This is a genomic window from Arthrobacter sp. MAHUQ-56, assembly GCF_019710585.1.
Classification (GTDB): domain Bacteria; phylum Actinomycetota; class Actinomycetes; order Actinomycetales; family Micrococcaceae; genus Arthrobacter.
This window is the reverse complement of sequence record NZ_JAIFZQ010000008.1, coordinates 396,426-451,437: the sequence shown is the minus strand read 5'-3', so window position 1 is coordinate 451,437 and position 55,012 is coordinate 396,426. Positions and strand designations below refer to the sequence as shown.

The following is a 55,012-nucleotide window of genomic DNA, read 5'->3' as shown; positions in this document are numbered from 1 at the left end:
GAACGCGGCCGAACCGGCCGCGGAGCTGGACGCCACTTTCGATGAACAGTTTTTCGCAGCCCGCCCGAAGGCCCTGAGGCCCATCGCGCGCCGGCGCCAGTTTGTGGGCGACCGGCCGTCCTTTGAATTCGACGGACGGAACGCCGCGTACGTGGAGTGGCTGCGCAACCAGGCGATGCTCGGGGATGCGAACACCCTGGCCCGGCAGCTGTCCGGCCAGGCCAGCATGTGGCAGAACTCCTACGCCCACCCGAATCCGCGGGCCGCCGTCGAACGCGCCTCCGTGTGGTTCACGGCCTACCCGCTGTCCTTCATCACCCCTACCGGCCAGTCGTTCCTCTCCGCCCTGGGCGATCCGGAAATGTGGAAAGCCTTCCGTGAAATTGGGATCCGGGGGATCCACACCGGACCGGTGAAACTGGCCGGCGGCATCAGCGGCTGGTCCCACACGCCGAGCGTGGACGGTCACTTCGACCGCATCAGCATGGCCATCGATCCCGTCTTTGGCACGGAGGACGAGTTCCGCCGGATGTGCGAGGTGGCCGCCGAGCACGAGGGAACGGTCATTGACGACATCGTCCCCGGGCACACCGGCAAGGGCGCGGACTTCCGGCTGGCCGAAATGAACTTCCGGGACTATCCCGGGATCTACCACATGGTGGACATCCCGGAAGAGGACTGGAACCTGCTTCCGGACGTCCCGGAGGGCGCGGATTCGGTCAACCTCAGCCCCGATTCCGAGCAGGCGCTGCAGAAGGCCGGCTACATCATCGGCAGGCTGCAGCGGGTCATCTTCTACGAGCCCGGCGTGAAGGAGACCAACTGGAGTGCCACCCGGCCCATCGTGGACACCACCGGAAAGACCCGCCGCTGGGTCTACCTGCACTACTTCAAGGCCGGCCAGCCCTCCATCAACTGGCTGGACCCCACCTTCGCCGGCATGCGGCTGGTGGTGGGCGACGCGCTGCACTCCCTGGTGGACCTGGGCACGGGCGCACTCCGGCTGGACGCCAACGGGTTCCTGGGCGTGGAAAAGAGCGCCGAGGAACAGCCCGGCTGGTCTGAAGGCCACCCGCTGTCCGAGGCAGCCAACCAGCTGATCGGCTCCATGATCCGCAAGGTGGGCGGGTTCTCCTTCCAGGAACTGAACCTCACCATCGACGACATCAAGGCGACCTCCGAATCAGGCCCGGACCTCTCCTATGACTTCATCACCCGGCCCGCGTACCACTACTCCCTGGTCACCGCGGATACCGAATTCCTGCGGCTCACGCTGCGCCTGTCGATGGAGATCGGGGTAGACCAGGCCTCGCTGGTCCACGCCCTCCAGAACCATGACGAACTCACCTATGAGCTCCTGCACTTCGCCGCCGGACACCGGGACGAGATGTTCGAACTCAACGGGGAGGAACTCACAGGCGGGGAACTCGCGGAACAGGTCCAGCAGACCCTGCGCGAGCGGCTGACGGGCGAGAACGGGCCCTACAACGCCGTGTTCACCACCAACGGCATCGCCTGCACCACGGTCAGCTTCATCATGGCGGCCCTGGGCATCAAGGACCCGGCCACCGTCACGCCGGAGCAGGAAGCCCAGATCCGGGATGTCCACCTGCTCCTGGCGATGTACAACGCCCTGCAGCCGGGCGTCTTCGCACTGTCCGGCTGGGACCTCACAGGCATCATGGCCCTGGACCGCAGCAGCGTTCGGGAATTGACCGCCCAGGGTGATACCCGGTGGATCAACCGCGGCGCCCACGACCTCATGGGGACCAGCCCGGACGCCACCACGTCCTCGGCAGGAATGCCACGCGCGCGGAGCCTCTACGGGCCGCTGCCCGAGCAGCTGAAGGACCCGGACTCGTTCGCCCGGCGGCTGCAGCGGATCCTTGCCGTGCGGGAGGACAACGGCATCGCCACGGGCACGCTGCTGGATGTTCCCGAGGTCTCCAACCGCGGGGCACTGGTGCTGGTCAACCGGCTCAAGGACGGTTCCCTGCAGGTCACGGCGCTGAACTTCTCCGGGCAGGACATCGCCGGGAGCATCCAGTCCAACGAGCTGCCGTCCGGGGCCAACGTCAAGGACCTGTTCTCGGGCGGGACGGTGGGGCAGGTGGACGACCTGCACAGCTTCTTCCTCGAACTGCCGGCCTATGGCGGCACCGCGCTGCTGCTGACCGAGGCGCCTGAGCCGGAGGCCGAAGCTTAGGGCCAGCGCCGGCGCCCGGGTCAGCAGGCCCGGGCGTCAGCCCGCCATGGCACCGGCCAGCGTGGCTTCGATGACGGCAGGCGAGAGGACGTGCCGGGTCACCAGCTGGCTCGCCCCGAGGACCGCCGCCTGGGCGCCCGCACGGGAGACGCTGATGCGCAGGTGGGAGGTGGCCAGCGGCGGTGAGCGGCGGTACACCACCTCTCGGATGCCGGCCACGAGGTGCTCACCGGTTTCCCCCATGCTGCCGCCCACCACGATGACGGACGGGTTGAGCAGGTTAACCACGGTGGCCAGTACCTCGCCGATGTCCCGGCCTGCCTGGCGCAGCGCCTGGATGGCCTGCAGGTTTCCGTCGGCGGCGAGCCGGAGCACGTCCGCGCCCTTGGCAACATCCAGCCCCTGCCCCTGCAGGAAACGGGCGACGGCGGGCCCGGACGCCAGCGCTTCCAGGCACCCGTAGTTGCCGCAGGCACACAGGACATCCCCGCCCCGGGCCACCTGCACGTGCCCCAGGTCGCCGGCCGTGCCGTTGGCGCCGCGCTGCAGTTCGCCGCTGCTGATGATGCCGGAGCCCACGCCCGTGGCCACCTTCACGAAGAAGAGGTTGCCGTGCCCGGGCCAATGCGCCGTCTGCTCCCCCAGCGCCATGATGTTGACGTCGTTGTCCACCAGCACGTGGACCGGCAGCGACCGCTGGACGTAGCTGACGACGTCGAAGCCGTCCCAGCCCGGCATGATGGGCGGTTTCACCGGCTTGCCGGTGTCGTGCTCCACGGGCCCGGGCAGTCCGATGCCGATCCCTGCAAGTTCGCCGACGCTGCGTCCCACGGACGCCAGCAGCTCCTTGCCCTGCGCCACCACACGGTCGAGGACCGCTTCCGGCCCCTCAGCCACCTGCTGGGCCAGCCGGTGCTCGGCCAGGATCTTCCCGCCGAGGTCCGTGACCGCGACGATTACGTGCGTGGCCCCCACGTCCACGGCCAGCACCAGGCGGGCGGAGGGGTTGAAGGCAAAGCGCGACGGCGGCCTGCCGCCGCTGGAGAGTGCCTCGCCGGCCGGACCGACCAGGCCGGAGGCCATGAGCGCGTCGATCCGGGAGGCGACGGTCGAGCGGGCGAGGCCGGTGGTTAGTGCCAGCTCGGCACGCGTCCGGGCCTTGCCGTCACGCAGGAGCTGGAAGAGATCCCCCGCCCGCGACAGGCTGCCGACGTCGGCGTCTTTCGCGGCCTGCTTACCCGTGGCTTGAGTCATGTCTAAGTCATAACACTCCTACTTCCTGCTGTCATTCCGGCAGAACTGTGACACGCGACAAACAACTTTTGCTTGACGCGCGGTAAAAGTCGCCCTAGGTTGTGATGGACTGCACACACATCCGCGGGAGGAATGCCGGGCATCAGCCGCAGTGATCCTGTACGGGAGACCACCCGCCAGCGCCTGACCCCGCTGCTCGAAGCAAACTAGTCCGCAAAGGAAACCGATGTCCTACTCACTGCAGCTGTACACGCTCCGCAACGCCATCTCCGAGGACCTTCCCGGCACCATCAGGAAAGTGGCCGAAATCGGATACACCCAGGTGGAGCCCTACAACTTCGTGGCCACGGCGAAGGAACTGGGTGCCGCCCTCAAGGAGAACGGCCTCACGGCTCCGTCCGGCCACGCTCCGCTGATGGCCCAGGACCAGGACGAGATCTTCACTGCGGCGAAGGAACTGGGCATCACCACCGTGATCGACCCGTACCTGCCGGCGGAACACTGGCAGAAGGCCGAAGACATCCAGGCCACGGCCGCAAAGCTCAACGCCGCGGCGAAGAAAGGCGCCGACTATGGCATCCGCGTGGGCTACCACAACCACGCCTGGGAGCTGGAGTCCATCGTTGAGGGCCGCACCGCGCTGGAGTACTTTGAAAGCCTGCTGGATCCGGAACTGGTCCTGGAGGTGGATACCTACTGGGTGGCCGTCGGCGGCCAGGACCCGGTGGACATCCTCACCAAGCTCGGCGACCGGGTGAAGTTCATCCACATCAAGGATGGCCCATTGACCGGGGACAACAAGGCACAGCAGCCGGCGGGCCAGGGCAAGGTACCGGTCCTGGATGTCATTGCCGCGGCAAAGTCGCTGGAGGTGGGCGTGGTGGAGTTCGACGACTACTCCGGTGACATCTTCGAGGGCATCGCCGAGAGCCTGGCCTTCCTCAACAACGCAGCCAACAGCACCGCCGAAGGAGCCACCGCGTGAGCACCCCCGCAGCACCCCCTACACGCAAAGGACCGGTGGGCGTCGGCGTCATCGGCGCCGGAGTCATCAGCAAGCAGTACCTGGACAACCTCACCGCCTTCCCGGACCTGAAAGTCCACGTCATCGCCGACCTCTTCGAGGAGGCCGCCGAGGCCCGCGCCAAGGAATACGGCATCGCCGAATGGGGCGGGGTGGACAAGGCCCTGAACCACCCCGACGTCGAAATCATCGTCAACCTCACCATCCCCGCCGCGCACGTGGAGGTGGCCACCGCCGCGGTCAACGCCGGCAAGCATGTCTGGACCGAGAAGCCCTTCAGCCTGGACAGGGAGTCCGGCCTGGGCCTGCTCAAGACCGCCGACTCCGCCGGCATCCGCCTGGGCTGCGCCCCGGACACCTTCCTCGGCGCCGGCATCCAGACGGCTCTGCGGCTGATCCAGCGCGGGGACATCGGCACGCCGCTGACGGCGATGACCACGTTCCAGACCCCCGGGCCGGAATCCTGGCACCCGAACCCGGCGTTCCTCTTCCAGCACGGCGCCGGTCCGCTGTTCGACATGGGCCCGTACTACCTCACCACACTCGTCCAGGCGTTCGGCTCCATCCGCAAGGTGGCCGCCGTCGGATCCAAGGCCAAGGACGTGCGCATCATCGGCTCCGGTCCCAGGGCCGGTGAGGAATTCACCGTCGAGGTGCCCACCCACGTCTCCGCGATGGCCCAGTTCGAGTCCGGCGCCTCCTCGCACAGCGTCTTCTCCTTTGAATCCCCCCGGACCCGGATGGGCTTCGTGGAAATCACCGGGACCGAGGCCACCCTCTCGCTGCCGGACCCCAACTACTTCACCGGCGACATCAGGCTCTGGCGCGCCGGCGACGAGGACTGGACCACCATCCCCGCCACCGGCCCCGCCAACGGCCGCGGCATGGGCGTGCTGGACATGGCGCGCTCCCTCCGGGCCGGTGTCCCGCACCGCGCCACCGGAGACCTCGCCTACCACGTCCTGGACACCATGGTCTCCATCAGCGAATCCATCGACTCCGGCAGGTTCGTCGACGTCGAAAGCTCGGCACCGGCAGCCGCCGCCCTCCCCGAGGACTGGGCACCGGAAACCGCCACCATCTGATCCAGCAAAACCAGCCCAGCAAGCAGGAAGCACGCAGGAAGACACTATGACCACCCCCGCACACCCGACCGAACCCCAGGCCTCCCGCCCGGCTTCCCGCCCGCTGGGGGTGGCCGCCATCGGTTATGCCTTCATGGGCAAGGCCCACTCCAACGCGTGGCGGAACGTGGCCAGCTTCTTCGACGTCCCGGCCTTCGAGCAGAAAGTCCTCGTGGGCCGGGACGCCACCGCCGTGGCCGACGCCGCGGGAAAGTACGGCTGGGCCGAATCCGCCACGGACTGGCGCACCGTGATCACCAGGGACGACGTCGACATCGTGGACATTTGCGCCCCGGGCTGGATGCACGCCGAGATCGCCGTTGCCGCGCTGGAGGCAGGCAAGCACGTCCTGGTGGAAAAGCCGCTGGCCAACACGCTGGCAGAAGCCGAGCTCATGACCGCGGCGGCGGCCAAGGCCCGCGCCAGGGGGATCCAGTCGATGATCGGCTTCAACTACCGCCGCGTCCCCGCACTGGCCCTCGCGAAGGAACTGATCGCCGAAGGCCGCCTGGGCACCGTCCGGCACGTCCGCGCTGCCTACCTGCAGGACTGGCTCGCGGACGCCCAGGCCCCCATGACCTGGCGGCTGCGCAAGGAAACCGCCGGCTCCGGCGCGCTCGGCGACATCGCCAGCCACGCCATCGACCAGGTCCTGTTCCTCCTGGGCGACCAGGTCACCGAGGTCTCCGGCCGGCTGAACACCTTCGTGGACCGCCGCCCCGGCAAGGGCGGTATGGAAGAGGTAACGGTCGACGACGCCGCCTGGGCCACGCTGTCCCTCGCCTCCGGGGCGGTCGCCTCAGTGGAGGTTTCCCGGGTGGCCACCGGCAGGAAGAACTCCCTGCAGATCGAGGTCTACGGCGACAAGGGCACCATCCTCTTCGACCTGGAGAACCTGAACGAGCTCGGCTTCCTGGACGCCACAGCACCCGCCAGGGAGCAGGGTTTCCGGCGGATCCTCGTCAACGAACCCGAGCACCCCTACCTTGCGGCCTGGTGGCCCCAGGGGCACATCATCGGCTGGGAACACACCTTCACCCACCAGGTCCGCGACTTCCTGACCGCCATCAAGGGCGGAACCCAGCCCTCGCCGTCGTTCGAAGAAGGCCTGAAGGTCCAGTACATCCTCAACGCGGTGGAGGAATCAGCAGCGGCGAAAAGCGCCCTCGTCCAGGTGCCCTCCCCCACACCATCCACCGGAACCACCCCGCAAGGAGCCTGACATGCCCCGCCCGTTCACCCTGTTCACCGGCCAGTGGGCCGACCTGCCCTTCGAGGAAGTCGCCAAACTGGCCTCCGGCTGGGGCTACGACGGCCTGGAAATCGCCGTCTCCGGCGACCACCTGGACGCCTGGCGCTGGGACGAACCCGGCTACGTCGACTCCAAACTCGCCATCCTGGACAAGTACAACCTCAAGGTCTGGGCCATCTCCAACCACCTCAAGGGCCAGGCCGTCTGCGATGACCCCATCGACTTCCGCCACCAGGCCATTGTCGGGTCGAAAGTCTGGGGCGACGGCGACCCCGAAGGCGTCCGCACCCGCGCCGCCGAGGAAATGAAGCACACCGCCAGGCTCGCCAAAGCCCTCGGCGTGGACACCGTCGTCGGGTTCACCGGCTCCTCCATCTGGCAGTACGTCGCCATGTTCCCGCCCGTCCCCGAAAAAGTCATCGAGGCCGGCTACCAGGACTTCGCCGACCGCTGGAACCCCATCCTTGACGTCTTCGACGAAAACGGCGTCCGCTTCGCCCATGAAGTCCACCCCTCCGAAATCGCCTACGACTACTGGACCACCGTCCGCACCCTCGAAGCGATCGGCCACCGCGAAGCCTTCGGCCTGAACTGGGACCCCTCCCACATGATGTGGCAGGGCATCGACCCCGTCTCCTTCATCTGGGACTTCAAAGACCGGATCTACCACGTCGACTGCAAGGACACCAAGGTCCGCCAAACCGGACGCAACACCGTCCTCGGCTCCCACCTGCCCTGGGGCGACCCCCGCCGCGGCTGGGACTTCGTCTCCGCAGGCCGCGGCGACGTCCCCTGGGAAGCCTCCTTCCGCGCCCTGGCCGCCATCGGCTACACCGGCCCCATCAGCATCGAATGGGAAGACGCCGGCATGGACCGGCTCCACGGTGCCCCCGAAGCCCTCGCCAACCTCAAAAAATACGACTTCCCCGCCTCCCAAACCAGCTTCGACGCCGCCTTCAGCAGCAAGGACTGAACCTCCGGCAGGGGGCCCTACGGGGGCGCGGTCAGATCGAGGCCGGGTCAGACCGACTCCTGCTTGAGGACGACGTCGTACGCCTCCACCCGCCGGTCCGTCACGGTGGTGGGGGATTCGAGGTGGACGGCGCCCGAGGGGAGGATGCCCGCCCCGCCGAACCGTTCCATGACCTGCCACTGGGCCACGACATCCTCGCCCGCGTGGTCGGCGGGCAGGCTGGTCCAGAAACTGAACCCGCCGGCGTCGAGCAGCGCCTCGCGGCGGTACAGCACGCAGCCGCCCAGCCACGCCACGTGGTAGGGCACCCACTGGCCCGGCTGCAGGTCGAGTTCGGCGCTGAGGTGGCTGAGGTTGGCGGCATTGTGCAGCGGCCAATGCTCGAATTCGGCACTGCCCGGGCGGACCCGCTCCGGGGTCACGGGCCCCTCCCAGGCCGTGAAGGTTGCCGCCTGTTCCGGCCTGTGGTCGGCCAGGAAGGACAGGCCCTGCGGCGCCATTCCCACGAAACCGCACTCGAGCTTGGCCAGGGCCTGGCTTAGCCGTTCCAGGGCACCGGGCTCCAACCAGACGTCGTCGTCCAGGAAGAGGCATTGGTCCGCCGTGGACTGCTCCAGCAGGAACTGGCGCTGTTCTGCGAGCCCGCGCCGCGGCAGGTGGCGGTGCCGGGTGACGGGACGGCCTTGGGCTTCGAGCACCCTGACCATGGCGGCCGCGGCGGGGTGTTCCCAGGCCGGCTGGCCGGCTGACTGGTCACTGATGATGACGGCGAACGCGGGCGCGGCTTGCCCGGCCAGGCCGGCAAGGGTGACGGCGAGCTCTGCCGGACGGTTGCACGTGGGCACCAGGACGTCCACGGCCACGTTGCCGGGCCGGTCCTGTCGCCGTGCCCACTGTTCCGAAGTTCTCCTGCTCACAGCCCACCTTCCTTGCATCGGGTCCGGCCCCGGGAAGGCGCACTGCACGGAAGGGGCGCCGGGGCCAGCGAATCGGTTTCGTCCTGTCCTGTACCCAACGGGGCCGGATGTATGCCGGCAGCCCGGCAGCATGGCGGGTATCCGCGTGCGGCAAAAGGCCCCCGATCCTGCTGCCGGCGTGGCTGCGGGTGCGGGGGCCTTGGCGCGCTACCAGTGTTTATCCGGCGTCGAAGCTTTCGTCTTCGTCGTTCGGCGATTCCTCCTTCGGAAGATCGTTCCCGCTACCGTCGGGGATACCGGCAGCCTCCTGGCCAGATTCGGAGGAGACCGGCGCCGACCCCTTGGAGTCATCGTTCGATTCGTCGATCTCCGCCGCGCTTGAGGGGACGTCCATGTCGTGGGGCACCTGCTCCTGGCCCGCCCCGGCCTGGGGTTCGTTCGTCTCGGCGCCGCCTGAAGTTCCCCCGGACGGCGTGCCGCCGGACTGGCCCTGGCCGCCCTGCGTTCCTGCTGCCTCCTGCTCGGCGGTGGGGGTGCCGTAGCCGCCCGGAGCCGTCTCGGGTTCAGCCTGCTGGTTTTCCTGCGTCATGCTTCCTCCTGTTGTGGATTGCCGGTGTTGCTGGTCTGGGGTTTCCTGCCTAGAGTCCCTTGCCGCCCGTGACGGGAAGGACTGCGCCGGAGATGTAGGAGCCGTCCTCGGAGGCGAGCAGCACGTAGGCCGCCGCGAGCTCCGCAGGCTGGCCGGCACGCTCCAGCGGCGTGTCCTGGCCGAACTTGGGCAGTTTGTCCGGCCACTCGGTGGCCGGGATCAACGGCGTCCAGATGGGGCCCGGGGCCACGGCGTTGACGCGGATCCCCTTGGGGCCGAGCTCCTGGGCCAGGGCCTTGGTGAAGGCCACCTGCGCCGCCTTGGTCATGGCGTAGTCGATGAGCCCGGGCGAGGGGTTGAAAGCCTGGATCGATGCCGTGGTGATGATGGACGCCCCGGCCTTGAGGTGCGGTACCGCGGCGCGTGCGGTCCAGAGCAGGGAGTAGAGGTTGGTCCGGAAGACCCGGTCGAATTCCTCCGTGGGAAGGGTCTCCAGGCTTTCGCGGTTCTTCTGGTAGGCCGCATTCAGGACCAGCACGTCGAGGCGGCCGAACTCGGAGACGGCCTGCTCCACGATGCTGGTGCTGAATTCCTCCTCGCGTCCGTCCCCCGGCAGCAGCAGCGCGCGCTGGCCAGCCTTCCTGATCCATTCGGCGGTGTCCTGGGCGTCGTCTTCCTCCTCCGGCAGGTAGGAGATGGCAACGTCGGCCCCTTCCCTCGCGAAGGCGATGGCCGCGGCCTTGCCGATGCCGGAGTCGCCGCCGGTGATCAGCGCTGCTTTGCCGTTGAGTTTGCCGTGGCCCTCATAGCTGAGTTCCCCGTGGTCCGGCTTGGGGTCCATCGGCGCGGTCAGGCCTGGCTGCTTCTGTTCCTGTTCCGGGAAAGGCCCCGAGTGGTAGCCGCCGCGCGGGTCCTTCGGCTGGTCTGTCTGCTTGTCCGTGTCGCTCATAGTCCGCCTGCCTGTGTCGGTTGACCTGTGTCATGTGAACTGTGTCGGTTGAGAAGCGCCCGTGCTCCGGCCCTTCGAAGCTATCCCGGCCGAAAGACTAAGTCCACCGGCACGGGCAATAATCAGTAAACTTACCAAATGTTGCCGGGCGCGCAACGGACGGCCTTGTTTCTGGGTACGGGGGGAGTAGAAAGAAGGGACACGGGCTGGCCGCACGAGGAAGGAGGGCCGATGTCCGAAGTGGAGGACTACACCGGCAAGTCGGGACGCAATGAAACCCGCGAAGAGCAACTGGACCGCAACTGGGCGGAGCTGCTGCAGGAACTGCGGGTCCTGCAGACCGGGGTGCAGATCCTGGCAGGGTTCCTGCTGACGCTGCCCTTCCAGCAGCGGTTCGAGGAGTTGGACGACTTCCAGGTCAACCTGTACCTCATCAACGTGGTGGTCGCCGCCTTGACCACGGCCTTCATTCTTTTGCCGGTCAGCGTGCACCGCAGGCTGTTCCGGAAGCGGCTCAAGGAAACCCTGGTTTCCAGCGCCGATGCCATCACCAAGATCGCCCTTGCCGGGATCGCGCTGCTCAGCACCGGAACGGCCGCGCTCGTGTTTGACGTGACCGCGGGCCGGTCGGCGGGGATGACCGCGGGTGGGGCACTTCTGGGCGTCCTCGTGGTCCTGCTGGTGCTTGTTCCCCTGCACCTGAACAAGCGGGCCAACAACAGAAACCACTCTTCACTGCCGGGCAAGGAGTAAATCATGCGCAAATGGGCCAAAGAGCACGGACTGCTGTTGGCGAACGTGGGCCTGTTCCTGGCGTTCTTCGTAGGGATGATCCTCTCCGGAGCCGCGTCCTACAGCGAAGACCAGCAGGCCCATGGGGAGCCGGCAGTCGGGGTTCTACAGTTCCTCAGCACCGGCGCCTTCGTGGAGGCCACATTCGAAAACTGGGAATCGGAGTTCCTGCAGATGGCCATGTACGTGGTCCTGACGGTGTTCCTGTTCCAAAAGGGCTCCTCCGAGTCCAAGCCCATGGGCAGGAAGGCACCGCAGGACGAGGATCCGCGCGAGGCCAAGCTCAGCAGCGCGTCACCGTGGCCGGCAAGGCGCGGCGGCGCGATCCTCAAGCTTTACGAGCACTCCCTGTCGATCCTGTTCTTCGTGCTGTTCCTGGCCTCCTTCCTCCTGCACGCCGCCGGCGGCGTGGACGAGTACAACCAGGACCAGCAGAGCCACGGCGAGGCCACCGTCAGCTTCCTGCAATACTTCGGCACCAGCCGTTTCTGGTTCGAGTCCTTCCAGAACTGGCAAAGCGAATTCCTGGCCGTCGCCGTCCTGGTGGGCGCCTCGGTCTACCTCCGGGAAAAGGGGTCCCCGGAATCGAAACCCGTTGCAGAACCCCACTACGAGACCGGCGCCTGAGGCCCGGCCGACCAAGAGGAGAAACTGTATGCGAGCCCTTGTCCGAACCGTACTTTTGGCGCTGCTGCTCCTGGCCGCCCCGGCCCTGCCCGCAGTCGCCGCGGGGGCAGCGCCGGCAGGAACCGCCGTTGCCCAGGCCACCCCTGCCCACGCCGCCCTGGGAACCTCCCCCACGCCGTCCACGGGCGACACCGCGTCCACCGGCCCCGCCAACCCGGGCACCGGCGAATCAGCGCAGAACGAATCGACGCGCGTGAACTACGCCCCTTGGGTCATCGGCGGAATCGCTGTGCTGGTGGTGATTGCGGTCCTGGTCTTCCGGCGGCGCCGCAACACCACAATCGTCGGCTAGTTGTACGGCTAGGCCCCTTCAAGTACCTGGCTGGTTGCCCAGGCCAGGTACTTGCCGGCGTTGGCGATGGCGTCTTCGGGGCTTGCGGCGACATCCAGCAGCTGCGCGGCGGCCACCACCCCATGCCCGGCCAGGTCCTCGAGGGTCACGAGGATCCGGCCGGCCACCACGATGACCGGGATGCCCAGCTCCCGGGCGGCGTCGGCGAGCGCGATGGGAGCCTTGCCGGTGAGCGACTGGGAATCCATGGAGCCTTCGCCGGTGATCACCAGGTCCGCGCCGGACAGCTGCCCGGCCAGGCCGGTCAGGCCCGCCACGAGTGTGAAGCCCCCTTCCAATGTGGCGCTGGTGAAGGCAAGGAACGACGCCGGGAAGCCACCGGCGGCGCCCGCGCCCGGGACGTTCACGTCCCGGCCCGTCACTTCCCGCAGGATGGACGCCCAGTTGCGCAGCCCGGCGTCGAGCAGCTCCGCCCCCTCCTGGTCCGCGCCCTTTTGCGGGGAAAAGACGTGGGCGGCACCGGAGGGCCCGTACAGCGGGTTGCGGACGTCGACGGCAATACGGAAGGTGGTTGCCGCCAGGCGTGGATCAAGTCCGCTGGTGTCCAGCGAAACGATCTCCGCAAGCGACCCCCCTCCGAGCGGCACCACGTTCCCGGCGGCGTCCAGGGGCTTCAGGCCGAGGGCGCGCAGCGCTCCGCTGCCGCCGTCCGTCATGGCCGAGCCGCCCAGTCCCAGCACGATCTCCGTGGCCCCGGCGTCCAGGGCGGCGGCAATCAGCTGCCCGCAGCCGTAGGAATGCGCGCGCAGGGCATTGGCCGGCGTCGGTTCCATGTCCGCCAGCCCCGAGGCCTGCGCGGTCTCGATCACCGCGGTGACCTTGCCGTCCCCGGCCTTGCGGATGGCCCACGCCGCGCCCGTGGGGGCGAGGATCGGTCCCACTACGGCGTTGAGCCGTTCCTCATAGCCTGCGGCGACCGCTGCCTCCAGGGTGCCCTCGCCGCCGTCGGCAATGGGGAACTGGGTGGTGACGGCGTCCGGGTACACGCGCAGTGCGCCTTCCGCCATCGCGGCGGCGGCCTCGGCGGCCGTGAGGGAGCCCTTGAATTTGTCCGGAGCGATAAGAATGCGCATGCGTTCCATCATGCCAGCCCGGTACAGGAAAGCGCTTGCCGGATCCGTCATGCGGACGAGGGCCGATGGCCCTGGGGTCTGAGACTGTGGGCGCTTTTAAACCTCGCGCCAGTCGTTGCTGGTGATATGGGACCCCGCCTGCGGTCCCATCTGCAGCATTCCACCGTCCACAACCCAGGCGGCACCCGTGACATAGCTGGATGCCGGGGAAGCGAGGAAGGCGATGACGTCGGCAATTTCCCAGGCGTTGCCAGGCCGGCCCAGCGGCACACCCGGCCGCTCCGTCATCGTCGGGTCCTGGTCCTCCTGCCCGGTCATCGGGGTGGCAATTTCGCCGGGGGCGACAGTGTTGGCCGTGATGCCGTGGGCACCGAGCTCCAGGGCGAGGGTCTTCATCAGGCCGCCCAGGCCGTGCTTCGAGGCGTCGTAGGCGGATGAGCCAACCCGGGGCTGGAACTCGTGCACGCTGGACACCGCTATCAGCCTGCCGCCGTTGCCCGCCTTCACCATGCGCCGGGCTGCGGCCTGCAGGCAGACGAAGGCGCCGTTGAGGTTGGTGTCCAGGGTACGCATCCAGCTGTCGATATCCAGGTCCAGGAACCTGGTGCCTTCACCTGTGCCCGCGTTATTGACGAAGACGTCCACGCCGCCCAGTTCGTCCGCCAGCCCATCGATCACGCCTGCCGCCGCCCTGAGTTCGGTGGTGTCCAGCTGCCGGACCACGGCCTTGCGGCCCACGCCCCGGATTTCTTCGGCCGTGGCTTCCGCCCCCGCTTTGTCGGAGTGCCAGGTGACGCCCACGTCCATTCCGGCCCGGGCGAGTGCGACGGCGGTGGCTTTTCCGATTCCCGAGTCCGAACCGGTGACAATGGCGGTGGTGGGCGCGAAGTTGCTGGTTTCTGGCATGGTGCAGCCTTTCGGTTGGGTCAAGCTGGGCGGCGGAGTTCCGGCTGGTAGGGCGCCTCATCGGGCAGGCCCGCTGCTTCCCGTGCGGCGGGCGCCTCCGGTACGGCGGCAACGGAAGGTGCGTCCGGAACTGCCATCATCGGCACGGCGAAAGTCACCACGGGCCGCCCGGGGTCGTCCGCGGCCCGGATGGTGAGGCTCCTGGTGCCCGGAGGCACCGACGGAGTGAAGACCTGCAGGTTCCGGGAATCGACGACGGCGGATTCCTGCAGCGAATATTTGGTGCCGAAGTGGTCCTCCAGAATCAGCCGGGGCGCGGGTGCGCCTTCTGACGCCAGATGGACGTTAACCACCAGTCCTGAGGCCCAGACCTCCACTGAGAGGATGGTGAATTCGCTGGCGGGGGTGACGTGCCGGCCGTAGGTGGGCGGCAGCAGCATCCGGCGAAGTGCGCCGGACGGGATGAGATTGCTCATGGGGTTTCCTGTAGGTCTTGCGCCAACGGTCGGCTGAAGGGCGCCGGGGGTGGCCGGTGCCCGTGTCGAGTGCTGGGGCGGTGCGGCTCAGGCGTCTTCGCGGTTGGGATTCTCCAACCGGAAGAAGTTCGATTGCGTGCCGTCGCTGCGTTGTTCCTGGTAGATGAAATTCAGTTTCCGGGAGTCGAAGGTGTCAAACCGCTCCTCCCAGCTGACGTGGCGGAGCTTGTCGTCGTCGCCGCCAAAGTCGATGCGCAGCACTCCGAGGTGGTCGCCCTGCGTCATCCCCGTCTTTGCCCGTTTCGCCGGCGTTGTTTCCTTATGTCCTGCGCCACGGCACCGTCCTTTCCCTGCCACTTAGTAAGTCTACTTACCATGTAGCCTCCCGGTCAGGCCGCGTGTCAAGGGGCACAGCGGTACTGTGCGGGGAGCGTGCGGGGAAGTGTGTGGTTCTGCGGGGGGTACTAGGGCAGCGGACGGACCACTGCGTAGTAGCCGGGTACGCGGTCCTGGCCCGCAACGCCGGTCACCGGGTTGGTCCGGATGGCAACATCGCCGTCTTCAAGCAGTTCCCACGACGACGCCGGGAACACCCGCTGGCGTTCGTCGGGACCAAACCGGCCGGGCATGGGCAGCCCGCGGATGGCCAGTTCCAGGGGCGCCGGAATACCGTGCGTGGTTGCACCGAGGTGGGAGACGTATTCCAGCGGATTTCCCTGGAAGTTGGTTTCTGCCATGAACACCGTGCCCCCGGACCCGGCGACGGTCTTGAGGTTTTCCACCAGTGCCGCCTGGTCGTCGTCGTCCAGCACGTGCAGCACGCCCCGGATGAAAACGTTGGCCCCGCCGTCGTCCACAAACCCTGCCGCCGCCAGCGCGGCACCCGCCCCGGGGGCCGTCAGGTCGCGGACGTCGAAGCTGACGTTGCCGATGCCCCGGGACTCGGACCGGGCCCGGGCCACGGCGTGTTCCGAAACGTCGACGCCGATGGCCCGGGGAAAGATCCCGGCGAGCGCCCGGGTGAAGCTGCCGTGGCCGCAGCCGGCATCAACGATGGAACGCCGGGGATCCAGGTAGTGCAGGAGGGTGTCCTTGTAGCCCAGGAACTCGGAGTCGCTGCCGGAGTCCCACAGCACCTCGCTGTCTTCGCCCGTCGCGGTTATGCCCGCCCAGTAGCGGTCCCAGGCCGTGTGCCGGTCCTTCGGGGCGTGCCGGGCGAGCCTGATGATCTTGGGGAGTATCAGGAACTTCTGCCAGGTGGGCACCGGGGGTTTTGCTGGGGTGGGCACCGCTCAAATATATGTTCCAGGGCCGGGCAGCCGTTGGATCAGCGCCATATTACGCCGCGTGCCCTTCCCGGACCCGATTGCCGCTGGATCTATGGAACCGCAGGGGCCGCATCCCCCTAGAATGTAGACAACTGGGAGGGAAGGGGGCACTGTGACGGCTGTGCCGAATGAGGTACGCGCTCCGCGCACAGCGCTCGTGGCTGATCCGGACCCCCGGCGCCTGGCAGTCAACGCCGAGGCACTGCGCGACGCCGGCTATACCGTCCTCGAAGCCCGGGACATGGATAGCCTAGCCGCCTTGCTCCTGGACGCCGAGCCGTCTGTCATCGTGGCCGACGCCTTCCTGGCGGCAGTCAAGTCGACGGCCCCCGTCCTGGTGATGGTGGACCTGGACAGCCCGGCGGAGATCGAGGCTGCCAACCCTCCGGGCATCCACGACTGCATTACCAAGCCGCCGGCACCCAGGGAGCTGGTGCACCGCGCCACTGTGCTGATCGATCAGGCGGCCCGGCGACGGGCGTCCCGGCAGGAGGCCGAGGGCCTTCGGGAGCAGCTGCGCGAAGTGTCCGCAGCGGTCCGCGCCACCAACGATCCCCAGGAAATCGCCGATCATGTCGTCGCCGGTTTCGGCCGCACGTTCCGGGCCGACCACGTGGTCCTGGCCACCTTCGAAGACCCCAGGGTGCCCCCGATCCTGGCCACCTGGCGAAGGCCCGGACTGCCGGAACTGGACCAGGACGCCCTTCCCGGCGAAGAGGAAGCCCGGCAGATGGCGGACGCCCTTTGGGCCGGGACGGAAACGCTGTCCGCGGACGGCCACGAAGCACAGGGCCGCCCCCACGACAAGCCCGCGGCAGCGGTTGCGGGCGCGGTCTCGACGCTGGCCGTCCCGATCGGGGAAGGCAACTCGTCCCTCGGCATCATCTGGATCGCAATGATGGACCGGCCCCGGAGCTGGTCCGACGCCGAGCTTGGCCTCATCCAGCACGTCGCGGGCAACGCCGCTTACGGGCTGATCCAGAGCCACCTGATCAGCAGCCAGCAACAGGTGGTGAAGCGGCTGCGGGAGCTCGACAAAGCCAAGACCGACTTCCTGGCCACCGTGAACCACGAACTGCGCACCCCGCTGACCTCGATCATGGCGTACCTGGACATGATCCAGGAAAGCACCCAGCACCCGGTGTCCAAGGAGGTCCACCAGATGCTGGACATCGTGGTCCGCAATACGGAACGGCTCCGGACGCTCGTGGAGGACATGCTCAGCGTGTCGCGCCACGGACCGGACGACGGTCCCATGCACCTGGCCCCCGTGCACCTGGGACAGACCCTGGACCTGGTGGCTGCGGCACTGCGCCCCCTTGCCACGCTGCAGAACGTCACCATCGATGTGGATCCCCTGCCGGAGGATCCGCAGATCCTCGGGGATGAAGTGCAGCTGCAGCAGGTATTCACCAACCTGGTGTCCAACGCCATCAAGTTCACGCCCAGCGGGGGACGGATCGAGGTGGGCAGCGAATCGCATGCCGCGCCGGACGGTTCCCGGTGGGCCACTGTCCGGGTGGCCGATACCGGCATCGGCATCTCGAGCGACGAGATCGACCACGTGTTCACCCGGTTCTACCGGGCCTCCAACGCCATGTCCGGCGCCATCCCGGGAACCGGGCTGGGCCTAGCCATCTCCAAGGATATTGTGGACCGCCACGGCGGCCAGATAAACGTGGCCTCCACGCTGGGCGGGGGCACCACAGTCACGGTCAGCCTTCCACTGGGTACTGACCGCATCCAGTCCAACTAGGCGGGCAGGAGGACAGCCGATGTTTGCCGACGACGACCCCCGGCTTTCCCAGCTGCTGGAAGGCATAGTCCGGCTTGCCTCCGGAGACCTGACCTCCCGGATCGAGGTCTCTCCCGCCCGGGACGAACTCGATGCCATCATCATGGGCACCAATCTGCTGGCGGAAGACCTGCAGATCATCTACCAGGAGCTGGAGCAGCGCGTCCAGGTCCGCACCCAGCTCCTGCACGAGGCACACCTGGAAATGCAGAAGATGGCCATGCAGGACCCGCTTACCGGCCTGGCCAACCGTTCGGCGCTGATCGAGGCGCTGAGGACCGCCCTGGCAGGCCAGTCCGCGCCGGATGAGGCTGCCCCGGATGAGGGGCCCGCCATCCTGCTGATTGACCTGGATGGCTTCAAGTCCATCAACGACAGCATGGGGCACACCGGCGGGGACCAGGTCCTGGTGACGGTGGGCGAAAGGCTCCGCAGCGCGGTGCGGGAGTCGGACGTCGTGGCCCGGCTGGGCGGTGACGAATTCGCGATCGTCATGCCGTCGGCGTCGGTGGACCAGGCGGCCATCGTGGCATCGCGCATCTCGGCCGCCCTGAGCGACCCCATTGAGCTGCCGGGCAGGAGCGTGCGCTGCGGAGCCAGCATCGGGCTCAGCATTGCCGATGACGGCCAGAGCCCCGAGGACATGCTCATGCAGGCCGACGTCGCCATGTACGCGTCCAAGGCAGAAGGCCAGAACCGGCTGCACCGTTTCGAGCCGGGCCTGCTGCTGATGCGGCGCCTCCGGAGCCAGTTGGTGGAGGACCTGCGGGCAGCCATCAAGAACGACGGCCTGACGCTGTACTACCAGCCTGTCGTGGAGCTTGGCAGCGGAAGGATCGAGGGGGTGGAGGCGCTGGTCCGCTGGGACCACCCCAACCGCGGCTTCATCATGCCGGACGAATTCATCCCGCTTGCCGAGGAAGCGGGCCTGATTTCCGATCTTGGCCATTGGGTCCTCCGGACGGCGGTGAAGCAGCTGCGGGCCTGGATCGATGCCTCCTTGGTGGACCAGCGCTTCTCGGTGCGCATCAACATCTCCGCCACGGACCTGCAGAGCCTTCAGTTCATCGAGGACGTGCGCAACGTGCTGCAGGAAACCGGAGTGAAGCCCCACCAGGTAGTCCTGGAGCTGACGGAAGTGGCCATCGTCAGGGGCAACGAGCTGGACCGCTACTCACTGGGCGGCCTCCGGGGGCTGGGGGTCGGGATAGAGATCGACGATTTCGGCACGGGATACTCGTCCATCAGCTACCTCCGCCGGCTTCCCGTGGACAGGGTCAAGGTTGACCGGTCGCTGATCGCCGGGCTGGATACGGATCCCAGCCAGCCGGCACTCGTAGCCGCGGTCCTGCAGTTGGTGCGCGCCTGCGGCCTGGAGGCGGTGTGGGAAGGCGTGGAGACGGCGGAGCAGGCAGAGATCCTTCGCGGCCTGGGGTGCCTCAGTGCCCAGGGTTACTACTTCAGCCGGCCGGTGCCCCCCGGGCAGATTCCCGCCCTGCTGGCGGGCCAGCCGGAGAGCGCTAACCAGTAGCGCACAAACTACTGCGCTTTTAGTTCGGCCGATATACGATCAACATGCGGTGTCTGGTTTTCGTCGCCGCGGAAATCAGGGCGAGCAGTAACACCGGACTTATAGGGCGTTTGGAAATTTGAACATTAATTGGGCCATAGGGTCATTACTTCGTCAACTGGGGGCGTAGCTAATGTCGGTTCGAGTACAGGCGTGGGGAATTATTGCCGCCGTGTTGGCGGATACGGATCCCGCGGGAGCCGCTGTCCGGCAGCGCCTGAGCAACAGCCTCGATGAGAATCCCGGCGTGCCTGAACGGGCACTGCTGGAGTACCTCCTGGAGTCCCGCCGCAGCGACGCCGATGCCGCGGGGACACCGGAGACCGCCCGGGACATGCGCCTGTCGACCCCCGCCCTGCCGCCGCAGGTCGCGGAGCAGCTTGATGCCATCCGCAGCATGTCCCGCATCAGCGCCCTGCTGGAGAACCAGATGCTGATGACCGCCTTCCAGCCCATTTACGGCCTGGAAGGAAAAGGTGTGGTGGGGGCAGAAGCCCTTTCGCGTTTCGTCAGTGACGACGGCGCTGCCGCCGAGTTGTGGTTTGCCGAGGCAAATGCGGTGGGCCTGGGCGCCAACCTGGAATTCTCGGCTTTGGGGTCGGCCGCCGCCGCCGCGCGCAACCTGCCCGGGGACCTGTACGTGTCCCTCAACATTTCCCCGACGTCCTGCCTGGACCCACGGCTTCCCGAGTTATTCGACCATATCGAACTCCCCATTAGCCGGGTGGTCCTCGAATTGACCGAGGACATTCCCGAAGAGGAGTACCTGCAGTTCATCTCCGCCATTAATCCGCTGCGCGAGCGGGGGCTGCGGATCGCCGTGGACGACACCCACACCGGAGCGGGCGCGCTCAGCCGGATGCTCCACCTGCGGCCCGACTTCCTCAAGGTGGGCCGCAACGTCATCAGCGACGTCGACACCGATGGACTGCAGCACGCACTGGCTGCCTGCCTGGTCGACTTCACGGACCAGATCGGCATCACGCTCGTCGCCGAAGGCATCGAAACCGTGGGCGAACTCCGGGTCCTCACGGAACTGGGTGTCAGCGCCGGGCAGGGCTACCTCCTGGGCCGCCCCTCGGTGCGGCCCGAGGACTGGGCAAACTGGAACAGCAAGCTGGACCTGGACGGGCTCAAGCGGCACCTTCCCGGCCCCGATGAGTCGAGGACCGTCCGGCAGGGCAACGAATCCTGACGTAACGCAGGCGGGAGCGGCAAGCCCCCGCCCGCGGTGGCGACCTATTCGGAGTGGCCCTGGTCCCGGCTCATCTGGTCCTCCGCCGGCGGCGTCTCCCCTGGGGGCACTCCCCCGCCCGGTTCCAGGCCCGTGATGTTGCCTTCGGCCGGATCGGGGTTGGGCGAGCCGCCCGCTTCCGTGCTGCGCTGCCGCTCGAGGTCGGGCTGGGCGGCGCCGACGTCGTCCCTGCCTGGCCGGTCAGGGTTCGCCGGATCATTTTCCGGATGGTAAGTGCTCACAGTGCTTCCGTCCTTCCTCTCCGGCTGCGGTCCAGTGCCCCAGCTCTGGACTAATTGTAAGCATGCTGATAATTCTGGAGGAGTAGGCCGTGCGCCGCTGGGGCGACGGCCGGTGATCTCGGAAGGAGCAGTCACATGGGAATCGGCGACAGCATCGGCAAGGCAGCAGAGAACGCCATGGAGGATCTGGCCGGGACATCCAAGCCCGCGGAGAAACTGGACGTTCCCGATCCGGCGGACCCCAATGACGACGTCGAAGTCCACTCGTCCCTGAGCGAGGGCTCGAACGCCATGGAGGCGGAGAAGCAGAAGGCGCCCGGCCTGAAGGCGGGCGCGGCACCCGGTCCGGTGTCGAGCAGCCCCCTGGGCGGTGACGCTGATGAAACAGGCACAGACGCAGGGAACGACGACGGCGCCCTGGCCGGAGAGGCCACCGCACCTGTCGGCGGGGCCGGGTCGGCCGGAGGCAGCGTCGCGGGGTCGGGCGGACTTCCGGAGAGCAACCCGGATGAGCTGCGGGCCGATCCCTCCGAGGGCGACCAGGACCCGTCAACCAGCACGGGACGCGGGTAGGCCTGCCGCGGCGCAGAACCGGCCAGGTTGGGGATTAGCAAGGAGCGGATTCAGGCGGATGGCCGGCCGGGCCACTCGCCCCGCTGCATGAGCACTTCACGGAGCAGGTCCGCCCGGTCCGTGACGATGCCGTCCACGCCCAGGTGCAGCAGGCGGTGCATCTCTTGGGCGTCGTTGATCGTCCAGACGTGCACCACCAGCTCCAGGGCATGCGCCCGCCGGATGAACCCCGGGGTTACCACGGGGATGCGCCCGTAGCGCACGGGCACCTGCAGGGCGTGGACGTCCCGGAGGACCCGTCGCATCAGCGGCCGGAACAGCGGGCCGGGAAGCAGCGGCCCCAGAACCGTGAACAGGGCGTTGGAGGCCACCCCCGCGGATGATGCCACCGGCTGGCTGAGGAGTTTCAGCACCGCCCGCCGCCGCCGGTCCGAAAAGCTGGCGACGAGCACCCGGTGGTGCACCTGGTGCCGCTCGATGGCGGCGGCGGTGCTGCGGACCGAGCCCCAGTCCTTGACGTCGAGGTTCAACCGGGCGTCGGGGAGTTCCGTGACCAGCTCGTCGAACGTCGGAATGGGCTCGCGGCCGTTGATCCTGGCCCGCGCCACGTCCGCGGCCGCCAGCTCCGCGACCCTGCCGCGGCCGTCCGTGACGCGGTCCAGCGTCTCGTCGTGGAAAAGCAGCAGCACGCCGTCGGCCGTTGTGTGCACGTCGGTTTCCAGGTACCGGAAGCCCAGGCCGGCACCGGCGCGGAACGCCGCCATGGAATTTTCCAGCCCATCCGTGGAAAACCCGCGGTGGGCCATGGCGATCGGAAGCCGCCGGCCGTCGTCGTCCGGATGCTGGAAGAAGGGCAGGGTCACACTGCGAGCGTACCCCGCACCTGTGACGCCGGCAGCAGCAATCAGTCCCGGCAGCCGGTCTCTCCGCAGGGAACGATGTCCACACCGTCGGCGCAGTGCAGCAGGGTGCGGCCGCGGCCGCCGTCGAGGTGGACCCAGACCGCCGTGTGGTCCGCGGTGATGGTGTCCACGGTGCCGCCTGCCTCAAAGCCCGGAGAGAGCAGGACGCGGACCCGGTCGCCCTGGCGCAGCTGCTTCCAGTGCGGGGCGGGCGTTTCTTTGCGCAGCGGGGCGTCCGCCGCCTGGTGCCTTGCATTCCTTGCCATCGGTAACCCCCTATGAGCCGCAGGAGAGGTGCCTGCTCCGCTGCACGCTACGGGGCGAAGGTAAACGCCAGGTGAGCGCCAGCTGGAAGAATCAGGAAAACTGGACCCCGAGGGCGGCGAGCCGGGCCTCGAGAACCTGGGCTACGCCGTCGTCGTCAAAGTGCGGCGCCTGCCGGTCCGCCGCCCGGATGGCGTCCGGATGGCCGCTGGCCATTGCGTAGCCGTGACCGGCCCAGCGGAGCATTTCAATGTCGTTGGGCATGTCGCCGAAAGCCACCACGTCCGCGGCGTCGATGCCCAGGCCGGCTGCATACTGCGCCAGCGTCACGGCCTTGTTGACCCCGGGCAGGGACAGTTCCAGCATGGCGACGCCGGGCGAGGAGTGGGTGGCGGCGGCCAGGTGCTCGACGGCGGGACCCACCTCGGCGAGGAATTCGTCCGGCGTGCCGTCGCGGACGATCGCGAGGAATTTCACCACGGAATCGTCGTTGGCCAGGGTTTCCGCCAGCGGGGCCGGGGTGAATTCGGCCAGCAACTCGCTGGACTCGTTCTCGATGAAGCCGGGTTCGAGATGGAAGCCGGTGAGCGTCTCGGCGGCGAACAGCGCGGCGGGGCGGAGCTTCTTGATGATGCGGCGGGTCTCCAGGACGGCGTCGAGGGCGAGGGTGCGGGCGGAGACCAGGCGGTCCGCTTCCAGGTCCCAGACCACTGCACCGTTGGAACAGATCACGCGGCCCGTGTGGCCCAGCTGCTCCTCGAGCGGGTGCAGCCACCGCGGCGGCCGGCCGGTGACGAAGACGAGTTCGACGCCGGCGTCCCGGCAGGCGTGGAAGGCGCGGACGGTGCGGGGGCTGATTTTTCCGTCATGCCCGAGGATCGTTCCGTCGATATCGCTTGCAACCAGCCGCATCCTGCAAGTCTACGTGGGGTTCAGCCGCCGTCGCGCTTTCCAACGAAGCACCGTGGACGAGGGCCGGACGGGGCGGTCCGGGGTCAGGGAAGCATGGCGGCTGTTTCCACGGAGAGGAGCCGGCTGTAGTTCAGGCACATGCTCAGGCTCTCGTTCGAGGCCACGCGGGAGCCCCCGACCGATACGCGGCTTCCCGCGGAGAGCGGCGGGCCGGCGGGCATGACCAGTGTTTCGCCGTCGAACCGGGTTCCTTCGGGGAAGATCAGCGTGTAGTCGTCACCGCCCTCCGCCTGAAGGACAACGCAGCCGGCGCCGTCGTTGCCCAAGGTTCCACTGAGCCGGGCTGGCACACGCGGGGCTGACCACTGTCCCGAATGGACGATGGCCTTCTGGCCGCCGCTTTGGAGCAGCGTGGCGGGCACCTGCTGCCGTGCCGGAACCAGCCTGAACGCGTACCTGCCCTCCGCGCCCTCGCCGGGACTCATGATGAACTCCACCCCCTGGGCGGCGAGCGCCACCTGGGTCTTGAAGACGTGCCCATCGCAGGGAACCTGCACCGGGGCGAGGACCTCGGCCCCGGCGTCGCTGGCGAGCGACAGTTGGGTGTCCGCGGGCCCGTCGCAGGTGAAGTGCACGTCATAGCTGCCCGGCTGTGCGGCAAAACCGAAGCTGACGGTGGTGTTGGAGCTGGTGGAACCGGCGAACTGGCCGGGCACAGCGGGTTGTAGCTGTTGTGCGGACCAGCTCCGCATCTCTTCCAACTCCAATTCCCGCGGATCCGCGCCGGGCGCCTTGGAGTTTCCCGTGACGGGCGGCGGGGCCGTGCCGCCCTCCGTCCGGGGCGTGCCCACGCCCTCAGGCGGGCCGCTGTACCCGCACCCGGTCAAGGCACTGAGCAGCACTGCCGGAACCAACCAGGACTTAACGAACCGCATCCGCTTTCCCCCAAAGCTGAAGTGGTCCCAGCCTAGCCCTTGGATGCCCCATCCGCCTCGGCGTGCCCGTATCCAATTCGTGGCTGGCCCGGGGGTCCCCGTTGTCAGCGCACGGAGCTACACTGAACTTATCGAACATATTTTCGAATAAAGGTGTGTTGTGGGCGTTATTATCGGTCCCCGCGTGATAGATGCGGGCGCCTCGTTGTTCTCGGTGCTGATCTCCCCGGTGGCTGTCGCGGCAGGGTTTCCCTCCCCCGCACAGGACTACTTCGACGGCCGGATCGACCTGAACGCGCACCTCATCAAGGACATCACCAGCACCTACGTGGTGAGGGTGACCGGAAGTTCCATGGAAGGCGCCGGAATCAGCGACGGTGATGAGCTGATCGTGAACCGGGCACTGGAACCCAAGGACGGCTCGGTGGTGGTGGCGGTCCTCGACGGCGAGCTGACGGTCAAGCGCCTGCGGATCACGCCCACCGGCGTCATCCTGCAGGCGGAGAACCCGAAGTATCCGGACATCCGGGTCGCCGCACTGTCCGAGCTGACCATCTGGGGCGTCGCCACCAGGTGCCTGCACCATGTGTGAGTGCCGGTAATGGCCAGGCCTGCCATCATGCGGCAGATGCCGCAGATCGCCCATGTGGACGTCAACTGCTTCTACGCCTCCGCGGAGCGTGCGTTCGATCCGTCCCTGGAGGGCCGGCCACTGGTGGTGCTGTCCAACAACGATGGCTGCGCCGTGACCCGGTCCCCGGAGGCCAAAGCGCTTGGCATTGCCACGGGCGAGCCCTGGTTCAAGCTCGCGCCGCGGGCCAAGGAGTGGGGGCTGGTGGCCAGGTCCAGCAATTACGAGCTGTACGGCGACATCAGTGCGCGGGTGATGGAGCTGCTGGGCAGGTACTCTGCGTGGCTGGAGGTTTACAGCATCGATGAGGCGTTCCTGGGCGTCAAAGGTGAACCGGACCAGCTGCTGGCCCTGGGGCACAGGATGAAGGATGCCGTCCGCCGCAGCGTGGGGGTGCCGGTCTGCGTGGGGATCGCCCCCACCAAGACCCTCGCCAAGCTCTGCAATAAATGGGCCAAGAACAATGCCGCGTTCGGCGGCGTCTGCCTCTGGGACTGCGTCCCGCCTGAGGCGCGGGACGGGCTGATGGCCCGGCTGCCCGTGGCCGAGATCTGGGGCATCGCCGGCCGGCTGTCCAACCGCCTGAACGGCATAGGCATCTTCACCGTGCTGGACCTTGTCCGCGCCGACCCGGTAGCGATCAGGGACAAGTTCTCGGTGGTGCTGATGCGCACAGTCCTGGAACTGCGCGGCACTGCCTGCATTCCCATGGAGGAGGAACGCATCGGCCGTGACCAGCTGATCTTCTCCCGCTCCTTCGCCACACCGGTGACCACCGCCGCAGGCCTGCGCGAGGTGCTCAGCATCTATGGGCAGCAGGCCAGCGCCAGGCTCTCGAAGCACGGACTCCAGGCAAAAGTCCTGACCGCGTACGCTGCCACGTCGCCGTTCAGGAACCACGAACAGGCTTATCCGTCCGTGTGCGTTTCCCTGCCAATGCCCACCGCAGACCCGCTTCTGCTGACCAAGGCCGCCCATGCGCTGTTGCCGAGCATCCGGGACGGGCTCAAGTACGCCAAGGCGGGCCTGATGCTCACCGACCTGCGGCCCACCGGCAACCAGCCGCCGCTGGAGCCGTTCGAGAACCCGCATGAAGAGCGCCGCATCGGACCGCTGCTCGAGGACGTGAGCCGCCGCTTTGGGCGCGGCTCAATCGGGCTGGGCCATGCAGGCATCAGGTGCGGCCTGGACTGGACCATGAAACGGGACATGTGCTCGCCGCGGTACACCACGCGCTGGGACGAACTGCCCTTGGTGAAGGCCGCCTGAAGCGTGAAGGCGGCCTGAAACGATGGCATCCCCGCCGCCGGCGCACGGGCCAGCGGCGGGGACGCTGTCCACGCCTAGACGCGGGACCTTCCCCGAAGGAAGTGGAAGATCAGGACGACCACCGCGACGACCAGAAGGATGTGGATCAGGCCGCCGCCGATGTTCGCGAGCAGTCCGAGAAGCCAGAGAACGGCGATGATAATAGCGATCCAAAGCAGCATGAGCGTCTCCTTGATTAGTTTTCGAAAGCCCCCATGCCGCGTACGTACCCATCGACACGCCGAACAAATCACGGCCGGGCCCCGCTGGCGGCTTCCATCTGGGATGAGAGGCAGCTTGCCGCTCCCGGACGGAGACGCCGCGGGACGTTTTTTGACACTCTGCGACGCCGCGTTGAGCGTTCGCGTCGTCCGGTGAACGCCTGCTACACGGGTGATTGTGGGCCCACTGGGTGCTCCGTAATCTCGTCTCAGCATCCGCCCCAGCAAAGGAATTCCGTGAGCAATCCGCAGGACAACAGTCCCCAAAACCAGCAAGGTTCAACCCGCATCGTGGCCGGGCAGTCCAACAAACCCAAGCGTCCCCTGGGCCAGAAGATCGGCATTGCCGCCGTCCTCCTTGCCCTCGTAGGGGGCGGGGCAGCCATCGCTGCCAGCGTGAACAGTGGCGGCACTCCCGCTGCCGCCACCGTCGAGGACACCGCACCCTCCGGCAACCCGGCAGCCGAACTGAAGCTTGGCTACTTCGGCAACGTCACCCATGCCCCGGCCCTCGTAGGAGTCAGCAAGGGCTTCATTGCGGACGAGCTTGGTGACACCAAGCTGACTACCCAGGTATTCAACGCCGGTCCCGCCGCCATCGAGGCCCTGAACGCCGGCGCCATCGACGCCACCTACATCGGCCCCAACCCGGCCATCAACTCGTTCGTCAAGAGCCGCGGCGAGTCGGTCAACATCATTGCAGGCGCTGCTGCCGGCGGCGCCCAGCTGGTGGTCAAGCCGGACATCAATTCCGCGGCCGACCTCAAGGGCAGGACCCTGGCCTCCCCGCAGCTTGGCGGCACGCAGGACGTAGCGCTCCGCGCCTGGCTCACCGCGCAGGGATACAAGACCAACGTGGACGGCAGCGGCGACGTGGCCATCAACCCCACCGAGAACGCCCAGACCCTCAAGCTGTTCCAAGACGGAAAGCTCGACGGCGCGTGGTTGCCTGAACCATGGGCCTCCCGCCTGGTGCTGACCGCCGGCGCCAAGGTGCTGGTGGACGAGAAGGATCTGTGGGACGGTTCGCTGTCCGGAAAGCCCGGCGAGTTCCCCACCACCATCCTGATCGTGAACCAGAAGTTCGCTGCCGACCACCCGGACACCGTCAAGGCACTGCTGAAGGGCCACGTGAAATCGGTTGAGTGGCTGAACAATGCCGCCGACGGCGAGAAGGCCACCGTTATCAACGCAGCACTGAAGGAAGCTGCCGGTGCCGAACTGAAGGCTGACGTGATCGCCCGGTCGCTGAAGAACATCGTGTTCACCGTGGACCCGCTGGCCGGGACCTACCAAAAGCTCCTGGCCGACGGCGTAACTGCCGGCACCACCAAGCAGGCCGACATCAGCGGCATTTTCGACCTCCGCGCCCTCAACAGCGTCTCGAGTGGGAAGACTTCTGCCGCTGGGCTCGGCAAGGAGTAAACCACCATCCGCTGCTCCGCAGAGGCCCTTTGAACGGTCAGAACGGCATCTGCGGAGCAGTCGTTTGTCCCCTAGCCCTCTTCGGCCACCACCCCGTGCAGCTCGGCGCGCGTGGGCGGGTTGGCGCCCGGCCTGGACACCGTGACCGCCGCCGCGCGGGCAGCATGCTCCAGGAGCTCGGCCAGGGCCTCGACGGGGAGTTCCCGGAGGTCCTGCCGGTTCTGCGCCCCGTCCAGTTCGCGGTCCACCAGGCCGGACAGCAGCGCCGCCATGAACGAGTCGCCCGCGCCTACCGTGTCGGCCACCTCCACTGTGGGCGCGGGTACGGAGGCTTCACCGGCCCGGCAGGCGCCCCACGGGCCGTCCGCGCCGCGGGTGACCACCACCAGCGCCGGCCCTTCCTCACCGCCCATGGTCAGCCATTTGCGTGCCGAATCCAGCACGTCCTGTCCGGGGTAGAGCCAGGCGAGGTCCTCGTCGGAGGCCTTGACCACGTCGGAGAGCGCCACGAACTTCTCGGCTTGCCGCCGCGCATAATCCACGTCCGTGATGATGCTGGGCCGGCAGTTGGGGTCGAAGCTGATGGTGGCGGACGGGTGGGCGTATTCGACGGCGGCCAGCACCTCGGTGGCGCCGGGCGCCAGCATCGTGGCGATGGAGCCGGTGTGCAGCAGGGTGGTGCCCTGCAGCATGAAGCCGATCCGGTCCGTGAGGCCGGGAAGTTCCCAGGCGAGGTCGAAGGTGTAGGTGGCGGCGCCGTCGTCGTCAATCAGTGCGGTGGCCACGCTCGTGGGCAGTTCGTCCGGCGGAACCGGCAGCATCACGGAACTGGACCGCAGGTGCGCGGCAACGGCGTCCCCATAGGCGTCGCGACCGTAGCGGCCGATGAACTGCACGGGGTGGTCAAGCCGGGCCAGGCCCACCGCGACGTTGAGCGGGCTGCCGCCCACATGGGCCTCGATCCCGGAGGCGCGCTGGACAACGTCGACAAGGCCTTCGCCAATTACTGTGAGCATGGTCATACTCTGCCAGAAACAGGCCCGCGCCAGCAGTTCGTGTCAGCGCAGCAGCCGTCCCACCAGCTCCCGGCACGTCACATACGCCTCGGCGGTGATGTCGATCAGGGAGAAATGGTCGCCCGGAACCAGGACCAGCTCCGCCGGCATGCCACCTGCGCGGCTGGCGTCCACGTACGTGGTGGACATGCTGGGCGGCACGTCCTCGTCGTCCTCGGCATGGACGGCGTAGACCGGAACGTCCAGCGGCAGCGCGGCCATGGGGTCGGCGCAGCGGTACCGTTCGGGGAATTCCGACGACGGGCCGCCCAGCAAGTTGGCCACCGCGCCATTGCTGAGGTTCAGGCGTTCGGCCTCGGCCAGGTTAAGGACGCCGGACTGGCTCACCACCCCGGTGGGGCGGACGCCGTGGTCAAGGTCCTGGAGCTCCCCGGCCAGCTCACCCCACCGGCCCCGCCCTGCCGCCCAGACCGCCAGGTGCCCGCCGGCAGAGTGCCCCAGCGCCACCACCTTGCCCAGGTCCAGCGCGTGCGGTTCCGCGAGCGCGGCGAGCTTATCGATGCCCGCGAGGATATCCCGGAACGTGGCCGGCCAGCCCCCGCCGTTGCCCGCCCGGCGGTACTCCAGGTTCCAGGCAGCCATGCCGTGTTCCGCCAGGTCTCCCGCCAGCGGCTCGCCCAGCTCTGCACCGTACGTGGAGCGCCAATAGCCGCCGTGGATCACCACCACGACGCCGTGGTGCGTGGCTCCTGCTGGAACGTCCGGCAGGAACAGTTCGCCCCACTGGCTGGAATCGGGGCCGTAGTCATAGCGGTGGCGTTGCGTCACACTGGCCCACTTTATCGGCCGGACCGGCGAAGATGCCCCGGACTTTCGGGGTCAGGGCGCCGAAAACTGGGCCAGTTTGCGCGGGACGTAGCCTTCTTGTCCGTCCGGCGTTTAGCTGGGGGCATGTGTGGGCACGCTTCCTCTTATGGATAAGCCTGAAGTGACCACCCAGGATTCGACGGTTGAGGAATGGACGCGCGCGCTGGCGGAGTCCACGGGTTCGCCCGGCGGCGGGGCAGGCACGGGCCTGATGCTGGCGGTGGCGGCGTCACTGACCTCGATGGTCGCCGGCTACAGCGAAGACAGCGGCAGGGACGACGGCGGGGAGGCTGGCCGCATTAGGGACCGCGCCCGGGCGCTGCGCGGGGAAGCCCTGCGACTGGCTGATGACGATGCGTCCGCCTCCAAAGCGTTCGGGGCGGCGTTCCGCCTTGAGCCGGGGCCGGAGCGGGATGAAGCCATCCGCAACGCCTCCCTGGAAGCCGCCGCCTCCTCCGCGGTCCTGGGCGAACGCGCCATCGAGGCCATTGACGACCTCGCCTGGCTCGCAACCAACGGCAACCGTGCGCTGGTTGCAGACGTCGTCGTCGCCTTCGGCGCCCTCCGTGCCGCGGTGGCAGGTGCACGCACCAATGTCAGCTTCGACCTCGGGTCGCTCCGCTCGGCCGGAACCAGCCTGGAGCAGGTCCGGGAGCAGCAGCCGGAGCTGTGGGCCGCCGTCGAAAAACTCAACGCAGCCACGGACCGCATCGACACCCTGGCCGCAGACATCGACCACCGCGCTGCCCCGACGGGCGCCGCCTGACCTGTGCCGGGCACTGGGGGGCCACGTTCCCTGTTAGTCCAGCCGCTTGGACTCTGCCTCTGACCTGCGCCTATGGTGGATAGCACTGATTGCACCTAAGCCTGGGGGAGGCGTACTAAGTGAAGTCAAAACTCAGCGCTTGGGCCTTCCTTCGCCCCCTGCTGATCGCCGTGGCTGCCGCTGCGTCGTGGGTGGCCCTGTCCGCCACGGGCGCGTGGGCCGACTCATCCACCTCCGGCGACCCACTCCTGGAAGCTGCCGGATCCACGTGGAGCTCAGTCAGCAGCACCGCCACCCATCAGGCCAGGGACGTCCTGGAACCGGCGGCAGCAGGACCGGGCACCGGCGTGGCCGACCAGCTGGTGCAGACTGTTCCGGTGGCCAACACCGCCGTGCCGGCAGGAACGGTGGCGGCAGTGGTGGACCCCTCCGTGGACACCGTTGACACCGTTGACGGCATGGTCGGCGGGACACTGGGGACCGTTGTTCCCCTTGCCGGCGCCATCCTCCAACCCCTTCAGCCAGTCCTTGACCCGGTCATCAGCGCAGCGCCCCTGCCCGCGGTCACCCCGGCAGCTCCCCCGGCGGCGGCGCCTGCCCTTCCTGCCGCCATCCCGCTGCCTGGTGATGGCGCGCCTTCCCGCGCTGCGGAACCGCAGCAGGCGAATGTCGGCCCTGAAATCGTCGCCCCTTCCCCCAGCCACCGCATGCCCAACACCGGCTTTGCCTGTGACCCGCGGCTGAGGCCTGTAGCTGCAACGGCCCTGGCCCCAGGGGCGGGCCCGGGCGACGCCCCGTCCCGCACGCCGTCGGACCCGTCGCCTGCCGTGCCCGGTGCCGCTGGCGGAAGCAACTCATCCGGTGGCAATGACCCGGCGGCGCCTGCCTGGATTTGCCCGCATCGATTCCCTGCTGCAGTGGCTGGCACCGCCGCCGCCCAAGGCCGTTTGCTCGCTCCCCCCGCACCGGTGTCCTTCGACCCCGGTTCTTCTCCTGACTAGTTGAGGCCCTTCCCCGCGTCCCTTGAGCGCGGGATACGAGCCGATTCCCGGGCTGCACAGGCGCCCAAACCAACTTTTCAGGAGAACTCTCCCATGATGCATCGCAACATCCGTACGTGCCTGCTTGGTACCTCTTTCGCAGGCGGCCTCTTGGTTTTGGGTGGTGTCGCCGCCAACGCAGCTGACAGCGGGCCGGGAAGCGCCGGCATCGATACCGGGAAGCTGGTAGTGGGCCTGTTGTTCCTGGCCTTCGGGGTACTGCTGACGCTGTTCCTTCGCCGGAAACGGCCTTGAGCCGGTCCTGGAGTAGCGTGGGGTCACATCCACGAACAGGAGGGCTGGGCATGGCACGGGTCTTCATCACCGGATCCACCGACGGCCTGGGCCGGGCGGCCGCGGCGTCGCTCCTTCGGGAGGGCCACGAGGTGATCGTGCACGCGCGGTCTTCCCGGCGGATCCCCGCCGTGCAGCACCTCTGGACCAGGGTGCGCAGTGCCTCATCGGGGACCTCGCGGTGCCGGAGGAGGTCCGTCAGATCGCAAACGAGGCCAACGGGATCGGCGGTATCGACGCGGTCATCCACAACGCGGGAATCCTGGCCGGCCCGGCCCTGCTGCCGGTCAACGTCGTCGCCCCGTACCTGCTGACCGCCCTCATCCCCGGGCCGCGCCGGCTCATCTACCTGAGCAGCGGCATGCACCGCGGCGGGGACACCGGCCTGGACGGTCTGGACTGGTCAGGACGGACGACGACGGCCTCCTACTCCACCACGAAGCTGCACGTCACTGCACTGTCGACAGCGGTGGCCCGGCTGGTGCCGCACGTCGCCAGCAACGCCGTCGACCCCGGCTGGGTGCCCACGAGGATGGGCGGCCGATCGGCACCGGACAGCCTGGAACTGGGCCACCGCACGCAGGAATGGCTGGCCACCAGCGACGACCCGGCCGCGCTGGCCAGCGGCGGCTACTGGTACCACCAGCACCGGCAAAAGCCGCACCCGGCAGCCACCGACCCCAGGTTCCAGGATGCGCTGCTGGCGCAGCTCGCGGAGCACACAGGCGTGACGCTGGACGGGCTGGGCTAGCGGGGTCAGGCGACAGTCGCCGCGAATTCCCTGATAGTGATCCCGGAAAACGTTGCCGGCCCGCCGTCGGTGTAGAAGGAGATCCCCGAATCGCCGTCGGCAAAATGCACCTGCTGTGAAAGCACCGTATGCCCGGCGTTGACGAACACTTCCACACTTTGCATGTCCACGAAGATGCGCAGGTGGACCGACCGGGCAGCCGCGTCGATGGGGGCCGCAGCCCGGGTATACGGCACCAGCGAGTACCCGGCCAGGTCCGAGGGTGCCCGGTCGACATACAGTTCGGCCCCGTACTTGCCGATGTTTGTGTGGCGTGTGCCGTCTGTGGAACGGCCCACGGAGACCCCAACGTTCGCCGCGGAGTCCCAGGAGATGTCCAGCTCCAGCTCGTAGGCGCGCCCGTTCCACGGCAGGACGGCGCTTCCATCCACCGTCCGGTCAGGGAGCACCGTGGTGGAGGTGGCATAGCCGGCGAGCGCGGCAACCGGGCTGCTCAGCAGGCTGTACCAGCCGCCGGGCTGGCGTTCCAGCCGCAGCTCCCGAACGATGGAGTTCTGCCCGTTGTACCCGTCGGTGGCGTCGGTGGGCACGTCCCGGGCAGCGTATTTCCAGTTGTTCATCCACGCCACCGCATAGCGCTTCGTGTCCGGCGCCTCCAGCGCGGGCCACGTCACCGCCGCGTACCAGTCCCAGCCCCAGTCCAGCCACTGCGGATTGTCCACCTCGTCGGCCAGGAACTGCCCGCCGTCCCACCTCCCCGTCCAGTAGGCGTAGGTCATGGGCAGGCCAATGCTGTAGGCATCCATGCTGGCGCCAAGCACCCAGTGCCGTGTCCCGTCGCCGGCTGTCATCTCAAAGAGGTCGGGGCACTCGATCCCGCCCAGCGCGTGGTTCGGATAATCGAAATTGCGCTGCAACTGCCAGTCCCTCAGGTTGGCAGACGTATAGAAGGCGGCATACCGGGCACATCCGATGACGCACACCCACTCGTTGCGGGCCGCATCCCAATGGATCTTCGGGTCGCGGAACCACTCCGCGTTGTCGATCTCCGCCTGCGTGGTGGCAGCCCGCCCGTCAGTGTTGGGAATTACCGGATCCGGCAGGGCGGTGAAGGTGTATCCGCCGTCGGTTGACCAGTAAAGATACTGCTCCTGGTACTTGCGGATGCCGTCCGTGGGCTGGGTGGCAAGCACGACGATGGCACCGGCGCCGAAGCCGGCGGTGTTCGCGGCGTCCACCACTGCCGACCCGGACCAGACGGGGAAGTCCGGCTGCAGCGGCAACGCGGCGCCCTGGTGGGCATACCCGACGCCGTCCACAGTGGTGGCATGGTCCCAGCCGCCGGGTCCGTTGTTTTGCGCCGAATGGAGGTAGTACAGGTGGTACGCCCCGCCGGTGAACACCGGGCGCTGGGGGTCGCACAGCCAACCCGACGGCGGCGTCATATGGAAGTGCGCGCGCAGGGACCCCTGGGCGCGGGCGGGAGCAGCAGGCAAGGCATCGGCCAGGAACAGTGCAAGGGCTCCTGCTCCTGTGCCCTGCAGGACGTGGCGGCGTGACATGGCATGGGTCATCGTTGACTTCCTCTCACGGGGACGGCGGCAGTGCCGTGGCGCTCGATGGCGGCTCGGGACCCCTTGGCCGACAAGGGATCGCGCACATGATTAAGCGCTTTAGCAGGAGAGGCTAACGCGCCGGCGGCGGAGCGGTCAAGGGTTTGGGTAGAAGCAGTACACGTAGGATGCCCGACGCGGGCGGCCCCTGAAACTATTTTGCTAAAACGCTTGATCAGCGCGCTTTTCCGCGCTAACTTCATGGTGATCAAACGCTTTAGCAGAAGGACATCACCGCCGATGAGCTATCCAGTCTTCTTCCAGCCCGCCGATGCCTGGGTTGGCGACCTTATCCCCTTCCAGAAAGACGGGGAGTTCCAGCTCTTTTACCTCCACGAGGTCCGCGGCGAGCCCAAACCGGGCACCGCGTGGAACCTGGTCACCACCAAGGACCTCATCCAGTTCCAGGACCATGGCGTGGCCCTTCCCCACGGGACAACGGAGGATCCGGACTTCAACTGCTACACCGGCAGCATCGTTGCCGACCACTCCGGCGTCCACCATCTCTTCTACACCGGCCAAAACCCCGCCAGACTGGGTGCGGATGGCCTGCCGCTGCAGTTGGTCATGCACGCCACCAGCACCGACGGCACGCGCACCTGGACCAAACACCCGGAACTCACCTTCGGCGCCCCGGACGGATACGAGTCAGCGGACTGGCGGGACCCCTTCGTCTTCCGCGACGAGGAGGCCGGCCTGTGGCGCATGCTCCTGGCCGCCCGGCACTCGGAAGGTCCGGAAAGGCGCCGCGGCGTGATCGCGCAATGCGTCTCCACCGATCTCATGGCATGGACGCACACGGAGCCCTTCTGGGATCCCCGCCGCTACATCACCCATGAATGCCCGGATGTCTTCCAGTGGGGTGGCTGGTGGTACATGGTCTATTCCGAATTCTCCGAAACCTTCACCACCCGGTACCGCATGGCCAAGAGTCCCACGGGCCCCTGGACGGTCCCCGCCCTGGACAGCATCGACGGGCGCGCCTTCTACGCCTCAAAGACCGCGGAGCGGGACGGCCGCCGGTTCTTCTTCGGCTGGATTGCCAGCAAGGAAGGGAATTCCGACGACGGCGCCTGGCAGTGGGCGGGCACCATGGCTGTTTTGGAGGCGCTGCAGAACGCCGACGGTACGTTGGCGTTTGGCTTTGCGGACGAGCTGGTGGACAGCTTCTGGGACGGGGTGCCCCTGCTGCTGGACGGCCAGCCCCTCTCCGAAAGCCTGCCCCTCCGGCTGGACGTCCCGGACGGGTACACGGCCGTCGTCCCGGACGACGACATGCCCACGCAGTTCTACGCCCGGGCTGTGCTGGACATCGAGCCCGGCACCACCGAATGCGGGATGCTGCTGCGCGCCACCCCGGACGGTGACCACTCCTACATCGTCCGGCTCGAACCGAAGCGTGGCCGCATGGTCTTCGACCGCTGGCCCCGCGCCGTCACCGGTGACGCCCAGTGGCATGTCTCCGGAGACGTCCCGTTCGCCGTCGAGCTCGAACGCCCCTGCCACCTGCCTCCGGGCCCCCACACGCTGGAAGTGGTGGTCGACGGGGACCTGTGCGTCGCCGTCGTGGACCGCCAGGTGGCCCTCAGCACCCGGATCTATGACCTTCCCACCGGCGGAATAGGCGTCTTCGCCGGCGAAGGCTCAGTCACTGTCACCGATTTCGAAGTACGCAAGCGCACCGACAACTGAATAACTCCTTTCCGTTCCACCCGACCCATCCAACGATCCGCTCCAATCAAGGGAGATTGCCGCTATGAAAAACCTGTTCCGCGCTGCCGCCGTCGCAGCTGTTGCCGCCCTTGCCCTCACCGGCTGCGGGGGCGGAGGCTCCACCAGCTCCTCCAACGTGGCCCCCACCGGCGAGATCAAGCCCCGGGAGATCTCCTGGCTGCTGTCGCGGCCCGCCGACGGCGCCGTCATCAACATCATGAAGAAGTTGGCCGACGACTACGCCAAGGACCACCCGGGCTTCGCGCTGAACCTGATCACCACCCCGGACCGGCCCTCCTACATCCAGAAGCTCGAGACCCTTGCCGCCGCCAACAAGCTGCCGGAACTGTTCGACACGGACGCAACGCCGTTCGCGCAGCAGCTGGCCAAGCAGGGCAAGATGCTCGACGCCGAAAAGCTCCTGAAGACGCTGGGAATCTACGACAAATACCGCCCCGGCGCCCTGGACTACCAGCGCTTCGACGACGGTTCGCTGTACATGGTGCCGTTCCAGTACGAGCTGGAATACATCTGGTACAACAAGGCCCTGTTCGCCAAGGCCGGCGTGTCAGTCCCGAAGTCGCTCGACGACATCCCGGCCATGTGCACCGCACTCCGTGGCGCCGGCATCACCCCCATCGCCATCGACGGCCAGGACCAGTGGCCGCTGGAGAGGTACGTCGCCTACCAGCCCTTCCGGGCGGCCGGCCCGGAGTTTGTGCAGAAACTGAAGAAGGGCGAAGCCAAGTTCGCGGACGCCGCGGGCCAGAAAACCGTCAACTGGATGGCGGAACTGGGCAAGGCCAAGTGCTTCCAGGACGGCTTCTCCGCCCAGGGCTACTCCGACGCGCAGAACCAGTTCACGTCCGGACAGGCGGCCATGTACAACATCGGCACGTGGGAGCTGTCCAGCCTGGCCACCGACAAGCTGAACCCCGCCGTCCGCAACGACGTCGACTTCTTCACCCTGCCCACCACCGCCGGATCGGTGACGGCGGCGAACGAGTTTGTCTCGCCGTCGGGCATCGGCATGGCCGTGAACGCCAAGACCTACGACCCGCTGGTGAGCGACTTCCTGAAGTTCGCCCTGGAGAAGTACCCCGCTGAATACGCGGCTACCGGCGCCCTTTCCCCCACCACCGACGTCGAGACTACCGTCCCGGCCAATGCCACCCCGCTGTACCGGAAGGCCCTGGACCAGGCCAAGGACCTCGGCTCCAAGCAGGCCATGCCGTGGGACACCCAGCTGGATCCGACCACCAACACCCGGCTGCAGCAGGAGCTCGTCCTCCTGGTGCAGGGCGAGATCACGCCCCAGCAGTTCACCGAAACGATGGACAACACCATCGCCCAGAACGCCCCGAAGTTCTTCAAGTAACCAGCAACCACCGCTAACCAGCAACCACCGCGGCGGGGGATCCCAGCGCTCCCCCGCCCGAAAGGCCCCGCCATGCAACCCACCCGGATGCTTCCCAACAGATCGAGGACCTCGGTCCTGGTCTTCCTGCTCCCGCCGCTGCTGCTCTACGGCGCAGCGGTCCTGTTCCCCATCCTCCAGTCCCTGTTCCTGAGCTTCTTTTCGTGGAACGGCATCAGCGACATGGAGTTCGTGGGCCTGGCCAACTACCTGAGGATGTTCACCGGTGACGACATCTTCTGGCGGGCCTTCGCGAACGCCCTGGTGTACCTGGCCATCTGCCTGGTCCTGCAGCTCGGCGGCGCCCTGGTGGTGGCCAGCCTCCTCACCTCGCTCCGCCGGGGCCGGGAACTGGTCAAGACCCTCTACCTGCTGCCGGCCGTGATCTCCACGGTGGCCATCGCCTTCCTGTTCGTGCGGATCTACTCGCTGGAGCCGGTGGGCCTGCTCAACCAGCTGTTCGCCTGGGTTGGCCTGGGCGGCCTGGAGCGCCCGTGGCTCTCGGACGTGAACACGGTGCTGGCGGCCGTCTCGGCGCCTGAAGGCTGGCGCTTCACGGGGCTCTACATGCTCATCATCTATGCGGCGCTGCTCGCGGTGCCCAAGGAACTGGAGGAGGCGGCGGTGCTGGACGGCGCCTCCCGGTGGACCCTGTTCACCAAGATCCGCTTCCCCTATATCCGCCCGGTCTGGATCACCACCACCATCATGGCCACCACCTACGGCCTGCGCGGCTTCGACATCCCCTACCTGATGACCAACGGCGGCCCGGGACAGTCCTCCGAGCTGCTCACCACCTACATGTACAAGACGGCATTCACCAGCACGGACTTCGGCTACGCGAGCACCATTTCGGTGTTCATCGTGGTCGAGTGCCTCGTGGCCGTCGGCCTCATCCTGTTCCTGCTCAAGCGGAAGGCAGACGCATGACCATCCAGGCAGCCCCGCCCACCCGGCCGCCCGCCGTCGTACCTTCCAGGCCGGCTCCCCGGCGCCGCAAGCGCCGGCCGGACCTGTTCCACACCTTGTCCCGCGTGCTGGTCATGCTGATCGTGATCGTGCAGGTCTACCCGCTCGCCTGGCTGTTCCTGACCAGCCTGCGCAGCGAGCATGACTTCGCCACCGGGGACCCGTTCGCCCTGCCCGGCTCACTCACGTGGGAGAACTACGCCAGGGCGTTTGAGACCGGCAACCTCGGACAGAACATCCTCAACAGCTTCGTGGTGACCATGGGCGCCAACGTCCTGATCGTCCTGCTGGGCATGATGGCCGCCTACGCCATCCAGGTACTCGGGTTCCGGTTCAGCAGACTGGTCCGCGGGCTGTTCCTGATCGGCATCATCGTGCCGGTCCAGATCGCCCTGGTCCCACTGTTCATCGACTACTCGAAGGTGGACCTGCTGGACACCTACCAGTCGATGATCATCCCGCTGGCCGGGTTCTCCCTGCCCATGTCCGTGTACCTGTTCTCTTCGTTCTACGAATACATCCCGAAGGAAACGTACGAGGCCGCGTCCCTGGACGGCGCGGGACCGTACCGGATCTTCGGGCTGATCACGCTGCCGCTGTCCCTGAACACCGTGGTCACCGTGGTGCTGGTCAACAGCATCTTCATTTGGAACGACTTCATCTTCGCCAACACGTTCGTCCTCTCGGAGGAGCTGAAGACCATCCCCTTGGGCCTGCAGAACTACATCGGCGCCATGGGCAAGGTGGACTGGACGGCCACGTTCGCCGCCGTCTGCGTGACGATCACCCCGCTGCTGCTGGTGTTCCTGGTGCTCAACAAGGCCATGATCCAGGGCCTTGAAAGCGGGGCGACCAAGGGATGACACGCCGGCCGCTGGATATACTCCTGAAGGAGGGCAGATGAGTTCAAAGGAGAATGCCGCGGATCAGTCCGCGGCCGGGCCGGGCAGCCCCTCGCCGAAAGCGCCGGAGCGGGCCCATCCGGTGACCCTCCGCGAAGTGGCGGAAGCCGCCGGAGTGTCAACGGCCACTGTGTCCCTGGTGGTCAACAAGAAGAAGGACGCCCGGATCGCGGAGGAAACCCGCCAGCGGGTCAAGGACGCCATCCGCGCCCTGGGCTACCGGCCCAACGCGATGGCGAAGACCCTGGTCAGCGGAACCTCGAAGTTCATTGGGCTGGTGGCCGACGGCGTCGCCACCACCCCTTTCGCCGGCCAGATCATCCACGGCGCCCAGGATGAAGCGTGGAAGCACGGCTACGCGCTCCTGATCGCCAACACCGAGGGGAACAGCGAGCTGGAGCGGGACGCCATCAGCATGATGCTGGAGTACAAGGTGCGGGGGATCCTGTACTCCACGTGGTTCCACCGCCAGACCGATGTCCCCGCACCGCTGCGGGAAGCGGACTTTGTGCTGGTGAACTGCTTCTCCAGCGAGCAGGGGGCACGCGCGGTGGTCCCGGACGAGGTCCAGGGCGGCCGCTCCGCCACGGAAATCCTGCTGGCCCACGGCCACCGGCGGATCGCCTTCATCAACGCCACCATTCCGGCCCCGGCCAAGGACGGGCGGCTGCAGGGGTACCGGAAGGCGCTGGAGAATGCGGGCATCCCGTTCGACCCGGACCTGGTGATGGAGGCTTATCCGGACCAGGAGGGCGGCTACCTGGCTACCGCCGGGTTGCTGAAGCGCGGAGCCTCCGCGGTGTACTGCTACAACGACCGGATGGCGATGGGCCTGTACGACGGCCTGCGCGAACAGGGCCTATCCATCCCGGACGATATGGCGGTGGTGGGCTTCGACAACCAGGAGGTCATCGCCGCTCACCTCCGCCCGCCGCTGTCCACGGTGGCATTGCCGCACTATGAGCTCGGCGCCGCGGGAGTACGGATGCTCCTGGGCATCGATGCTGCCGCCGAGGGGCCGGCCCGCATCCACTGCCCGCCGGTGGAGCGCGCCTCAGTGCAGGTCCGGGCGCACGCTTAGGCTCACATCCACTAGGACGCCCGGAGGCGGCGTTCGACGTCGGCCGCTTCCGGGTATGCCGCCTGGGTGCCTTTGCGGGTGGTCGCCATCGCCGCGGCCACGGAGGCGAACGCGGCGGCATCGGCGAGCGCATCACCAGCGGCCAGCCGCACGGCCACCGCTCCGGTGAAGGCATCCCCGGCGCCGGTGGTGTCCACTGCGGAAACCGTGGTGGGCTGGACGAAGGTGACGCGGCTTTCCGCGGGGGCCTGCGAGTCCAGCACCACGGAACCCTTCGAGCCCAAGGTCACCACAACCTGCTCGATGCCGCGCCCAGCAAACCGCGCCCGCACGGCATCCCAGTTATCGGCGGGCGCGTCGGCCCCCGGAACCGAAGAACCCAGGAACAGCGCGGCCTCGTGGGCGTTCACCAGCAGGACGTCGGTCAACCCGGCCAGCCCTGAGGGAATCTCCGCATACGGCGAGAGGTTCAGCAAAACCTGCGCGCCGGCGTCGTGCCCTGCCTGCGCCGCGGCCAGCACCGTCTCCGTGCCGACTTCCAGGCAGAGGCTCACCACGGCGGCGGCCTCCAGCACATCGGCGGCCTCCGCGACGTCCTTCGGGGACAGCGTCCCGTTGGCACCGGCGGTAATGATGATGTTGTTTTCACCGCCGGCGTCGACGGCGATCACGGCAACACCGGTGGGCTCGCTGGAGGTCCGCACATGCCCTACGTCCACGCCCGCGCCGGCCACGGATGCCAGGAGCATGTCGCCGTGGGGGTCATCGCCCACGGCACCCACCAGGCTCACGTGCCCGCCCAGCCGGCCCGCAGCCACGGCCTGGTTGGCGCTCTTGCCGCCGGGGTTCACGGCGAACCCGTTGCCGTGCACCGTCTCGCCCGGCTGCGGAAGGCGTTCGCAGTAGATCGTCAGGTCGGCATTGAGGGAGCCGACGACGACGATCCGGCCTGTATTGCCGTGAGAAGTGCTGCCGTGAGAAGTGCTGCCGGAAGCCGCGGCACTCATGCGCCCACCTCAGCTTCAACGGGCTTGGGGATCAGCAGCGACGCGGCGAACGCGGCGACGGTCAGGGCAAGGCCGACGAGCACGACGGTGAGGTACGAGGCCTTCGCGTCGCCGAGAGAGGTTGTCGCCACCAGCACGGCGGGCAGGATGAGGAAGCTCAGGCCCGCGCCCAGGTTGAAGGCCCCGGCGTTCATGCCGGGGAGGAAGCCGGGGTTGCCGGCGGGCGAGAGGACAACGCCGAGTCCGTTGAGCATGATGTTGACCGTACCGGCGTACATGATGCCCAGCAAGACCGTGCCGGCGACCATCATCGGCAGGCTGTCCAGGCCCAGGAACGCGACGACGGCGAGCGCGGCGATGCTGCCGAGGAGGCCGATCCGCAGCACCTTGGTGTAGCCGAGGACCGGTGCCAGCTTGCCGCTGAGCGGCCCCACCACCCAGCCAAGCAGGGCGTACGGGGTGAGGATGATCAGCGACATCTCGGTGGGGCCGACGCCGAAGCCGGGAGCGGCGGCTTGCACGTAGGCAGGGACAATGCCGTTGATCACCGCGAAGATGCCGGTCATGGTCAGCGTGGTGGTGAGCAGCGGCGCCCAGGTGGAACGCTGGCGCAGGTGCAGGGTTTCCACCATCGGCTGCGAAGCCCGCTGTTCGGTGCGCCAGAAGGCGAAGAACGCCACGGCTGAAACGAGCACAAGCACCAGGCTAAGGAGCAGCACGCCTGGGTTAAATCCGGCCACCAGCTTGGAGCCTTCGTTCAGGGCGGTCAGCAGGGCGCCCACGGCCACCACAATGAAGAAGACGCCCAGCCAGTCCATGCGGGTTCCGGCCGCAGGCTTGCTTTCGGCGGCGAGGAACAGGATGAGGGCGGTGGCCGCGACGGCCAGGACCACCATGAGCCAGAAGATGCTGCGGAAGCCGAAGTGCTCGGCGAAGTAGCCGCCCACAAACGAATCGACGCCGGCCACACCGCCGTTGACGGCGGTGATGAGGCCCATCAGGGTGCCGTACTTGCGGGGGTTGCTGACGGCGGAGCGCAGCATGATCAGGCAGAGCGGGACGGTGGGGCCGCTCACGCCCTGGATGATGCGGCCCACGAAGAGCCAGGTGACGTCCGGGGCAACGGCCGCGATGACGGAGCCGACGGCCATCAGCAGCATCATGCCCACCAGCACCTTCCTGCGGCCCACGATGTCGCTGAGCCGGGGCAGGAACAGGGAGAACAACGCGGCGGCGGTGAAGAACCAGGTCTGGGAGAGGCCGATGACGGCCTGGTCGGTCTTGAGTTCCTCGCCCATGGTCACCAGGGCGGGGCTGAGCATGGAGGCGTTGAGCTGGAAGGCCACGCAGGCCGCCAGCAGCGCCGTCATGAGGGCGGCGGTGTTGCCGCGGCCGGTCTTGGTTTCAGCCAGGGTTGCGGTCGTCATTTACTTGACCCCTCCTGCGGTGAGCCGGGCACCTTCGTTAAGCTCGACGTCGGACGCGTTGCCTTTGTTGTTCATGTCGCCGGTGCCCGGCTCGCCGATGCGGACCAGCGCGTCGGTGACCAGCTCCCAGAACCGCGCGTGGTCCAGGTCCACGGCCACGCTGGTGTGGCAGTCGGCCGGCGCCGGGGCGCGGAAGTCGGCGACGGTCATGCCCAGGGTGAGGCTGCCCTGGAGTTCGATGTTGACCGGCACTTTGCGGGTGCTGACGATGCCGGGGTCGATGACGTAGGCGACGGCGCAGGGGTCGTGGACGGGCGGGTAGTCGAAGCCCTGGGCGTCCTTGTAGGTGTGGGCGAAGAAGTCCATCAGCTCGGTGACGAATTTAGCCGGCGTGGTGCCGATGGCGGCGATCTTTTCCACGACGTCCGGGGTGGCCAGCGCCTGGTGGGTGAGGTCCAGCCCCACCATCACCACGGGCCACTTCTCGTTGAAGACGATGTGCGCGGCCTCGGGGTCGATGATGATGTTGAACTCGGCCACGGCGCTCCAGTTGCCCACGTGGTAGCCGCCGCCCATGAGGACCACTTCCTTGACGCGGTCCACGATGCGCGGTTCCTTGCGGGCGGCCATGGCGATGTTGGTCAGGCCGGCGGTGGGGACGAGGGTGACGGTGCCGGGTTCGTGCGCCATGACGGTGTCGATGATGAGGTCGACCGCGTGGCGCGGGTCCAGTTCGATTTTCGACGGCGGGAGTTCCGGGCCGTCCATGCCGCTGTCGCCGTGGATGTCCGGCGCGGTTTCGATGCTGCGGACGAGGGGGCGGGGGCAACCGGCGGCGAAGGGGACGCCGGTGATGCCGGCGATGGTGCCGACGGCCAGGGCGTTGCGGGTGACTTTTTCGAGGGTCTGGTTGCCCACCACGGTGGTGACGGCCAGCAGTTCGATGTTGGGGTTGCCGTGTGCCAGCAGGAGGGCCACGGCGTCATCATGGCCGGGGTCGCAGTCCAGGATGATCTTCCGGGGTTCTTGCTGGTTCGCTTGGGGATTGGGTTCCACGATGGTGCTCCACGTCATTGGGGCCTGCCCGGGAGGCAGGGGTTCAGTATTCCGGGAGTGATCATGGCAGGGTTTCGTGCGTTACGTCAAACGCTTAACGCTAGCTTGGCATTGCCGCACGTCAAACGCTTGATGCCCTGCCGCTCCTGGAGAGCCGTGCGGCGACTAGGATCGAAGTATGGATTCCGGGGAACAGGTGCAGCAGCGGGCCCGGCCCCGCCGGATCACGGCAGCCATGGTGGCCGCCCGGGCAGGGGTCTCGGTGGCCACGGTGTCCCTGGTGGCGAACGGAAAGACGGCGGGCCGCGTGTCCGAGGACAACATCTCCCGGGTGCGGGAGGCCATAGCCGAGCTCGGTTACGTGGTGGACGGAATCGGCAGCTCGCTGGCCAAAGGCGTCAGTTCAATCGTGATCCTGGTGGCGCCGGACATTTCCAACCCCTTCTTCGCCAAGGTGATCGGCGGGGTGCGGGAATCGCTGGGGCCGAACTACCAGCTGCTGCTGTCTGTCACGGATTCCGGTGAGTTCCCCAAGGCCGACGACGTCCGGAAGCTGATGTCCCTTCGACCGGCGGGGCTGCTGGTTGACGCGCCGAACGCCGGATTCCTGGCGGACCTGTCCGTTGCAGGCCCGCTCGTCCTGCTGGACGCGCCCGGCCTGGAAAAGTACGCGCCGGCGGTAAACCTGGACGTTGCGCACGGCGCCCGGGAGCTGGCGGCGCACCTGGCCGGAGCGGGCCACGAACGCGTGGCGTACCTGGACAGCGTGACCGGGACGGCCACGTTCACCATCCGCCGGGAGGCCTTCCTGGCTGAGGCCGCCGCGCGGGGAATGGCGGTGGACCCGGACCACATTCCGGCCACCACCATCGACGTCGGCGAGGCGGCCGCTGCGTTCGCCGCAGCCTGGCCGGGCTGGCAGCGCGCGGGGGTAACCGCCGTCGTCTGCGCCACCGACACCCATGCCTACGGTGTGCTGCAGGAAGCGCGCGTGGAGGGGCTCCGCATTCCGGAGGAGCTGGCCGTGGCGGGCTTTGATGACCTGCCCTACTCGGCCACCAGCAGCCCGGGCCTGACGAGTGTGCACCTGCCCGCAGAGTTGCTGGGGCTGAAGGCCGGGGAGCAGCTGCGCCGGCTGATGGAGGGGCAGGCTCTGGCGCAGGAGGAACTGACGCTGGAGAGTTCGCTGGTGGTGCGCGGGTCGACGTCGAGCGAAACGTAAGGCTTCCTGTCGGACCCCCGCCGTAAGCTGGGATCATGCCGAGTAACTGGGAAAGCCTGGACGCGACGCTGCGCGAGTCGGTGCAGCACAACGTGGAGATCTACGAGCGCGTCCGGCCTGCCCTGAAACTGGTTACCCGGGATGTCCTGCTGGTCCTGCGGGACATGCTCAAGGACACCGAGGTGACGCCGCTGTTCGTCACCGGACGGACCAAGACGGTGGAATCGTTCAAGGAGAAGATTTCCCGCACCGAGGAGCCGCTGGAGCCGGGCGGGCCGCGGCTGCTGAAGTTCCCGGATCCGTTCCGGACTCTCAATGACATGGTGGGCATCCGCGTGATCACCAAGCTGCCGGCGGAGAATGCGGCGGTGGCCAACATCATCAAGCGCCAGCGGCAGCTGTTCGACTGCCGCGGCGACCGGGAGAAGGACATCGGATCCATCGAGTCCGGCACGTACGGGTACTCGAGCCGGCACCTGATCCTGCGGACCATCCAGAACGAGGCCGTGAAGGAGTACCAGCAGGTCTTTAACCCGGACCTGCAGCCCAACGGCAGCTACTTTTTTGAGTGCCAGATCCGCACCATCTTCGCCCACGCGTGGAGCGAGATTGAGCACGACATCCGGTTCAAGGCCGAGGACCCCAGGGCCTGGACGCCGCATTTCGACCGGCAGTTCACTGCCACCGCGGCCATGCTGGAGACGGTGGAATCAGCCTTTGCCGACCTGCACGAACGGTACGAGGAAGTGCGAAGCTTCTGGGATACGGAGGGTGAGGGCGCGTTGCCGCTCACGCCGAACCGGATCCGGGATGTTTGGCGCACGCTGCTCCCTCACGTGGACCGCAAGGTGGACGACGACTGGGGCTGGGCCGCAGAACTCCTCGCCGCCCACGGGCTCAACCAGACGGTCCAGCTGGCCGGGCTGCTCAGTGCCAACCGCATCACCGAGGTCCGCAGGGCCCTGGACCACCGCTACTCCCCCGGCCCGGACCGGCTGATGGATGACCTGTTGCTGTGGCAGTACGGCCCCAAGCACATCGACCTCACCGCTGAACCGGCCGACGCCGTCCCGCACCCGCGGCGCGACAGCCTCCTGCGGCGGCTGCGGCAGATCGAGCGGTACCGGCTGACGAAGAAGTAGGCTACCCCGCCTCGTGGCCGCGGCGGAACGCCGTCACGACGGCGGCGAGGTCGTCCCCGCCATGCCCGGCAGCGAGCGCATCGGCGTACAGTCCCGCGACTGCCTGCATGAGGTCCGGGCGGGTTCCGGACTGCTCCATCGCTTCGAGGATGAGCTGGGTGTCCTTCGCGGCACCTTCGAGCGGGAAGCTGGCGGCGAGGTTGCCGCCGAGCATGGCCCGGCCCTTCGTCTGGGCGTACTGGCTGTCCGAGGCGCCGCCGGCGATCGTGTCCAGGAAGAGCTGGGGGTCCAGGCCGAGGCGTGCGGCGAGGTCGATGGACTGCGCTGCGGCCGCGACGAGGGAGACCACCCAGGCGTTCGCCACCAGCTTGAGCCGGTGCCCGTCGCCCGGGCGCTCACCCACCCAGACGGTGCGTGCAGCGATGGCCTCGAAGACCGGTTCAAGAGCGGCGCGTACCCGGCCTGGCCCGGCCGCAAGAATGATGAGCTTGCCCTCCTCCGCGGGCTGCTTGGTCCCCATGACGGGCGCGTCGACGAACTTGATGCCGGCAGCAGCTGCCTGGGCGGCGAGCCGCTCCGTTGCCTCCAGGCCGAGTGTCCCGCTCTGCACCCATACTGATCCTTTCGGCATGGCGGGCAACGCTTCGGCCATGACCTCGGAAACGGCGGCCTCGTCAAAGAGCATGGTCAGGACAACATCTGCGCCCGCGACGGCCTCGGCGGGAGAGTCTGCAATCAGGGCCCCTGCATCTGCCAACGGCTCGGCCCGGTCCCTGTTGCGATTCCAGACCCGCACATCGAAGTCCGCGTTGACGAGGTTGCGCGCCATGCCGGCGCCCATGATCCCGGTTCCCAGGACGGCCACAGTGGTTGTCATGAACTTCTCCCTTTAGATGTCAGACCTTTCCCCTGACTCTACCGGGGGGTGTTGGCGCAGGATGGACAAGGCCTCGCGACGCTTCCGGGTGGCCGAGACCATTGCTTTCGGCGCTACCTTCGGCGCTACCAAGGGGCGAGGAATCCCCCTGACCCGGGTAATGCGGATTCTGCGGCCTATTCGTCGCGGTTGATCTCCAGATAACTGAGGCCGCTCAGATCAAGCCAATATCGGGTTGGTGTTTCCACCAACCTCAGCAGCACGCCCTGGCATTTGCGGCAGCGGACCACAATGCCGGGTGCGTCGGCGAACACCATGGCCTCGCCAAAAGCCCTGACTGAACCGCAATGCCTGCACCGTCCGAGTGCTGCGATGATGTCGATGCGGAACAGTTCCGACAGTGCGCCGGCCGCTGCGTTACCGTCAAGGTCCGCAATCGGATCGTGGAGCGACGCTGCAATATCTTGGTCGTCCGGGTGGGGGACAGCGAAATCGTCAGTGCCGTTCACCGGTTGCCTCCCGTCCCGCCGAACCGTTCGGTCTTTATTGAGTCCGCCGGGTAGCCGGCCATCACCAGCCAATCCGCAACGGTCTCTACGAATACCGTTTGGCCGCAAATGAAAACATCCGGGTTCTCCTCGGGCGGGAAGATCCTGCCCAAAAATGCGTCGGATGTGAGGCGCGCCGGCGGGACTGGCCAGCCCTCCGGCGTCGAGCGCGTATAGATATAGTCGACCATCAGCTTGGCCGATTCCCGGTCCAACCGGGCGAGCTCGTCACGGTAGAGCGAAGTTTCGGGTGATTTGAGGGAATAGAGCAACCTGAAAGGCGACTCGTTGCTGGAAGCCTGATGGGCGCGGATCATCGACATCAACGGCACCACACCTGACCCTCCCCCGATCAACTGCACTCGGTTCCGATTAATCGGCCGCCAAACAAACCAGCCGCCAACGGGGCCGCGGATTTCCAACTTGTCCCCAATGGCCAGGTCCCGGACCAGATAAGGCGACACTTCACCATCGGGCAGCTCGTCGACGGTGATTTCCAGGTGTCCGTCCATACCCGCCGAAGCCACGGAGTAGGAGCGGATCGCGCTGTACCCGTCCTCGGCGGTGAGGCGGATGTCGATGTGCTGGCCGGCCAGGTGTCCCGTCAAGCCATCCACCCGCAGCCTGATGGTCCGGGCTGTGTCATTTTCCGGTACTCCGCCTACGACTTCGGCGACCTGCCATTGGGTGCTCATGGAACGTGCCTCATGAATACCGCTCCTCCCGCCAGGGATTCCCGCGCAGATGGTAGCCATTCGATTCCCAGAAACCGGGAACGTCTTCCCCCGTCAGTTCCAGGCCGTGGATCCATTTGGCGCTTTTCCAGAAATACAGATGCGGCACTAAAAGCCGGGCCGGGCCGCCGTGGGCTCGTTTGAGAGGTTCGCCATCGAATTCCCAGACCACCCAGGCTTTGCCGCCCAAGAGGTCCCACAACGGAACGTTGGTCGTGTATCCGCCGAAGGAATGGGCTGTGGCGAAGTCACTGGTAGTTTCGACGCTTTCGAAAAGGGTGTCCAATGAAACCCCGCGCCACTGTGTTCCCAGTTTTGACCAGCTGGTCACGCAGTGAATGTCCTGGGTGAGTTCCTCCTGGGGCAAGGCCATGAACTCGTTCCAGGTCCAGGAGTGCCGCCGGCCGGTCTCCGCGGCGATGAAGAACTCCCATTCGCCGAGGGGAATAAGCGGAGCAGGCCCTGCCGTCAGTACGGGAAAGTCCTGCGTCTCATGCTGCCCCGGAGGCAGCGCGGGATTCCCGGAGCGGCGTCCACGGAAACCGGAAGAAACCAAACCCATGATGCACCTCCACAGTGGAGCCTCACCCCGGCCTACAACCGATAATGCCCAACGATAGGGCAACGCCTGGACCTGGTCTAGGCACGTACGGGAGTCAGGCCGGGCCGCAGGCACCCGGCGTTGTTGCATCTACATCTACCCGTCCAACCAAAGCGCCGATAATTGATCTTATGTAAAGCTAAAGGCTGCGTATTGCATCGAATGCATCATTTACGGCCTAGTAAAGGGGTTGCAAGCCCGCGGGGTCTGATTCGGGCCCGTCAGCCCTCGCACTCAATGCAGTAGGACCGGCCGTTGTCTTCGCGGGCCAGCTGGGACCGGTGCCGGACCAGGAAGCAGGATGAGCACGTGAACTCGTCCGCTCCCTGCGGGATGACCTGGACGATGAGTTCCTCGGCGACGATCTCGCCGCCAGGGGTCAGGCCTTCGTCCAGGGCGTCGGCTTCATCGAGCTCAGTGACGACGCTGCGGGCATCCGGGGCGCTGGCGGACTTCAGCGCCTCCAGGGAGCTGTCCTGAGATTCCTTGACGTCGGAGCGGACTTCGTCGTAATCGGTAGCCACGTTTGGCGGTTCTCTTTTCTTCTCTGGTGCCGTTTTCTTTCCTGACCAGAGAGCAACGTACACGATGGTCGGCTTGTTCCCCTGCGGGGTTGTCGTCGTGTTGCTGTCATGGGCACGAAGTGTCTTGACGTGTTCGGTATGGACGCTGACACTCGTACTCACAGGTCGAGGATTGGAGGCGCCGTGGACGGTCAGCGCATCGGCTACCTGCGGGTGAGCACCGTGGATCAAAATGAGCTGCGCCAGCTCGATGGCCAGGTCCTGGACAGGGTTTTCACCGACAAAGCTTCCGGCCGGGACACGGCACGGCCGCAGCTGACCGAACTGCTGCGCTTCGTCCGTGACGGCGACACCGTCGTAGTGCACAGCATGGACCGGCTCGCCCGGAACCTCGATGACCTGCGCGCCCTGGTCCAGGGCCTCACTAAACGTGGGGTGCGGGTGGAATTCCTCAAGGAGCAACTCGTCTTCACCGGCGAGGACTCCCCCATGGCCAACCTGATGCTCTCGGTCATGGGTGCCTTCGCTGAATTTGAACGGTCTTTGATTAGGGAACGTCAGCGCGAAGGCATCGCCCTGGCTCAGCAGCGCGGCGTCTACAAGGGCCGGAAGAAGACCCTGACCCCGGAACGGGCAGCCGAACTGGTCCAGCGCGCCGGCACCGGCATCCCCAAAGTCGTCCTCGCCCGTGACTACGGAATCAGCAGGGAAACCGTCTACCAGTATCTACGCCACGCCCGACAGGAATGACCCCGTCCACTCCCCCCGGGACCAGAAGCTCTCTTTGGGCCGTTCGTCAGGACTTTGCCGGATACCGCTGTCGTTCCCAGCCAATCTCAAGGTTGACCCGGCAGTGTTGGACGCGGAACTTCGGCCAACCGCTATTTGGCCGGAGTTTCGCCACTTCCGACCCAATCAGCCTGCAGCAGACAGCCCCTGCGCGTCAGCGGACAAAGGGCGGGACGGATGCATCGTTGAATGGCTCAAACCAGTCCTGGACGTTCATTGGTGCAAAGCCCAACTGCAGGTTCAGCTCAACATCGTTCTCGAAACCATCCATCGCGTTCTGGTAAAGCAGATCGCTGTCCATATCCTCGAACATCTGCTCTTCAAGTGTCCCCCGCCAGTCGTCAGCCAGGTCCAGGTCATACGAGTCCTGAATGACTTCGACCTGGTCAAGAAGGCAGCGCAGCGCCAGCTCCTGGGCGACACAGGAAGGACGGCTCCAGCCGCGGGCCATCGCACCGGTCATGTCCACCGCAATCACGACAAACCGTTGGACGAAGCCAATGTCGTATTTGTGCGCTTGCCCGGGAGGCAACCAGGATAGAACGAAGGTATTGGCGATGTCCTCGCGATCAATGGACTGAAGCTTCCGCAAGCCGGCGAGATCCTCAAAGAGTTGGTCGATCAGGATGATAGAGGCCTCCCAAAGCGCACCCGCCAGAAGCTTCGCCTGGAACAGGCTCCTGTCCCGGCGCTCCTGAGTGATCGATTCCATCCATTCAACGTCATCGGGACCCAGCATGCTGCGCTGCTCCGCCGTCAGATCTTCCAGTCGCGGCTCGAACCCCAACTGCTCCAGGCTCAACCCGGCAAGCCCCTCCCCTACCTGCAGCAGGTGCTCCATATAGTTCTCTTCCTGACTCATGCCCCCCGATGCTACCGGGAGTTGCCGCAGCCTCGACTGCACTCATCGGAGCACACCACCAGCCCGACGGAATCTTTATTATCGGCGTTGAGGACACCCTGGTAGGCACTGTTCGTAGCATTTCTTGTGGCTTGCCAGCCTTGTTGGCGAATTGCCAAACGATCTGGCGAATCTTGCCAGCGAGTTGGCGGAGCGCTGGTGGGATCGCCCGAAAACTTGCACATAGTCAGCTCTGGATCGGGTCGTCGCTTGGCATCGGCACCGGAGACCAAGCCCGAACGACCCTGAAGCCGAGCCTTCGCCAACTCCGATGGCAACGCGCGCTGGCGGCGCTCGGTTCGTACGGGCGCATACTTCGGTCCGCTCGCCTGCACCGTTGCCAGCAAGGGACAGCGCGATTTCACCGCTAGGCCAAGCTCCTCAGCTCGCCAACTGACTGGCAATTTCGCCATCTATCCTGACAAGCCACATTTCTTGTGGCTTGCCAGACTTGTTGGCGAATTGCCAAACGATCTGGCGAATCTTGCCAGCGAGTTGGCGGAGCGCTGGTGAGATCGCCCGAAAACTTGCACATAGTCAGCTCTGGATCGGGTCGTCGCTTGGCATCGGCGCCGGAGACCAAGCCCGAACGACCCTGAAGCCGAGCCTTTCGCCAACTCCGATGGCAACGCGAGCTGGCGGCGCTCTGTTCGTACGGGCGCATACTTCGGTCCGCTCGCCTGCACCGTTGCCAGCAAGGGACAGCGCGATTTCCCCGCTAGGCCAAGCTCCTCAGCTCGCCAACTAACTGGCAATTTCGCCATCTATCCTGACAAGCCACATTTCTTGTGGCTTGCCAGACTTGTTGGCGAATTGCCAAACGATCTGGCGAATCTTGCCAGCGAGTTGGCGGAGCGCTGGTGAGATCGCCCGAAAACTTGCACATAGTCAGCTCTGGATCGGGTCGTCGCTTGGCATCGGCGCCGGAGACCAAGCCCGAACGACCCTGAAGCCGAGCCTTTCGCCAACTCCGATGGCAACGCGAGCTGGTGGCGCTCTGTTCGTGCGGGCGCATACTTCGGTCCGCTCGCCTGCACCGTTGCCAGCAAGGGACAGGGCGATTTCCCCTCTAGGCCAAGCTCCTCAGCTCGCCAACTGACTGGCAATTTCGCCATCTATCCTGACAAGCCACATTTCTGACCGTTGCCAGTGGAAATTGGCACCCGATCGCCGTACGTCTTCTGTGACTAGAAAAGCTCCGTAGCGAGGGATAGCTTCTGGACAACAGCCAGCGGGCCGCGGTGAACGTCTGATGCGAACGCGGGGGCGAACTTGCCAGAGCAAAGGCGACTGGCAATGAATGTACTGAGGAACAGAAAAGTGGAACCTGATATTGGACTAGGACAGCTGTTGCAAAGCACTGAGACCGTCCTAGCTTTGCCTGATCGGTTATTTCCTCCGCGCCCCGGGGCATGGTGGCTGCCAAGAGCCTGATCGTGTGGCTAAGCTTCTGGTGCCACGTCCGCGAGTAAGACCGTTGCCAGCGCCGCGTCCCGCGGTACGTGAAGATCCAGTCCAGTTGCTGCGCGAAGACTCGCCAACCGATTGACCACCGTATTCCGATGGCAATAGAGGGACTCCGCCGCAGCCTTGGTGGATCCGCTCTCTAGAAACATGGTTGCGGTCTCAATGACTCTTGTCCTCTCCTGGAAGGGATGGTCTTCAATCCCTGCGTAAATTGTTCCGCCCATCCCGGGAGCGGCTCGACAGGTGGTCCAAAGCAAGTCTCGGCCAAGCGATCCGCGCGTCGACCAGACAGCGGTCTTTTCTTCCCATCCGAGCGAGAGCCACGGCAGCGGCGAAGTGCGCCGGTACGCTCGACAGCCCCTTGATGGCCCCGATGTACCCTCCATGGACACCGGTATAGAAGGCGATGTCGCCTTCGGCATACTGGCGTCGGAAGATCACGAATACGCCTCCCGATTCGTAGTCGAAGATCGCATCCCTCTCTCGCTGACGCTCGAGGAAACTTTGCAGCAGGGGCATCTCGTCTCCGATCGCCGACACGAGCTCGAAGGTGGCGTCGAGGGGTACCTGAAGGGTACCGGCGATTCCCTCCAGCAGCCCGGGCTGGGGTTCCCCGGTCGGGGATACATGCCGGTCAGGGTCTGGCGGGTGATCCCGAGTTCGGTGCAGAGGGTGCTGACTTGGTTCCGGGCTTGCCCATGGGCGCCAAAGCGAGCCGGAGTTTCGCCGCGGTCATTTTGTAGGGCCTTCCCCATTCCGGCCACGGGCGCAGGCTGACGCGAGGCCGGCGATGGTGCGTTCGGAGATGAGCTCGCGTGCGAACTCCAATGGTCGCCGGCGGACATCCGCTTGTTCATCAGGGTGTTCGTTCCAAGCAAGTCCTGAGCGGGCCAGCATTCTCGTTTTCATGGCTAGTAGGCCATGGGGACTATCTGGCCAAATGTTCCGTCGTCGTTGAGTCTTACGCCGTTGTATTTAAAGGTGCGGAGCACTATACGGCGGTCCTCGATCGCCAGGCCGTCAACGGACTGGAGGAGCTGCCGCTCGACGTGGAGTAGGTCCATGGGGTTGTTTAGCCAGACGACCATGTGGATGTTGTTGGCCCCGGTGACCGATGACATTAGGCGCAGGGCCGGTACCCGGGCGGGGAGTCCTTCACCCAGGGTCGGGACCCGGTCAGGCGGTATTGAGCCCCACAGGATGGCGCTGTAGCTGCGTCCTGATCCTCGTCGGGCGACGTCGCAGCGCACGGTGATGTATTTTCCACCGACCAGTCGGGTAACGCGCCGTGCGGCGGCCACCGGGGATATGCCGGCGACGGCAGCGAGTTCGCGAAGACTGGCGCGGCCATCAGCACTGAGCTCACGCATCAGAGCCTGGTTGGCGGTATCCATTTTTACCGCGGCTCCTTCGCCGGCATTAAATGCTTGCTTATGGAGTTGGGACAGGCTGCGCAGTTTTGCTGCCGGCAGTGCGTGGAAGTGCCACCGGCCGGCGTCGAGGATCTGGCTGGTGACGGAACGCACCGAGTAGTGCAGCACCCCGTCAAGACTGCCGATGGTAGTGAGCAGGAAAGTGGAGAGGCTGTGTTCTGCCGCAGCGATCGTCAACAAAAGATGTGCCGGGCCGGCGATGAACTGGATGGACATGAGCCGCTGGTCCGGAATGAGTTTCTCGACAACGTCCAGGACGCGGTTGTTCTGGCAGGTCAGTTCGACGAACGCCACGTCCATGACCCGCAAAAGTTCTGGCCCCGGTGTGATCGAGACACGGGCGAGTCCAGCACCGGTCAACCGCGCCCATCGTCGCGAAAGCGTCGTGGGGTGAACGTTCAGGACCTCAGCCAGGTCTTCCCATGGCGCACGCGGTGCCACTTGGAGGGCGTTGACTAACTCAATGTCCCGTTCCGCCAAGGGAGAACTATGCTGCACTATTTCTTCCATGGGATTATTTTCCTGCATTTTGGGAAGCATTTTCTTATGGACCGTAGAGTTTGCCTTCGTCCATATGACCCACGCCACATCGGAGAACCAATGGGATTCCCCTCATCATTCCAGTCCGTCGCAAAAGCGGACAAGCAGGTTGCAGTGATACGCCGGGCAGGCCAGGTCGCCTTTTGCCTCCCGAATGCAGGGTCAGCGTTGTGATGGCTCTGAAGACTTCCACGGAGCCGCGCCGCAGACTTGGGGCCCGGATTATCGACGGTGTAGAACGCGCCGGCAACAAGCTGCCTGAGCCTTTCGCCTTGTTCCTCTACTTGCTGTTGGGGGTCGGCATTGTCTCTACGGTTGTGTCATGGTTCGGCGTCAACACGCAGGTTCCCGGCAGCAGCAAGTTGACTCCCGTCAAGGGACTGTTCACCGGCGAGGGCATC

The 55,012-nt window shown here is 66.6% G+C and carries 57 protein-coding genes and 2 pseudogenes (2 of these 59 only partly in view); 28 read left to right on the top strand and 31 right to left on the bottom strand.

Annotated elements, in window-relative coordinates:
* Positions 1-2,206 carry the 3' portion of a maltose alpha-D-glucosyltransferase gene (treS, locus tag K4G53_RS06285; RefSeq protein ID WP_221384616.1) on the top strand. Its footprint begins 71 nt before the window's first position, so the window shows 2,206 of its 2,277 coding nt (coding positions 72-2,277); its start codon lies beyond the left edge, outside the window; the stop codon is at positions 2,204-2,206.
* Positions 2,207-2,242: 36 nt separating this feature from the next.
* Here the strand turns inward: treS and K4G53_RS06280 are convergent, their stop codons facing one another.
* Positions 2,243-3,460, bottom strand: a complete 1,218-nt coding sequence (locus K4G53_RS06280) for an ROK family transcriptional regulator (protein ID WP_221384615.1) — start codon at positions 3,458-3,460, stop codon at positions 2,243-2,245.
* A 226-nt stretch (positions 3,461-3,686) separates the two neighbouring features.
* Here K4G53_RS06280 and K4G53_RS06275 point away from each other — a divergent pair, with 226 nt between their 5' ends.
* Genes K4G53_RS06275 through K4G53_RS06260 form a run of 4 tightly spaced genes read left to right on the top strand, consistent with a single transcriptional unit; the run spans position 3,687 to position 7,833 of the window.
* Positions 3,687-4,445, top strand: coding sequence for a sugar phosphate isomerase/epimerase (locus tag K4G53_RS06275; RefSeq protein ID WP_221384614.1), 759 nt, complete (start codon positions 3,687-3,689; stop codon positions 4,443-4,445).
* Entirely contained in the window at positions 4,442-5,569 is a 1,128-nt protein-coding gene (locus K4G53_RS06270; RefSeq protein WP_221384613.1) for a Gfo/Idh/MocA family protein, read from the top strand. The genes K4G53_RS06275 and K4G53_RS06270 overlap by 4 nt, the downstream gene beginning before the upstream one ends.
* 46 nt (positions 5,570-5,615) lie before the next feature.
* Complete coding sequence (locus K4G53_RS06265) at positions 5,616-6,830, top strand: Gfo/Idh/MocA family protein (protein ID WP_221384612.1); 1,215 nt, start codon at positions 5,616-5,618, stop codon at positions 6,828-6,830.
* A 1-nt stretch (position 6,831) separates the two neighbouring features.
* Entirely contained in the window at positions 6,832-7,833 is a 1,002-nt protein-coding gene (locus K4G53_RS06260; protein ID WP_221384611.1) for a sugar phosphate isomerase/epimerase, read from the top strand.
* Positions 7,834-7,880: 47 nt separating this feature from the next.
* Here the strand turns inward: K4G53_RS06260 and K4G53_RS06255 are convergent, their stop codons facing one another.
* The 3 genes from K4G53_RS06255 to K4G53_RS06245 form a co-directional block, all read right to left on the bottom strand.
* Positions 7,881-8,750, bottom strand: coding sequence for a glycosyltransferase family A protein (locus K4G53_RS06255; RefSeq protein ID WP_308287833.1), 870 nt, complete (start codon positions 8,748-8,750; stop codon positions 7,881-7,883).
* 217 nt (positions 8,751-8,967) lie between these two features.
* Positions 8,968-9,339, bottom strand: a complete 372-nt coding sequence (locus tag K4G53_RS06250; protein ID WP_221384609.1) for a hypothetical protein — start codon at positions 9,337-9,339, stop codon at positions 8,968-8,970.
* A 49-nt stretch (positions 9,340-9,388) separates the two neighbouring features.
* Complete coding sequence (locus K4G53_RS06245) at positions 9,389-10,288, bottom strand: SDR family oxidoreductase (protein ID WP_221384608.1); 900 nt, start codon at positions 10,286-10,288, stop codon at positions 9,389-9,391.
* A gap of 231 nt (positions 10,289-10,519) precedes the next feature.
* On the opposite strand from K4G53_RS06245, the gene K4G53_RS06240 reads away from it, so the two are divergent.
* The 3 genes from K4G53_RS06240 to K4G53_RS06230 are packed head-to-tail and all read left to right on the top strand — an operon-like array spanning position 10,520 to position 12,059.
* The gene (locus K4G53_RS06240) at positions 10,520-11,041 is read left to right on the top strand and encodes a DUF6328 family protein (RefSeq protein WP_221384607.1); all 522 of its coding nucleotides are present in this window, start codon (positions 10,520-10,522) and stop codon (positions 11,039-11,041) included.
* A 3-nt stretch (positions 11,042-11,044) separates the two neighbouring features.
* Positions 11,045-11,707, top strand: coding sequence for a DUF6766 family protein (locus K4G53_RS06235; protein ID WP_221384606.1), 663 nt, complete (start codon positions 11,045-11,047; stop codon positions 11,705-11,707).
* A gap of 28 nt (positions 11,708-11,735) precedes the next feature.
* Positions 11,736-12,059, top strand: a complete 324-nt coding sequence (locus tag K4G53_RS06230; RefSeq protein WP_221384605.1) for a LuxR family transcriptional regulator — start codon at positions 11,736-11,738, stop codon at positions 12,057-12,059.
* An 8-nt stretch (positions 12,060-12,067) separates the two neighbouring features.
* Here K4G53_RS06230 and K4G53_RS06225 read toward each other — a convergent pair whose 3' ends face one another.
* The 5 genes from K4G53_RS06225 to K4G53_RS06205 form a co-directional block, all read right to left on the bottom strand.
* Complete coding sequence (locus K4G53_RS06225; RefSeq protein ID WP_221384604.1) at positions 12,068-13,192, bottom strand: glycerate kinase; 1,125 nt, start codon at positions 13,190-13,192, stop codon at positions 12,068-12,070.
* 96 nt (positions 13,193-13,288) lie between these two features.
* Positions 13,289-14,098, bottom strand: a complete 810-nt coding sequence (locus K4G53_RS06220) for an SDR family oxidoreductase (protein WP_221384603.1) — start codon at positions 14,096-14,098, stop codon at positions 13,289-13,291.
* Positions 14,099-14,118: 20 nt separating this feature from the next.
* Positions 14,119-14,574, bottom strand: a complete 456-nt coding sequence (locus tag K4G53_RS06215; protein WP_221384602.1) for a hypothetical protein — start codon at positions 14,572-14,574, stop codon at positions 14,119-14,121.
* An 87-nt stretch (positions 14,575-14,661) separates the two neighbouring features.
* Entirely contained in the window at positions 14,662-14,859 is a 198-nt protein-coding gene (locus tag K4G53_RS06210; RefSeq protein ID WP_221384601.1) for a hypothetical protein, read from the bottom strand.
* Positions 14,860-15,038: 179 nt separating this feature from the next.
* On the bottom strand, positions 15,039-15,863 hold the full coding sequence (locus tag K4G53_RS06205) for a class I SAM-dependent methyltransferase (protein WP_308287832.1): 825 nt from the start codon (positions 15,861-15,863) through the stop codon (positions 15,039-15,041).
* Between the two features lie 151 nt (positions 15,864-16,014).
* On the opposite strand from K4G53_RS06205, the gene K4G53_RS06200 reads away from it, so the two are divergent.
* From K4G53_RS06200 to K4G53_RS06190, 3 genes are all read left to right on the top strand, one after another.
* Positions 16,015-17,658 carry an ATP-binding protein gene (locus K4G53_RS06200; RefSeq protein WP_221384600.1) on the top strand — a complete coding sequence of 548 codons (1,644 nt, stop codon included), beginning with the start codon at positions 16,015-16,017 and terminating at the stop codon, positions 17,656-17,658.
* 19 nt (positions 17,659-17,677) lie between these two features.
* Positions 17,678-19,228, top strand: a complete 1,551-nt coding sequence (locus K4G53_RS06195) for a bifunctional diguanylate cyclase/phosphodiesterase (RefSeq protein ID WP_221384599.1) — start codon at positions 17,678-17,680, stop codon at positions 19,226-19,228.
* Between the two features lie 172 nt (positions 19,229-19,400).
* Complete coding sequence (locus tag K4G53_RS06190) at positions 19,401-20,462, top strand: EAL domain-containing protein (RefSeq protein WP_260323299.1); 1,062 nt, start codon at positions 19,401-19,403, stop codon at positions 20,460-20,462.
* 44 nt (positions 20,463-20,506) lie between these two features.
* Here the strand turns inward: K4G53_RS06190 and K4G53_RS06185 are convergent, their stop codons facing one another.
* A complete protein-coding gene (locus K4G53_RS06185) occupies positions 20,507-20,743 on the bottom strand; it encodes a DUF6480 family protein (RefSeq protein ID WP_221384598.1) in 237 nt (78 codons plus the stop codon).
* 135 nt (positions 20,744-20,878) lie between these two features.
* Here K4G53_RS06185 and K4G53_RS06180 point away from each other — a divergent pair, with 135 nt between their 5' ends.
* Positions 20,879-21,316 (top strand): hypothetical protein, encoded by a 438-nt coding sequence (locus K4G53_RS06180; protein WP_221384597.1) that lies wholly within the window; start codon positions 20,879-20,881, stop codon positions 21,314-21,316.
* 50 nt (positions 21,317-21,366) lie between these two features.
* Here the strand turns inward: K4G53_RS06180 and K4G53_RS06175 are convergent, their stop codons facing one another.
* From K4G53_RS06175 to K4G53_RS06160, 4 genes are all read right to left on the bottom strand, one after another.
* On the bottom strand, positions 21,367-22,179 hold the full coding sequence (locus tag K4G53_RS06175; protein ID WP_221384596.1) for a glycerophosphodiester phosphodiesterase: 813 nt from the start codon (positions 22,177-22,179) through the stop codon (positions 21,367-21,369).
* Positions 22,180-22,220: 41 nt separating this feature from the next.
* A complete protein-coding gene (locus tag K4G53_RS06170; RefSeq protein ID WP_221384595.1) occupies positions 22,221-22,484 on the bottom strand; it encodes a hypothetical protein in 264 nt (87 codons plus the stop codon).
* A gap of 91 nt (positions 22,485-22,575) precedes the next feature.
* Positions 22,576-23,394 carry an HAD family hydrolase gene (locus K4G53_RS06165; protein WP_221384594.1) on the bottom strand — a complete coding sequence of 273 codons (819 nt, stop codon included), beginning with the start codon at positions 23,392-23,394 and terminating at the stop codon, positions 22,576-22,578.
* An 83-nt stretch (positions 23,395-23,477) separates the two neighbouring features.
* Positions 23,478-24,329 carry a hypothetical protein gene (locus tag K4G53_RS06160; RefSeq protein WP_221384593.1) on the bottom strand — a complete coding sequence of 284 codons (852 nt, stop codon included), beginning with the start codon at positions 24,327-24,329 and terminating at the stop codon, positions 23,478-23,480.
* Between the two features lie 160 nt (positions 24,330-24,489).
* On the opposite strand from K4G53_RS06160, the gene K4G53_RS06155 reads away from it, so the two are divergent.
* Both K4G53_RS06155 and K4G53_RS06150 read left to right on the top strand, forming a co-directional pair.
* The gene (locus tag K4G53_RS06155; RefSeq protein WP_221384592.1) at positions 24,490-24,921 is read left to right on the top strand and encodes a LexA family transcriptional regulator; all 432 of its coding nucleotides are present in this window, start codon (positions 24,490-24,492) and stop codon (positions 24,919-24,921) included.
* 27 nt (positions 24,922-24,948) lie between these two features.
* Complete coding sequence (locus K4G53_RS06150) at positions 24,949-26,229, top strand: Y-family DNA polymerase (RefSeq protein WP_221384784.1); 1,281 nt, start codon at positions 24,949-24,951, stop codon at positions 26,227-26,229.
* A gap of 74 nt (positions 26,230-26,303) precedes the next feature.
* Here K4G53_RS06150 and K4G53_RS06145 read toward each other — a convergent pair whose 3' ends face one another.
* Positions 26,304-26,450, bottom strand: a complete 147-nt coding sequence (locus K4G53_RS06145) for a lmo0937 family membrane protein (RefSeq protein WP_221384591.1) — start codon at positions 26,448-26,450, stop codon at positions 26,304-26,306.
* Between the two features lie 276 nt (positions 26,451-26,726).
* Between K4G53_RS06145 and K4G53_RS06140 the strand changes: the two genes are divergently transcribed.
* On the top strand, positions 26,727-27,914 hold the full coding sequence (locus tag K4G53_RS06140) for an ABC transporter substrate-binding protein (RefSeq protein ID WP_221384590.1): 1,188 nt from the start codon (positions 26,727-26,729) through the stop codon (positions 27,912-27,914).
* Positions 27,915-27,985: 71 nt separating this feature from the next.
* Here the strand turns inward: K4G53_RS06140 and K4G53_RS06135 are convergent, their stop codons facing one another.
* Positions 27,986-28,930 (bottom strand): carbohydrate kinase, encoded by a 945-nt coding sequence (locus K4G53_RS06135; RefSeq protein ID WP_374226148.1) that lies wholly within the window; start codon positions 28,928-28,930, stop codon positions 27,986-27,988.
* A gap of 42 nt (positions 28,931-28,972) precedes the next feature.
* Positions 28,973-29,758, bottom strand: a complete 786-nt coding sequence (locus K4G53_RS06130; RefSeq protein ID WP_221384588.1) for an alpha/beta hydrolase — start codon at positions 29,756-29,758, stop codon at positions 28,973-28,975.
* A 145-nt stretch (positions 29,759-29,903) separates the two neighbouring features.
* Here K4G53_RS06130 and K4G53_RS06125 point away from each other — a divergent pair, with 145 nt between their 5' ends.
* The 4 genes and pseudogenes from K4G53_RS06125 to K4G53_RS06110 all read left to right on the top strand — a co-directional run bounded on the left by K4G53_RS06125 (position 29,904) and on the right by K4G53_RS06110 (position 32,648).
* Positions 29,904-30,563: a cyclodeaminase/cyclohydrolase family protein gene (locus K4G53_RS06125; protein WP_221384587.1), complete on the top strand. Its 660-nt coding sequence runs from the start codon at positions 29,904-29,906 to the stop codon at positions 30,561-30,563.
* Positions 30,564-30,682: 119 nt separating this feature from the next.
* Positions 30,683-31,564, top strand: a complete 882-nt coding sequence (locus tag K4G53_RS06120; RefSeq protein WP_221384586.1) for a hypothetical protein — start codon at positions 30,683-30,685, stop codon at positions 31,562-31,564.
* Between the two features lie 93 nt (positions 31,565-31,657).
* Positions 31,658-31,858: a hypothetical protein gene (locus K4G53_RS06115; RefSeq protein WP_221384585.1), complete on the top strand. Its 201-nt coding sequence runs from the start codon at positions 31,658-31,660 to the stop codon at positions 31,856-31,858.
* A gap of 50 nt (positions 31,859-31,908) precedes the next feature.
* Positions 31,909-32,648: pseudogene (locus tag K4G53_RS06110) on the top strand (SDR family NAD(P)-dependent oxidoreductase).
* Positions 32,649-32,653: 5 nt separating this feature from the next.
* Here the strand turns inward: K4G53_RS06110 and K4G53_RS06105 are convergent.
* On the bottom strand, positions 32,654-34,222 hold the full coding sequence (locus K4G53_RS06105) for a glycoside hydrolase family 32 protein (protein ID WP_221384584.1): 1,569 nt from the start codon (positions 34,220-34,222) through the stop codon (positions 32,654-32,656).
* Positions 34,223-34,501: 279 nt separating this feature from the next.
* On the opposite strand from K4G53_RS06105, the gene K4G53_RS06100 reads away from it, so the two are divergent.
* The 5 genes from K4G53_RS06100 (at position 34,502) to K4G53_RS06080 (ending at position 40,343) form a co-directional block, all read left to right on the top strand.
* Complete coding sequence (locus tag K4G53_RS06100) at positions 34,502-35,953, top strand: family 43 glycosylhydrolase (RefSeq protein WP_221384583.1); 1,452 nt, start codon at positions 34,502-34,504, stop codon at positions 35,951-35,953.
* Between the two features lie 64 nt (positions 35,954-36,017).
* Entirely contained in the window at positions 36,018-37,352 is a 1,335-nt protein-coding gene (locus tag K4G53_RS06095; RefSeq protein WP_221384582.1) for an ABC transporter substrate-binding protein, read from the top strand.
* 87 nt (positions 37,353-37,439) lie between these two features.
* The gene (locus K4G53_RS06090; RefSeq protein WP_221384782.1) at positions 37,440-38,321 is read left to right on the top strand and encodes a carbohydrate ABC transporter permease; all 882 of its coding nucleotides are present in this window, start codon (positions 37,440-37,442) and stop codon (positions 38,319-38,321) included.
* On the top strand, positions 38,318-39,223 hold the full coding sequence (locus K4G53_RS06085) for a carbohydrate ABC transporter permease (protein WP_221384581.1): 906 nt from the start codon (positions 38,318-38,320) through the stop codon (positions 39,221-39,223). Before K4G53_RS06090 ends, K4G53_RS06085 begins: the two co-directional genes overlap by 4 nt.
* Positions 39,224-39,260: 37 nt before the next feature.
* The gene (locus tag K4G53_RS06080) at positions 39,261-40,343 is read left to right on the top strand and encodes a LacI family DNA-binding transcriptional regulator (RefSeq protein ID WP_221384580.1); all 1,083 of its coding nucleotides are present in this window, start codon (positions 39,261-39,263) and stop codon (positions 40,341-40,343) included.
* An 11-nt stretch (positions 40,344-40,354) separates the two neighbouring features.
* On the opposite strand, the gene K4G53_RS06075 is transcribed toward K4G53_RS06080, so the two are convergent.
* From K4G53_RS06075 to K4G53_RS06065, 3 genes are read right to left on the bottom strand one after another with little or no spacing between them, the layout of a single operon-like run.
* The gene (locus tag K4G53_RS06075) at positions 40,355-41,350 is read right to left on the bottom strand and encodes a ribokinase (protein WP_221384579.1); all 996 of its coding nucleotides are present in this window, start codon (positions 41,348-41,350) and stop codon (positions 40,355-40,357) included.
* Positions 41,347-42,777: an MFS transporter gene (locus K4G53_RS06070; protein WP_221384578.1), complete on the bottom strand. Its 1,431-nt coding sequence runs from the start codon at positions 42,775-42,777 to the stop codon at positions 41,347-41,349. The genes K4G53_RS06075 and K4G53_RS06070 overlap by 4 nt, the downstream gene beginning before the upstream one ends.
* The gene (locus tag K4G53_RS06065) at positions 42,778-43,851 is read right to left on the bottom strand and encodes a nucleoside hydrolase (protein WP_221384577.1); all 1,074 of its coding nucleotides are present in this window, start codon (positions 43,849-43,851) and stop codon (positions 42,778-42,780) included. It lies immediately after the preceding gene.
* A 217-nt stretch (positions 43,852-44,068) separates the two neighbouring features.
* On the opposite strand from K4G53_RS06065, the gene K4G53_RS06060 reads away from it, so the two are divergent.
* On the top strand, positions 44,069-45,055 hold the full coding sequence (locus tag K4G53_RS06060; protein ID WP_374226151.1) for a LacI family DNA-binding transcriptional regulator: 987 nt from the start codon (positions 44,069-44,071) through the stop codon (positions 45,053-45,055).
* A gap of 35 nt (positions 45,056-45,090) precedes the next feature.
* On the top strand, positions 45,091-46,197 hold the full coding sequence (locus K4G53_RS06055) for a GTP pyrophosphokinase family protein (protein ID WP_221384575.1): 1,107 nt from the start codon (positions 45,091-45,093) through the stop codon (positions 46,195-46,197).
* 1 nt (position 46,198) lies between these two features.
* On the opposite strand, the gene K4G53_RS06050 is transcribed toward K4G53_RS06055, so the two are convergent.
* From K4G53_RS06050 to K4G53_RS06030, 5 genes are all read right to left on the bottom strand, one after another.
* Complete coding sequence (locus K4G53_RS06050) at positions 46,199-47,074, bottom strand: NAD(P)-dependent oxidoreductase (protein ID WP_260323297.1); 876 nt, start codon at positions 47,072-47,074, stop codon at positions 46,199-46,201.
* A gap of 176 nt (positions 47,075-47,250) precedes the next feature.
* Positions 47,251-47,583 (bottom strand): DUF6510 family protein, encoded by a 333-nt coding sequence (locus K4G53_RS21265; protein ID WP_308287830.1) that lies wholly within the window; start codon positions 47,581-47,583, stop codon positions 47,251-47,253.
* Positions 47,580-48,317, bottom strand: coding sequence for a ferredoxin reductase (locus tag K4G53_RS06040; RefSeq protein WP_221384574.1), 738 nt, complete (start codon positions 48,315-48,317; stop codon positions 47,580-47,582). The genes K4G53_RS21265 and K4G53_RS06040 overlap by 4 nt, the downstream gene beginning before the upstream one ends.
* A gap of 10 nt (positions 48,318-48,327) precedes the next feature.
* The gene (locus K4G53_RS06035; protein ID WP_221384779.1) at positions 48,328-48,918 is read right to left on the bottom strand and encodes a molybdopterin-dependent oxidoreductase; all 591 of its coding nucleotides are present in this window, start codon (positions 48,916-48,918) and stop codon (positions 48,328-48,330) included.
* A 260-nt stretch (positions 48,919-49,178) separates the two neighbouring features.
* Complete coding sequence (locus K4G53_RS06030; protein WP_013599278.1) at positions 49,179-49,481, bottom strand: DUF4193 domain-containing protein; 303 nt, start codon at positions 49,479-49,481, stop codon at positions 49,179-49,181.
* 183 nt (positions 49,482-49,664) lie between these two features.
* Here K4G53_RS06030 and K4G53_RS06025 point away from each other — a divergent pair, with 183 nt between their 5' ends.
* Entirely contained in the window at positions 49,665-50,231 is a 567-nt protein-coding gene (locus tag K4G53_RS06025) for a recombinase family protein (RefSeq protein ID WP_013599279.1), read from the top strand.
* A 193-nt stretch (positions 50,232-50,424) separates the two neighbouring features.
* Here K4G53_RS06025 and K4G53_RS06020 read toward each other — a convergent pair whose 3' ends face one another.
* The 5 genes and pseudogenes from K4G53_RS06020 to K4G53_RS06005 form a co-directional block, all read right to left on the bottom strand.
* The gene (locus tag K4G53_RS06020) at positions 50,425-51,132 is read right to left on the bottom strand and encodes a hypothetical protein (protein WP_221384573.1); all 708 of its coding nucleotides are present in this window, start codon (positions 51,130-51,132) and stop codon (positions 50,425-50,427) included.
* A 1,481-nt stretch (positions 51,133-52,613) separates the two neighbouring features.
* Complete coding sequence (locus K4G53_RS21520; protein WP_363936611.1) at positions 52,614-52,862, bottom strand: helix-turn-helix domain-containing protein; 249 nt, start codon at positions 52,860-52,862, stop codon at positions 52,614-52,616.
* A complete protein-coding gene (locus K4G53_RS06010) occupies positions 52,834-53,178 on the bottom strand; it encodes a hypothetical protein (protein WP_221384571.1) in 345 nt (114 codons plus the stop codon). Before K4G53_RS06010 ends, K4G53_RS21520 begins: the two co-directional genes overlap by 29 nt.
* 60 nt (positions 53,179-53,238) lie before the next feature.
* Positions 53,239-53,463: pseudogene (locus K4G53_RS21260) on the bottom strand (recombinase family protein); the annotation flags it as partial.
* 86 nt (positions 53,464-53,549) lie between these two features.
* Positions 53,550-54,581, bottom strand: a complete 1,032-nt coding sequence (locus tag K4G53_RS06005) for an Lrp/AsnC family transcriptional regulator (RefSeq protein WP_221384570.1) — start codon at positions 54,579-54,581, stop codon at positions 53,550-53,552.
* A gap of 203 nt (positions 54,582-54,784) precedes the next feature.
* Here K4G53_RS06005 and K4G53_RS06000 point away from each other — a divergent pair, with 203 nt between their 5' ends.
* Positions 54,785-55,012 carry the 5' portion of an AbgT family transporter gene (locus K4G53_RS06000; protein WP_221384569.1) on the top strand. The gene runs 1,335 nt beyond the window's last position, so the window shows 228 of its 1,563 coding nt (coding positions 1-228); the start codon lies at positions 54,785-54,787; its stop codon lies beyond the right edge, outside the window.

Bases quoted from the DNA above. Each gene is read 5' to 3' on its own strand.
- K4G53_RS06040 (WP_221384574.1), bottom strand. From the start codon at position 48,317: ATGAGCACCCAATGGCAGGTCGCCGAAGTCGTAGGCGGAGTACCGGAA.
- K4G53_RS06165 (WP_221384594.1), bottom strand. From the start codon at position 23,394: ATGCGGCTGGTTGCAAGCGATATCGACGGAACGATCCTCGGGCATGAC.
- K4G53_RS06180 (WP_221384597.1), top strand. From the start codon at position 20,879: ATGGGAATCGGCGACAGCATCGGCAAGGCAGCAGAGAACGCCATGGAG.
- K4G53_RS06275 (WP_221384614.1), top strand. From the start codon at position 3,687: ATGTCCTACTCACTGCAGCTGTACACGCTCCGCAACGCCATCTCCGAG.
- K4G53_RS06035 (WP_221384779.1), bottom strand. From the start codon at position 48,918: ATGGGTTTGGTTTCTTCCGGTTTCCGTGGACGCCGCTCCGGGAATCCC.
- K4G53_RS21520 (WP_363936611.1), bottom strand. From the start codon at position 52,862: ATGGGCGGAACAATTTACGCAGGGATTGAAGACCATCCCTTCCAGGAG.
- K4G53_RS06245 (WP_221384608.1), bottom strand. From the start codon at position 10,288: ATGAGCGACACGGACAAGCAGACAGACCAGCCGAAGGACCCGCGCGGC.
- K4G53_RS06280 (WP_221384615.1), bottom strand. From the start codon at position 3,460: ATGACTCAAGCCACGGGTAAGCAGGCCGCGAAAGACGCCGACGTCGGC.
- K4G53_RS06065 (WP_221384577.1), bottom strand. From the start codon at position 43,851: ATGACGTGGAGCACCATCGTGGAACCCAATCCCCAAGCGAACCAGCAA.
- K4G53_RS06105 (WP_221384584.1), bottom strand. From the start codon at position 34,222: ATGACCCATGCCATGTCACGCCGCCACGTCCTGCAGGGCACAGGAGCA.
- K4G53_RS06055 (WP_221384575.1), top strand. From the start codon at position 45,091: ATGCCGAGTAACTGGGAAAGCCTGGACGCGACGCTGCGCGAGTCGGTG.
- K4G53_RS06080 (WP_221384580.1), top strand. From the start codon at position 39,261: ATGAGTTCAAAGGAGAATGCCGCGGATCAGTCCGCGGCCGGGCCGGGC.
- K4G53_RS06135 (WP_374226148.1), bottom strand. From the start codon at position 28,930: ATGCTCACAGTAATTGGCGAAGGCCTTGTCGACGTTGTCCAGCGCGCC.
- K4G53_RS06020 (WP_221384573.1), bottom strand. From the start codon at position 51,132: ATGAGTCAGGAAGAGAACTATATGGAGCACCTGCTGCAGGTAGGGGAG.
- K4G53_RS06220 (WP_221384603.1), bottom strand. From the start codon at position 14,098: ATGCCAGAAACCAGCAACTTCGCGCCCACCACCGCCATTGTCACCGGT.
- K4G53_RS06125 (WP_221384587.1), top strand. From the start codon at position 29,904: ATGGATAAGCCTGAAGTGACCACCCAGGATTCGACGGTTGAGGAATGG.
- K4G53_RS06070 (WP_221384578.1), bottom strand. From the start codon at position 42,777: ATGACGACCGCAACCCTGGCTGAAACCAAGACCGGCCGCGGCAACACC.
- K4G53_RS06090 (WP_221384782.1), top strand. From the start codon at position 37,440: ATGCTTCCCAACAGATCGAGGACCTCGGTCCTGGTCTTCCTGCTCCCG.
- K4G53_RS06145 (WP_221384591.1), bottom strand. From the start codon at position 26,450: ATGCTGCTTTGGATCGCTATTATCATCGCCGTTCTCTGGCTTCTCGGA.
- K4G53_RS06005 (WP_221384570.1), bottom strand. From the start codon at position 54,581: ATGGAAGAAATAGTGCAGCATAGTTCTCCCTTGGCGGAACGGGACATT.
- K4G53_RS06050 (WP_260323297.1), bottom strand. From the start codon at position 47,074: ATGACAACCACTGTGGCCGTCCTGGGAACCGGGATCATGGGCGCCGGC.
- K4G53_RS06195 (WP_221384599.1), top strand. From the start codon at position 17,678: ATGTTTGCCGACGACGACCCCCGGCTTTCCCAGCTGCTGGAAGGCATA.
- K4G53_RS06225 (WP_221384604.1), bottom strand. From the start codon at position 13,192: ATGCGCATTCTTATCGCTCCGGACAAATTCAAGGGCTCCCTCACGGCC.
- K4G53_RS06150 (WP_221384784.1), top strand. From the start codon at position 24,949: ATGCGGCAGATGCCGCAGATCGCCCATGTGGACGTCAACTGCTTCTAC.
- K4G53_RS06075 (WP_221384579.1), bottom strand. From the start codon at position 41,350: ATGAGTGCCGCGGCTTCCGGCAGCACTTCTCACGGCAGCACTTCTCAC.
- K4G53_RS06215 (WP_221384602.1), bottom strand. From the start codon at position 14,574: ATGAGCAATCTCATCCCGTCCGGCGCACTTCGCCGGATGCTGCTGCCG.
- K4G53_RS06095 (WP_221384582.1), top strand. From the start codon at position 36,018: ATGAAAAACCTGTTCCGCGCTGCCGCCGTCGCAGCTGTTGCCGCCCTT.
- K4G53_RS06265 (WP_221384612.1), top strand. From the start codon at position 5,616: ATGACCACCCCCGCACACCCGACCGAACCCCAGGCCTCCCGCCCGGCT.
- K4G53_RS06115 (WP_221384585.1), top strand. From the start codon at position 31,658: ATGATGCATCGCAACATCCGTACGTGCCTGCTTGGTACCTCTTTCGCA.
- K4G53_RS06250 (WP_221384609.1), bottom strand. From the start codon at position 9,339: ATGACGCAGGAAAACCAGCAGGCTGAACCCGAGACGGCTCCGGGCGGC.
- K4G53_RS06170 (WP_221384595.1), bottom strand. From the start codon at position 22,484: ATGGCAAGGAATGCAAGGCACCAGGCGGCGGACGCCCCGCTGCGCAAA.
- K4G53_RS06260 (WP_221384611.1), top strand. From the start codon at position 6,832: ATGCCCCGCCCGTTCACCCTGTTCACCGGCCAGTGGGCCGACCTGCCC.
- K4G53_RS06190 (WP_260323299.1), top strand. From the start codon at position 19,401: ATGTCGGTTCGAGTACAGGCGTGGGGAATTATTGCCGCCGTGTTGGCG.
- K4G53_RS06240 (WP_221384607.1), top strand. From the start codon at position 10,520: ATGTCCGAAGTGGAGGACTACACCGGCAAGTCGGGACGCAATGAAACC.
- K4G53_RS06230 (WP_221384605.1), top strand. From the start codon at position 11,736: ATGCGAGCCCTTGTCCGAACCGTACTTTTGGCGCTGCTGCTCCTGGCC.
- K4G53_RS06085 (WP_221384581.1), top strand. From the start codon at position 38,318: ATGACCATCCAGGCAGCCCCGCCCACCCGGCCGCCCGCCGTCGTACCT.
- K4G53_RS06060 (WP_374226151.1), top strand. From the start codon at position 44,069: ATGGTGGCCGCCCGGGCAGGGGTCTCGGTGGCCACGGTGTCCCTGGTG.
- K4G53_RS06210 (WP_221384601.1), bottom strand. From the start codon at position 14,859: ATGACGCAGGGCGACCACCTCGGAGTGCTGCGCATCGACTTTGGCGGC.
- K4G53_RS06100 (WP_221384583.1), top strand. From the start codon at position 34,502: ATGAGCTATCCAGTCTTCTTCCAGCCCGCCGATGCCTGGGTTGGCGAC.
- K4G53_RS06235 (WP_221384606.1), top strand. From the start codon at position 11,045: ATGCGCAAATGGGCCAAAGAGCACGGACTGCTGTTGGCGAACGTGGGC.
- K4G53_RS06160 (WP_221384593.1), bottom strand. From the start codon at position 24,329: ATGCGGTTCGTTAAGTCCTGGTTGGTTCCGGCAGTGCTGCTCAGTGCC.